Source organism: Bacillus sp. MN7755, from assembly GCF_054771475.1.
On record NZ_BTRL01000013.1, the window covers coordinates 57,672 to 115,342 of the forward strand.

General features: G+C 34.8%; 25 protein-coding genes and 5 pseudogenes (2 of these 30 cut by a window edge). 25 read left to right on the plus strand and 5 right to left on the minus strand.

Annotated features, from left to right (window positions below; genetic code table 11):
* Positions 1-820 carry the 3' portion of an IS4 family transposase gene (locus ACYVEC_RS15270; protein ID WP_199678313.1) on the plus strand. Its footprint begins 611 nt before the window's first position, so 820 of the gene's 1,431 nt are visible here — the last part of the coding sequence; its start codon lies off the left edge, out of view; the stop codon is at positions 818-820.
* A gap of 380 nt (positions 821-1,200) precedes the next feature.
* Here ACYVEC_RS15270 and ACYVEC_RS15275 read toward each other — a convergent pair.
* Positions 1,201-1,709 (minus strand): annotated as a pseudogene (locus ACYVEC_RS15275) (ABC transporter permease); the annotation flags it as partial.
* 974 nt (positions 1,710-2,683) lie between these two features.
* Between ACYVEC_RS15275 and ACYVEC_RS15280 the strand changes: the two are divergent.
* The 8 genes and pseudogenes from ACYVEC_RS15280 to ACYVEC_RS15315 all read left to right on the plus strand — a co-directional run.
* Positions 2,684-3,937, plus strand: coding sequence for an MFS transporter (locus tag ACYVEC_RS15280; protein ID WP_000858625.1), 1,254 nt, complete (start codon positions 2,684-2,686; stop codon positions 3,935-3,937).
* 14 nt (positions 3,938-3,951) lie between these two features.
* A complete protein-coding gene (locus ACYVEC_RS15285; protein ID WP_098556030.1) occupies positions 3,952-8,508 on the plus strand; it encodes a non-ribosomal peptide synthetase in 4,557 nt (1,518 codons plus the stop codon).
* 2 nt (positions 8,509-8,510) lie between these two features.
* The gene (locus tag ACYVEC_RS15290) at positions 8,511-14,981 is read left to right on the plus strand and encodes a non-ribosomal peptide synthetase (RefSeq protein WP_098556032.1); all 6,471 of its coding nucleotides are present in this window, start codon (positions 8,511-8,513) and stop codon (positions 14,979-14,981) included.
* Positions 14,978-29,860: a non-ribosomal peptide synthetase gene (locus tag ACYVEC_RS15295; RefSeq protein WP_431113421.1), complete on the plus strand. Its 14,883-nt coding sequence runs from the start codon at positions 14,978-14,980 to the stop codon at positions 29,858-29,860. The genes ACYVEC_RS15290 and ACYVEC_RS15295 overlap by 4 nt, the downstream gene beginning before the upstream one ends.
* 364 nt (positions 29,861-30,224) lie before the next feature.
* Entirely contained in the window at positions 30,225-30,929 is a 705-nt protein-coding gene (locus ACYVEC_RS15300) for a 4'-phosphopantetheinyl transferase family protein (protein WP_063224400.1), read from the plus strand.
* Positions 30,916-31,638 carry a thioesterase II family protein gene (locus tag ACYVEC_RS15305; protein ID WP_063224401.1) on the plus strand — a complete coding sequence of 241 codons (723 nt, stop codon included), beginning with the start codon at positions 30,916-30,918 and terminating at the stop codon, positions 31,636-31,638. Before ACYVEC_RS15300 ends, ACYVEC_RS15305 begins: the two co-directional genes overlap by 14 nt.
* A gap of 662 nt (positions 31,639-32,300) precedes the next feature.
* Positions 32,301-33,443 carry a patatin-like phospholipase family protein gene (locus tag ACYVEC_RS15310; RefSeq protein WP_275719359.1) on the plus strand — a complete coding sequence of 381 codons (1,143 nt, stop codon included), beginning with the start codon at positions 32,301-32,303 and terminating at the stop codon, positions 33,441-33,443.
* Between the two features lie 114 nt (positions 33,444-33,557).
* Positions 33,558-33,785: pseudogene (locus tag ACYVEC_RS15315) on the plus strand (nucleotide excision repair endonuclease); the annotation flags it as partial.
* 118 nt (positions 33,786-33,903) lie between these two features.
* Here ACYVEC_RS15315 and ACYVEC_RS15320 read toward each other — a convergent pair.
* Positions 33,904-34,055, minus strand: a pseudogene (locus ACYVEC_RS15320) (IS3 family transposase); the annotation flags it as partial.
* A 949-nt stretch (positions 34,056-35,004) separates the two neighbouring features.
* Here ACYVEC_RS15320 and ACYVEC_RS15325 point away from each other — a divergent pair.
* A complete protein-coding gene (locus ACYVEC_RS15325; protein ID WP_063224403.1) occupies positions 35,005-35,400 on the plus strand; it encodes a hypothetical protein in 396 nt (131 codons plus the stop codon).
* A gap of 237 nt (positions 35,401-35,637) precedes the next feature.
* A complete protein-coding gene (locus tag ACYVEC_RS15330) occupies positions 35,638-36,336 on the plus strand; it encodes a YrrS family protein (RefSeq protein ID WP_199678202.1) in 699 nt (232 codons plus the stop codon).
* 912 nt (positions 36,337-37,248) lie between these two features.
* Here the strand turns inward: ACYVEC_RS15330 and ACYVEC_RS15335 are convergent.
* Positions 37,249-38,184, minus strand: coding sequence for a nucleoside hydrolase (locus tag ACYVEC_RS15335; RefSeq protein WP_063222258.1), 936 nt, complete (start codon positions 38,182-38,184; stop codon positions 37,249-37,251).
* A 1,096-nt stretch (positions 38,185-39,280) separates the two neighbouring features.
* Here ACYVEC_RS15335 and ACYVEC_RS15340 point away from each other — a divergent pair.
* From ACYVEC_RS15340 to tnpB, 5 genes and pseudogenes are all read left to right on the plus strand, one after another.
* A complete protein-coding gene (locus ACYVEC_RS15340) occupies positions 39,281-39,661 on the plus strand; it encodes a GntR family transcriptional regulator (RefSeq protein WP_063222259.1) in 381 nt (126 codons plus the stop codon).
* Positions 39,658-40,353 carry an ABC transporter ATP-binding protein gene (locus ACYVEC_RS15345; RefSeq protein ID WP_063222260.1) on the plus strand — a complete coding sequence of 232 codons (696 nt, stop codon included), beginning with the start codon at positions 39,658-39,660 and terminating at the stop codon, positions 40,351-40,353. Before ACYVEC_RS15340 ends, ACYVEC_RS15345 begins: the two co-directional genes overlap by 4 nt.
* Positions 40,353-41,150, plus strand: coding sequence for a hypothetical protein (locus tag ACYVEC_RS15350; RefSeq protein WP_063222261.1), 798 nt, complete (start codon positions 40,353-40,355; stop codon positions 41,148-41,150). Before ACYVEC_RS15345 ends, ACYVEC_RS15350 begins: the two co-directional genes overlap by 1 nt.
* Before the next feature lie 38 nt (positions 41,151-41,188).
* On the plus strand, positions 41,189-41,923 hold the full coding sequence (locus ACYVEC_RS15355) for a Bax inhibitor-1/YccA family protein (protein WP_063222262.1): 735 nt from the start codon (positions 41,189-41,191) through the stop codon (positions 41,921-41,923).
* Positions 41,924-42,669: 746 nt separating this feature from the next.
* Positions 42,670-43,788: pseudogene (gene tnpB / locus ACYVEC_RS15360) on the plus strand (IS200/IS605 family element RNA-guided endonuclease TnpB).
* Between the two features lie 94 nt (positions 43,789-43,882).
* Here tnpB and ACYVEC_RS15365 read toward each other — a convergent pair.
* Positions 43,883-45,529, minus strand: coding sequence for an S-layer homology domain-containing protein (locus ACYVEC_RS15365; RefSeq protein WP_275719355.1), 1,647 nt, complete (start codon positions 45,527-45,529; stop codon positions 43,883-43,885).
* 1,171 nt (positions 45,530-46,700) lie between these two features.
* Here ACYVEC_RS15365 and ACYVEC_RS15370 point away from each other — a divergent pair.
* The 7 genes and pseudogenes from ACYVEC_RS15370 to ACYVEC_RS15400 all read left to right on the plus strand — a co-directional run bounded on the left by ACYVEC_RS15370 (position 46,701) and on the right by ACYVEC_RS15400 (position 55,064).
* Positions 46,701-47,603 carry a hypothetical protein gene (locus ACYVEC_RS15370; protein WP_063224859.1) on the plus strand — a complete coding sequence of 301 codons (903 nt, stop codon included), beginning with the start codon at positions 46,701-46,703 and terminating at the stop codon, positions 47,601-47,603.
* Between the two features lie 700 nt (positions 47,604-48,303).
* Positions 48,304-51,024 carry a putative bifunctional diguanylate cyclase/phosphodiesterase gene (locus tag ACYVEC_RS15375; protein ID WP_431113424.1) on the plus strand — a complete coding sequence of 907 codons (2,721 nt, stop codon included), beginning with the start codon at positions 48,304-48,306 and terminating at the stop codon, positions 51,022-51,024.
* A 211-nt stretch (positions 51,025-51,235) separates the two neighbouring features.
* Positions 51,236-51,766, plus strand: a pseudogene (locus ACYVEC_RS15380) (MBL fold metallo-hydrolase); the annotation flags it as partial.
* 441 nt (positions 51,767-52,207) lie between these two features.
* Positions 52,208-52,459: a hypothetical protein gene (locus tag ACYVEC_RS15385; protein WP_063224861.1), complete on the plus strand. Its 252-nt coding sequence runs from the start codon at positions 52,208-52,210 to the stop codon at positions 52,457-52,459.
* Between the two features lie 185 nt (positions 52,460-52,644).
* Complete coding sequence (locus tag ACYVEC_RS15390; protein WP_098556720.1) at positions 52,645-53,370, plus strand: ABC transporter ATP-binding protein; 726 nt, start codon at positions 52,645-52,647, stop codon at positions 53,368-53,370.
* Entirely contained in the window at positions 53,367-54,386 is a 1,020-nt protein-coding gene (locus tag ACYVEC_RS15395) for an ABC transporter permease (RefSeq protein WP_460507149.1), read from the plus strand. The genes ACYVEC_RS15390 and ACYVEC_RS15395 overlap by 4 nt, the downstream gene beginning before the upstream one ends.
* A gap of 24 nt (positions 54,387-54,410) precedes the next feature.
* Complete coding sequence (locus ACYVEC_RS15400) at positions 54,411-55,064, plus strand: TetR/AcrR family transcriptional regulator (protein WP_098556716.1); 654 nt, start codon at positions 54,411-54,413, stop codon at positions 55,062-55,064.
* Between the two features lie 136 nt (positions 55,065-55,200).
* On the opposite strand, the gene ACYVEC_RS15405 is transcribed toward ACYVEC_RS15400, so the two are convergent.
* Complete coding sequence (locus tag ACYVEC_RS15405) at positions 55,201-55,500, minus strand: WGxxGxxG family protein (RefSeq protein ID WP_063224864.1); 300 nt, start codon at positions 55,498-55,500, stop codon at positions 55,201-55,203.
* A 180-nt stretch (positions 55,501-55,680) separates the two neighbouring features.
* Between ACYVEC_RS15405 and ACYVEC_RS15410 the strand changes: the two genes are divergently transcribed.
* A complete protein-coding gene (locus ACYVEC_RS15410; protein ID WP_098556714.1) occupies positions 55,681-56,649 on the plus strand; it encodes a YbgA family protein in 969 nt (322 codons plus the stop codon).
* Positions 56,650-56,865: 216 nt separating this feature from the next.
* A protein-coding gene (locus ACYVEC_RS15415; protein ID WP_460507153.1) for an acyl-CoA dehydrogenase crosses the window boundary here: on the plus strand, positions 56,866-57,671 show its 5' portion. It continues 340 nt past the right edge of the window; 806 of the gene's 1,146 nt are visible here — the first part of the coding sequence; the start codon lies at positions 56,866-56,868; its stop codon lies off the right edge, out of view.

The window sequence follows — 57,671 nt, forward strand, 5'->3', positions numbered from 1 at the left end:
AAAAGATCTTCAACATATACAAGATAAAAAGGCTTACTATATCTCTCGTATTAAATCCAATACACGTATTTATCAAAAAAATCTCACACCTGATTATTTTCAGGATGGAAAAATCAAGAAAGGTACAGAGTATATACAGATAGATATGGAGGCATTAATGAACTCTCTCCAACCAGGGCAAACCTATGAAATATCCGATGCTTATGTAGGAATGACTGATAAAGTACCAACTCGTGTGATTGTTCATCGACTTACAGATGAACAACAACAAAAACGATTGCAAGATCAAGCTGTAAGAGAGAAAAAGAAAGGAATAAAGTATTCCCCTCGTAGTAAACGTCTCAGTAGTATCAATGTATATATGACAAATACCTCTACAGATACTGTCCCGATGGGACAAGTACATGATTGGTACTCTTTACGTTGGCAAATCGAGATTTTATTTAAAACATGGAAATCATTCTTTCATATTCACCATTGTAAAAAGATAAAACGAGAAAGATTAGAATGCCATTTGTATGGGCAACTGATCGCTATTCTCCTCTGTTCTTCTACTATGTTTCAAATGCGTCAATTACTTCTTATGAAAAAGAAACGAGAGCTGAGTGAATATAAGGCCATATATATGATTAGAGATTATTTTTTTCTTATTTATCAAGCCATACAGAAAGACACCCAAGAATTATCAAAGATTCTCATTCGCCTGTTCAACCTCCTACAGCAAAATGGGCGAAAATCTCACAGATATGAGAAGAAAACAGTCTTTGATATATTAGGTGTCGTTTACAATTATACCATTTCTGAAGATCAAGCGGCCTAATTCAAAAAATGAAACCCGATAGGGTTTATTTCGCATGCAAACCTTTAAATTCTCTAAGCCTGGCTTTTAGAAAAAAGAAATAATCTCTACTATACTTGACATTGTATAATCTTAGCTTGATAGCGATGGGGTACCGCCACATCGCAGTCAAGCTAAGACGTTACACTATCCATAAAGCAAAAAATACGTTATCCCTTCCTCTGACTTTGCAGATAGAATGGCGTATTTTTTCATTTTAAGAGGAAATTTATTTTCTTAGCTTGATAGAGATGTGGTGCTACTCCATTAGTAAAACAAAGAATTTAATTTGCTCACTAAAAAAGTGACTTTAAGTAAGAGGTATATACGGAATACCATCAGCATTTCTTTCAGTTTCCACTTTAATTTATGGAATGAAGTATTTGACGCAAATAACTTCTTCTAATAATAAGGTAGTAAATTATTTGTACACTAATAAAGCACGTGAATATGAGAATAGAATTTCCTGCAATAGGTAAGTCTATGTGCCTGCTCTGCGCTAAAAAACTTATTGCCAAGAAGGCCACGCTACTGTGAAGAACAGAAATCAAAATAGGTATAAAAAATAATATGCTAATTTGTTGGGTTACATTTTTTTTATCTCTCTTTTAGTTAACCCTAATTTAGAAAGCATTTGAAATTGGCTTTTATCTCAATCTCAATCTAAATCTAAATATATTGATAAACAGATGCATAAGAAACTAATTGTAAATATAAAAAATACAACTCCTACTAGTACACTAAGAATAGATAGTATCGCATTCACTTGTTTACTTTCTAACCATTTTAATACCGGGGAATCAAATATAAAAGGTCGATATGCGTTTGTATAATCATTTGGAATTATCTTTGTAAGTTTTTTAGCTACATTTTTATTAGCACAACGAGTTAGCGTATGAACAGAGTGTAGCAAGCGGCGAGTCATAGTCGATAGTGAACTTCTGTCATATTTATAAAGAATAATAAAAATTGAGTGGGATCCGGCTGGGTTAATAGCTATGTCATAAAAAACATGACATTTTGACACTACCGTATATGACAGAAAAACACTTAGTATCAAAGAGCGGTTTTTAACACATTAACAATAAATGAGGAGGGGAGATTTTCATTGCGTATGATAAAAATATAAAGAGGAATGAAAGGGGAAAAAGGTATGACCTATTTATGAAAAATAAACCAGTAACGAGAGTGTTTTAAGGAAAAGAAGTAATTTCTATGATTAACATACATGTGGAAAAAGAGGAGTATATCGTGTGTTATGACTCAATAGCGTTTGTGAAAATAATATTAACTAAGATAATTGCAAATTCACCTTGTTTTTATCTGAATTTTCCAATTTGATTATTTCAACTTTATGAAGATAGTAGATAGAAAATTTGTGTGATAGTATTTTAAATAGAAAAAAAAGACAATTCTGAAAAGAGGGTGTAATTTGGATGGTTTAACTATTATAAATTTTAGGGTTAGATAGCTATTAATGGATTATTTTCATTGAGTAGAGTTTTAGCTTGTAGAATATGAAAATCAAAGAAAGTTGTTCAGATAAATTAATGAAATATTATCGTTTTTTACTGTGGTTGTAATGACGATATAACTAGAAATCATTTAATTTGTCCACGTTTATAGGTGAAAAAGATTATTTAGAGTCAGAAGTGAACGTATAAAAACTAAAAATAAATATATTTGAATGCATAAATTATACCAAAGATATTGAATTTTATAGTTATTGAAGTTTGAATACTATTAAATTTCGGATGGATATATGTAGAGTTATAAATTATGTGCAAAAAAGAGGTATTGTGTACACCAAAACATCCGTTTTAGTAAATTTAAGGAGCACATTTTATGAAAACTACCGATTCAAAAGGCCTATTAGGAAATAGGGTTTATTTACAAGTTTTCTCTGCCTATTCATTGCTTATGCTTGGTGTTTTTATTGATATGTTAGCGATTATGACTATAGTTGGGTTTGAATGGGAAGTAGATCCTACTATGATTGGATTGATCCCTGTTGCATATGCACTTCCTGGAATTATTTTTGGCTCATGGGCAGGTGTTATTGCAGATCGTTTTAGAAAAATTCCAATTATGATGTTCTGTAATTTGATGGTTGGTTTAATAACAATTGCTCTTTTATTTGTACAAAATATCCACTGGCTCTTAGTGGCATTAATGATTCGTTCCATTTTTATTGTTTTCTATTATCCTGCACAACAAACACTAACAAGACAGATTGTATCCCCAGATTTGCTTACTAAAGCAGTAAGTATCAACGGAATAGTAGAGCAGGGTACCAAGATAGTAGGCCCACTTATAGGGGGCATGTTGCTGAGTTGGTTTCAGCCAGAGTTCTGCCTCATTATAAGAGCTATAAGTTGTTTATTAGCTACGTTAGTTCTGATACCCACAATAAAATTCAAAGAAACTATATCGAAAGAACTTGTTGAAAAGCAAAAGCAAAGCACTTGGGCCGCTTGGGTACAAGGGTGGGGCTATGTGTTATCTAATCGGATAATATTATCAACTATGATTTTCGTTACAATAGCCATGGCAGTATTACAATTAGTAGACTCACAATTCCCGACTTTATTTAAGAGCTTATTCCCACATGATAAAAGTAAAATGGGATATATCATTTCTATTATTGGTCTTGGCGGAATACTTGGTGCATTACTAACTCAGAAATTAAAACAATTTCAATATGGTTGGGTAGTATGTGGAGGCATGGTTTTAATGGGAATTGGTTTTGGGGGGATTGGTTTGATAACGCCCGGTACGGTCTTCGTTTTGGCCTATCTGATTAGTTTTATCGCTGGTATTGGAAGTGGGCTGATGCTTGTATCTAATCAAGTCATTTTACAAATAGAATCTGATCAAGATCAAGTAGGAAGAGTATTTGGTATTCAAAGCAGTTTAACAAACGCAGTTCTAATTATTTCTCCTGCTATGAGTGGTCCATTAGTGCATTTGTTTGGAGTAACTCAACTCTATGTTTATGGCGGGATTGGGCTTGTTGTCATTGGAGTAATTGGAGTTTCACTGCAGAAATATTTATGGGCTAAACATAAACACGAACCTATAAGAGCAAATAATTTTTGAAGGGAAGATTTTTTATGACCAATGAGGAATGTTTTCCATTAAGTCACCCGCAGCGAAGAATATGGTATACAGAAGTTATTCATTCTGATAAAGGGATATGTAATTTAAGATTTTTATTTAAACTTCATCGAAAAATGAATTATTCAAAATTAAACCAAGTTGTGAATCGTGTTATCAGTGAAAATGACGGTCTGTGCATTAGATTAAAAGAAAATGGGCATCAGGAACCTAAACAATATTTTATTAAACATGAAGAACAAGAATTTGAGTTTTTCGATTTCAGTAATGTGGAGAATTCAGATTTGCTTGAGGAATGGATTGAGCAGAAAACAAAAGAAAGGTTTACATTACTTAATTCAAATTTATACTATTTCGCTTTAATAAAATTAAACGATAATGAATGTGCAGTCTTTGGAAATGTTCATCATATTATCATGGATGGTTTATCAATTCAAATATTTACTGAGCAGATTGCAAAATATTATTATGAAATGCATAACGAGACTGAGGAAGGCGAAATTAAAAATTCATATGTTCAATTTCTGGCCAATGAACAAACATACTTGAATAGTAGTCGCTTTCAAAAAGATCAAAAATTCTGGTTAGAGGAATTTAAAACACTTCCATCTGTAACCGGATTGAAACCCTATAATACGTACCAAGTTAGTACCAAAGCATCACGCGAGACGTTTATATTATCGGAGCATTTGAAGAGGAAAATAGAGTTATTTTCCCAAAATTACAAATTTAGTTTATATACTCTTTTTGTCGCTGCTTTCTCGTTGTCCATGTATCGGTGGACTTCATCGCTTGATATTGCATTAGGAATGGCTTACGGCAACCGTATGACTAAAATGGAACGAAAATTGATTGGAATGATGGTGAGTACAGTTCCTTTAAGAATGGATATTGATCCAGAAGAAGAAGTGCTTTCATTTATTGGTAGGGTGTCCAGAAAACAAAGTAAATCATTAAGACATCAGAAATATCCATTTGATTTATTATTAAAGCAGATTAATAAAGAGAATAACAGCAATGTGAGACTTTTCGGAACTACGATTGATTATAGGGATCGTGATGAAAGTGGTAACTCACTATGGATCGCAAACCGTGAAGAGGTACAAGATTTTGCAGTGCATATTGAAAATCTAATTGATATAGACTCTTTACATGTACATATTGATTATCGTGAGGAGCTATTTTCTAAGGAAGAGATAAAACGCTTTTTTAACGTTATGTTAGCGATAATGGAAAACACTTTTGAAAACCCAAAGCAGAAGGTAGCTGAAATCGAAATTATTTCTGATGAAGATAAAAGAAAAAGTTTAGTTGAGTTCAACAATCCTAAGCTGGATTTCCCACCTCGGGAAACTCTTCATGAATTGTTCGAACGACAAGCAATGATTTATCCAAACGCTATTGCAGTTACGTATGAAAAAGAAAAAGTTACTTATAAGGAGCTTAATGAACGTGCAAATCAGTTAGCTCATTATCTGCAGAAAAAGGGAATAGGACCTGATACTTTAGTTGGACTGTGTGTTGAACGTTCTCTCGAAATGATTGTAGGTATTTTAGGGATTTTGAAGGCTGGTGGGGCTTATGTTCCACTTGATCCAACATATCCAGAGCAGCGACTTCAATATATTTTAGAGGATGCTAGCATTCAGTTATTCGTAACGCAAGAAAGTTTAAAAGAATTGAAATGGTTACCAGAAAATGTTGAATCGATTTGCCTGTATCGTGATCAAGAAGAGATTGGGAAAGAAAGTAAGACCTTGCCGGTTTCTGATGTGAATTCCCAAAATCTAGCTTACGTAATCTATACTTCGGGATCAACAGGGAATCCAAAGGGCGTTATGATAGAGCATCACAATGTCATTCGGTTATTTAAATCGACGGATTGTTGGTATCAGTTTAATGAAAAAGATACTTGGACGCTTTTTCATTCTTATGCATTTGATTTCTCAGTATGGGAAATTTGGGGAGCATTATTATATGGTGGAAAATTAGTTGTTGTTCCGTACTGGATTAGTCGATCGCCAAAAGATTTTTATCAATTATTGGTGGAGGAAGAAGTCACAGTTCTAAATCAGACACCTTCCGCATTTCGACAATTAATACGAGTGTGTGAACATGAAGATAAGAATAAAAACTTGCAGCTGCGTTATGTGATATTTGGCGGAGAAGCGTTAGAACCCATTAGCTTGTTACCGTGGTTTCAAAGATATGGGGATAAAGAACCACAGCTAATTAACATGTATGGAATTACAGAAACTACAGTTCATGTTACGTATTATCCAATTACTCTAGATGATGTGCATCATGCTTCGAGAAGTAATATCGGAAAACGGATTCCAGATTTAGAAGTGTATATATTAGATGCTTATCAACAACCTGTTCCTATAGGTGTAGATGGGGAGCTTTATATTGGCGGGGCAGGGCTTGCGCGTGGGTATTTAAATAGACCTGAATTAACAGCAGAGCGCTTTATATCTCATCCATTTAGTAGTGATCCGAAAGCAAGATTATACCGGACAGGAGACTTAGCGAGGTATTTGCCAGATGGTAATCTGGATTATCGTGGAAGAATTGATCATCAGGTTAAAATACGTGGTTTCCGAATTGAGATTGGGGAGATTGAGTCTACTTTAAATGCATATGCATCTATAAAAGAGGCAGTTGTAATTGTAAGAGAAGATCAACCGGGTGATAAACGATTAGTAGCTTATGTTGTAGGAGATGGAAATGTAGGTGCGTGGAGAGAGTATCTTAAAGCGAAACTACCGAGCTATTTGGTACCTTCAGGATACGTGAAGATGGAAGCCATTCCACTTACAGCTAACGGCAAAGTTGATCGTGAGGCCTTACCTATGCCAGAGGAAAAGCAGATTAATAGTGAATGTGTTGGCCCTCGGAATAGTAATGAACAGATACTGGCTACAATTTGGAAGCAAGTATTAGGTATTAAAAAGGTGGGAATCTATGATAATTTCTTTGAAATTGGTGGCGACTCGATTCTCAGTATTCAAATCATATCTCAAGCAAGTCAAGTAGGGTTAAAACTTACTCCAAAGCAAATGTTTGAATGCCCAACTATTGCCGAGCTGGCACAAGTGGCTATAGAAACGCAGGGAGTACAAACGGAGCAGGGGATTGTGACAGGAGATGTGCCTCTTACTCCAATTCAGTACTGGTTCTTCGAGCAAGAACATCCACATCCAGAGCATTGGAATCAATCAATGCTTTTAAGAGTAAAAGAGAGATTGGATGTGAAGTTACTAGAGGGAGCAATATTAAATTTAATCAAACATCATGATGCTTTACGTTTCAGGTACGAGCAGTTACCAAACGGAACATGGAGGCAGAGAAATGAAGGGACTGATGAGCTGTCAGTACTCCATGTTGTAAAACGGAACAAAGTTAATGAAATAGAGTGGAATAAAATAATACAAGAAGAGATGAACATTAATCAAGATAGTTTCAATTTAGTTACTGGTCCGTTAATGAGAGTAGTTTACTTTGAGGATAACTTGACTGGAAATGATCGAATATTCTGGGTGATTCATCATTTAGTAGTAGATGGAGTATCGTGGAGAATTCTATTGGAAGATTTACAGGTGGTATATAACCAGATGAAACAAGGTCAAGGAATTCGCTTACCTGCGAAAAGTACATCTTTTAAAGAATGGTCTGAACGACTCCAGACATACAGTGATTCGGGTATTTCAAAAGAAGTACAGGATTATTGGAATGAACAAGTAGAAAAAGAAACGATGACAATTCCAATGGACTATCCAATACAAGAAACAACAGAAGAATCGATTGATCAAGTGACGAGGACTTTAGGAATAGAAGAAACACATGCATTGTTACACGAAGTTCCAGTGACTCATAAGACAAGGGTTGATGAGGTACTATTAACGGCATTAGGACAAGCTATCGTCGATTTTACAAATCAGCAAACGGTTTCTATTCATCTAGAAGGACACGGAAGAGAAGAGATGATTGAAGGTATTGATTTATCACGGACAGTGGGCTGGTTTACGAGTATTTATCCCGTTCATCTCAATTTTCAAGGAACTCAAACACCTATAGAAGGGTTAAAGGCTGTCAAAGAACAATTGCGTCGAATTCCGAATCGCGGAGTTGACTATGGTATTTTACGTTACTTGAATAAAGGGTTAATTCCGGTTTATCAGCAAAAGCCTTCAATAAGCTTTAATTATTTGGGCCAATTTGATCAGGTGTTTTCAATGGAATCTTTGTTTATGCAAGAGACAGGGTTTACATTTTTAGATCATGCTCCAGATTCCAAACCATCTCATCTAATTGATGTTATCGGAATGGTGAAAGATGAAAAGTTACATTTTGTTTGGATGTATAGTAGGGAACAGTTTTCTAAATTAAAAATTCAAGTGATAGCAGATGGAATGTTGAGGCATCTTCGTCAACTTATAAATAAACCAATAACAGAGTCTGCTTTTACGGTATCAGATTTTGCTGATGCGGAGGATCTTACGGAAGAAAGCTTGAGCAGAGTATTACTTAAATTAACAAAGAAGAGGGTGTAAATATGGGAGATGTTATGGATATATATGGATTATCACCTTTGCAAAAAGGAATACTGTTTCATACTTTATACGATCAAGATGATGAGCATTCTTTTTCCTACATTGTACAAGTAGGCTTCTTGCTTGGGGGGCAATTGGATGTTGCTACTTTTGAAAAGGCCTGGGAATATGTTATTCATCGACATGAGGTTCTACGTTCAGTATTTGTGTGGGAGGAAGTAGAAAAACCACTACAAGCGGTTTACCAACGTGTTCCTTTTACTATCCATCAAGAGGATTGGAGCGCCCATCCACATGAGGAGAGGGTGAAGAAATTACACCAGTTTTTGACTGCAGATCGTAGAAAAGGATTTTTATTGGATGAAGCACCATTGATGAGAGTCACTGCGATTAAAGAAGCAGAAGGGGAAACGAGAATTATTTGGACACATCATCATATTTTGCTAGATGGTTGGAGTGTTTCATTGGTCTTTAGTGAAGTGATGGAAGTTTATCTCAAGATGATAAAGGGAGAATTGTTGAATCTTCCTAAATCTCTTCCTTATAAAAAATATATCCAGTGGATAAATAAACAAGATCAAAGTCAAGCAGAGGAATTTTGGAAAGAAGAATTAAAAGGGTTCTATGCACCTACGCCATTAGCGATGGAAAGAAAGGCTCAAGGGCAACAGAAGGGCTACGGAGAGTGTGTTTATCAGGTATCTGAGGAACTCACTGAGAATTTACAAGAGTGGGTAAGAAATAGTCGATTAACATTGAATACATTAGTCCAAGGAGCATGGGCCTATTTGATGGGTAGGTATAGCGGTGAAAGTGACATCGTATTTGGCGTAACTAGCTCTGGACGTCCTACTGATTTGATAGGAGCAGAGAATATGGTAGGCCTATTTATTAACACATTACCTACTAGAATTCGATTAACAGATAATACATCTGTAGTAGATTGGCTTCGTAAAATACAGATGAAAGAAATGGAACGAAGACAATATGAGTATAATTCATTGATAGATATTCAAGGGTGGAGTGAGGTTCCGCGAAATAGCTCCTTATTTCATACCTTGTATGTGTTTGAAAATTATCCAATTCAAGGTGAGAGAAATGATGATTTAAGATTACTAGATGTTAAAAGCGCGGAACAAACAAATTATCCTTTAACACTCATTGTAATGCCTGGTAAGAAAATTACTTTAAAGTTGATGTATGATCGAAGCTATTTTAATGAAGAAACAATAAATCGGATTCAGAATCACTTATTGCAAATATTAATTCAGATGACGAAGAGCCTAGATTCAAAACTCTTTGAAATTACTCATTTAACAGCGGAAGAACAGATACAGTTATTAGAGCAATGGAATCATACTAAAGTAAATTATTCGGCTGAAGGCATGATTCATACGATGTTTGAGGAGCAAGTTAAAAAAACGCCGGAAGCAATCGCGGCTAGTTACGAAAATGAACAAATTACCTATAAAGAGTTGGAGGAGCGTGCGAATCAGCTAGCTCATTATTTACAAAAGCGTGGTGTAGGCCCAGAGTCTCTGGTTGGGGTATATATAGAACGTTCATTACAAATGATGATAGCGTTATTAGGTATTCTAAAATCAGGAGCAGCGTATGTTCCACTTGATCCTACTTATCCAGAGAGTCGGCTTCGATATATATTAGAGGATGCTAGAATCGAAGTACTAGTGACGGAAGAGAATTCTAAAAATTTGTTTGTATCTGAAAATGTTGAAACGATTTGTATGAATAAAGATTATACTGCAATTGAAAAAGAAGAAACAACCCCATGTATAAGTGGTGTAACAGGAAGAAGTTTAGCGTATGTTATGTATACTTCAGGATCTACAGGGAATCCAAAGGGAGTAATGATTGAGCATCATTCAGTAATCAATTATCTAGAATGGATGCAACATAAATATCCACTTTCTGAAAAGGATGTGGTCTTGCAGAAAACGCCATTCTCATTTGATGTCTCTGTTTGGGAGTTGTTTTGGGGTATTCACGTTGGTGCAAGTGTATCTTTCCTGCCTCCAGGTGGAGAAAAAGATCCTTCTATTATAGCTGAAGTGATTAAAAAACATCAGGTTACTATAGTTCAATTTGTACCTTCGATGTTATCTGTTTTCTTAGATCACTTCAATCATATTGAATTGAATATGTATTGTTCGTCCATACGCCATGTATTTTCTGGTGGGGAAGAACTAAGTTCAGGGTTGGTTAGACGATTTCAACAGAAATGGAATCATAGTGGACAAGTGAAATTAACCAACTTTTATGGACCAACTGAAGCCACTATTTATGTGAATGCATTTGATATTCAGCCAAATCAAGAATTTGTTTCTATTGGGCAGCCGATACAGAACACGCAATTATATGTATTAGACCAAAATCAACGCTTGCAATCAATAGGAATTGAGGGTGAGTTATATATTGGTGGTGCTGGTTTAGCACGTGGATACTTAAATCGTCCGAATCTTACTGCTGAAAAATTCGTTTCGCATCCATATCGATTGGGGGAACGACTATATCGAACAGGAGATTCAGTAAGATATCTAACTGATGGAAATTTAGAATTTATAGGTAGAATGGACCATCAAGTCAAAATGCGTGGTTTTAGGATTGAATTAGGAGAAATTGAAGCGACTTTAGAAAAATGTTCGTTTATTAAAGAGGCTGTCGTATTAGTGAGAGAAGATCGTCCAGGTGATCAACGATTGGTTGCATATGTAATGAGCGATGGAAATACCCAAGAGTGGAGAGAGTATTTACAAAACCAATTACCGAATCATATGATTCCAGCGCACCTTGTAGAGTTAGAACACTTCCCGCTTACTCCGAATGGGAAAATTGACCGAAAGGCCTTGCCAGCACCTGATGAGCAAACTATTGGAGATTTAAATGTTCTACCTCGGACGCCATCGGAAGAGCTTATTGCCTCAGTTTGGAGTCAAGTGTTAGGAACAGAAAATATCGGTATTCAAGATTCCTTCTTTGAACGGGGTGGGCACTCACTACTCGCTACTCAAATTGTTTCTCGATTACAAGAATTGTTCCAAATCAAAATCCCATTACGTGAACTTTTCAAGCACGATACAGTGGAGGCATTGGCGAAACGAGTAAATCAGTTACGAAAAGAAGATAAAAAACGAGAGGCTTCCCCCCTTGTACCTATGAAACGAGAAGAAGCTATTCCGCTTTCCTATGCGCAGAAACGTCTATGGTTTATTGATCAATTAATGTCAAATAGTGCTATGTACAATATTCATGCAGCGTGTCGCTTAACAGGTAAATGGTCAATTGAAGCGTTGGAGGTCGGATGGAATCAGTTGTTGGAGCGTCATGAATCATTACGGACGATAATTCTAGAACAAGAGGGTGAACCTTTTCAACAGGTTCAATCTCATGTATTCAGACATATCCCTCAAACGAATCTAACAGATCTCTCTTTGGAAGATAGGGAAAGAGAAATGAAACGGCTCATTCAAAATGAAGCGGAGGAACCATTTCATTTTGGACAAGGTCCTCTGATTCGAACACGAATATTGAAAGTGGACAGGGAAGAATGGGTTCTCATTTGTACGTTGCATCATATTATTTCAGATGGATGGTCAATGGGGATTTTACTTGAAGAATGGATGGCTTTTTATGAAGGAGTAATAAGCGGAAAACCGGCGGAATTGAAGGAGTTATCTATCCAATATGCAGACTTTGTCATGTGGCAGAAGGAATGGCAAAAAGAAGAGAATTTGGATCAGCACCTTCAATATTGGAAGGAAGAATTGGCTGGGGAGCTACCGATTTTACAATTACCGATGGATCGTCCTCGGCCTGCGGTTCAAACTCACCGTGGTGCAAGTCAGTCCTTAATGGTGGCGAATTCCCTACAGGAAAAGCTCAAAGATTTAAGTCTGCAAGAAGGATGCACTTTATTTATGACATTGATGGCAGCGTATCAAAGCTTCCTTTCTCGTTATACAGGACAGGACGACATCTTGGTTGGAAGCCCAATCGCTAATCGAAATGTTAAAGAGATTGAGGGATTAATAGGTTTCTTTGCAAATACGTTGGTTTATCGAGCTGATTTCAGTGAAAATCCAACGTTCCAAGAACTTTTGTCGCAGGTAAGAAAAAAAGCACTAAAAGCATTCGAGTATCAGGACATCCCATTTGAGAAAGTGGTAGAATCCGTAAAGCCGGAACGGAATACAAGTCATTCACCAATATTCCAAACCATGTTTACTTTACAGAATACGAAGCAAGAATTTCCTCAGCTATCTGACAGACAAATGGAACTCATGGAAAGCCATGCTTCTGTAGCGAAATTTGATTTGAGTTTATTTGTTACTGAGACGGAAGAAGGATTATCACTAACCTTTGAATACAATACTGATTTGTTTGATGATACAACCATTGAACGTATGACAAGCCATTTTGAGCATTGGTTAAATCAAATTGTCTCTCATCCAAAATGTTTATTATCAGAATTGAATATGTTATCGAAAGTAGAATATAAGCAATTACTAGAAGAATGGAATGAATCAGCTGTTATAGATATAGAAGAATGCGCGATTCATACATTGTTTGAAGAACAAGTAGAAAAAACACCAGAAGCAATTGCAGTAGTATGCGAAGATGAAGAACTAACATATCGAGAGTTGGACGAACGCTCGAATCAGCTGGCACATTATTTACAGAAAAATGGTGTAGGTTGCGAATCATTGGTTGGGATTTGTGTTACACGTTCATCTGAGATGATTGTAGGCCTCTTAGGAATTATGAAGGCAGGAGGAGCATATGTCCCAATAGATCCAGCGTATCCGGAAAGTCGACTGCAATACATTTTAGAGGATGCTCAAATAAAGGTACTAGTAACACAGGAAAAATTACAACAAAAAATGGTTATACCTAGATCCGTTGACGTGATTTGTATTGATCGTGATCGAGTAGAAATAGAACAAGAAGTAACTACGGTGTGTACGAGTGAAGTGACGGGCGATAACTTAGCCTATATTATCTATACTTCAGGTTCCACTGGAAATCCAAAGGGAGTAATGATTGAGCACAGGAATACAGTAACAATGATTCGTTGGGCGCATCACACATATTCCCGAAGGGATTTAGCGGGAGTGTTGGCCTCCACTTCGCTATCCTTTGATCTATCTGTTTTTGAAGTGTTTGTTCCCCTAACGATGGGTGGTAAGGTGATTGTCGCTGAAAATGCTCTACATCTAGACAAGTTGTCTACCAAGGATGTGACTTTAGTCAATACTGTGCCATCGGCAGCGAAGGAACTGGTTCGAGCAAAAACACTCCCTTCTTCGGTAAAGGTAATGAATTTGGCTGGAGAACCATTGCCATATTCACTTGTTCAAGATTTATACGAGAGAAGTACGGTTGAGAAGGTGTACAACTTATATGGACCGTCCGAAGATACTACGTATTCCACATATATGGAATTAGAAAAGGGTGTCGTCCATAGGGTACCACCGATTGGTAAACCAATCTTCAATACAGAAGTATATGTACTAAGTATTGAACAAAAAATGGTTCCAATTGGTGTAGTTGGTGAGCTGTACATTGGTGGATCGGGATTAGCACGTGGATACTTAAACCGTCCTGACTTAACGGAAGATCGTTTTATACCGCATCCATTTAAAGAAGGGGAGCGAGTATACCGGACTGGAGATCTAGTAAGGTATTTGCCGGATGGAAATTTGGAGTATCTTGGTCGAATCGATCATCAGGTAAAAATTCGTGGGTTCCGGATTGAACTAGGAGAAATTGAAGCGACATTACAAAAGCATACATTAGTTAACGAAGCTATTGTGATGGTGAGGGAAGATTATCCTGGTGATCCACGTTTGATTGCCTATGTTGTAGGAGAGGGGGATGCTCAAAAGTGGCGTGATTATCTCAAGGACCAGCTACCAAATTATATGATTCCAGCCTATTTTGTCGGATTGAATGCATTTCCACTCACTCCAAATGGAAAAATTGATAGGAAGGCCTTACCAGCACCAGAGAAACAGGAGATAGCAAGTGGTTATATTGCTCCTCGTACGCCTACGGAAAAAACAATCGTTTCAATATGGAATGAAGTTTTAGGCATGGAAAACATCGGAATTCAGGATTCGTTTTTTGAAATAGGTGGTCACTCATTACTTGCTACGCAAGCTGTTTCCAGTCTTAAAGAGGCTTTTGGAATTGAGATACCATTGCATGATTTATTTATGTTTCATACAGTGCAGCAATTGGCAGAACAGATAGATCAATTGCTCCATAACAAAAATCAAGAAATGCAGAATGATAGTAAGGAGAATGTAAGTCTTCAAGACTATATTCAAAAAGAAGCAGAAGTGGGTAATGATGAAGAATTACTTGTACTGCTTAAGCAATTAGAAGAGCTATCAGAGGAAGAAGCACAAGGAATATTTGAGAGTAATTTAGTTGAGGAAGGGGTAAAAAAATGAGAAGTGATTTACTTGCAAAGCTGAGTTCACTTTCTCCTGAGAAGAGAGCTTGGCTTCAGAAGCAAATGCAAAAAAAGGAGAATAAAGAAGCGCTCCCGTTGTCTTATGCACAACAACGTTTGTGGTTTATGGACAGATTTAATCCAAACAGTTCTTTATATAATATTCCAACGGTATGGAATCTAAAAGGAAATTGGATACCTGAAGCATTAGAAAAGGGATTCAATCGACTTATTGAACGTCATGAATCATTACGAACTGTTTTTAAAGAAGTAGAAGAACAACCTGTACAACAAATTGTCGAATTCCTTCCTAGAGCATTACCTGTAAGAGATTACTCTCAACTTCCTCTAGAAGTAAAAGAAAAAGAGGTAGATAGTTTAATTGCGAGAGAAGCGCAAGAACCATTTGATTTAATGAATGGTCCTTTAATTCGTAATCAGCTTGTTCAATTAGAAAAGGATGAATGGTTATTACTGTGTACGATGCATCATATTGTTTCTGATGCTTGGTCCATTGGTATATTCATGAATGAATTACTTGCTTTCTATGAAGAGGAAACGGGCGGAAATCCTGCTAAATTAAGTTCATTATCCATTCAATATGCAGATTTTGCGAAGTGGCAAAAGGAGTGGTTGCAAGGTGATGTGCTAAATCGTCAGCTTACGTATTGGCAGGAAGAATTGTCTGGTGAGCTCCCTATATTACAACTGCCAGTGGACCGGCCTCGACCGGTTACGCAAACTTATTCTGGGGATACGCATCACGTGATTTTTTCTTCTAGATTAATCAGTCAATTAAAAGATTTAAGTCGACAAGAAGGATCTACCTTATTTATGACTTTAATGGCTGCATATCAGAGCTTTCTTGCACGTTATACAGGACAAAAAGATATTCTAGTCGGAAGTCCGATTGCAAATCGGAATCATAAGGGAGTAGAAGGATTAATTGGTTTCTTTGTTAATACGTTGGTTTACCGATCAGATTTGAGTGGCACCCCTACTTTTCGGGAGATTTTGAACCAAACAAAGAAAAAGGCGTTAAAAGCTTATGAATATCAAGATATACCATTTGAAAAAGTGGTAGAAGCTGTGCAACCTGAACGAAGCATGAGCCATTCTCCTATCTTTCAGACCATGTTTACGCTACAGAATATAAAACAAGAACGACTAGATTTGCCTGGTAGAAGGATTGAAATGGTAGAAAGTAATATGTCTATTGCAAAATTTGATTTGAGCTTAACTGCCTATGAAGTGGAAGAAGGTCTATTTGTCTCATTTGAATACAACACGGATTTATTTGATAGTAGTACCATTGCACGTATGGCAGGCCATTTTGAGAACTGGCTAAATGAAATCGCGCATCATCCAGATGAATCATATACAAAGCTGTCAATGTTATCGGACACTGAGCAGAAACAACTCCTAGAAGAATGGAATGATACGGACGTAGTTTATGGTCATGATTGTATGATTCATGAGCTATTTGAGCAGCAAGTTGCACGTACACCTGATGCAGTGGCGGTAGTTTATGAGGGTGGAAAGCTAACGTATCAAGAACTCAATGAAAAATCGAATCAATTGGCACATTTTCTACAAAAACGAGGTATTGGACCTGAATCATTGGTTGGTATATGTATTGAACGTTCTCCTGATATGATTATTGGTCTCTTTGGGATTTTGAAAGCAGGTGGGGCTTATGTCCCACTGGACCCAAGTTATCCCGAAAACCGCCTGAGATACATTTTAGAGAATTCACAAATTCAAGTGCTGTTAACAAAAGAGGCACTACAGGACTGGTTACCTAAAGATATTCAAGCAATTTGTTTAGACCGGGATCAAGTAATGATTTCTAAAGAGAGTAATTTAGCTCCGTTGAGTGGAGTAACAGCAAATAACTTAGCATATATCATATACACTTCGGGTTCAACGGGAAATCCAAAGGGGGTAATGATTGAACATCATTCGGTTATCAACCGCCTACAGTGGATGCAGAAAAAATATCCATTGTCCGAGGAAGATACAATCCTACAAAAGACACCGTTTTCGTTTGATGTTTCCGTTTGGGAATTATTTTGGTGGTCATTTGTAGGAGCACGTGTTTGTTTGCTTCCACCAGGAGGAGAGAAAGATCCTGCGGTGATTGAGGAGTATGTTGAACGATATCGTGTGACCACCATGCACTTTGTTCCGTCGATGTTATCTACTTTCTTGGATTATATGGAACAATATAATTCGAAAAGGGATGTATCGTCTTTAATTCATGTTTTTACTAGTGGAGAAGCATTAAACACTGAGCAGGTTCGCCGGTTTAAGTGGATCTTTTACAATGTTCAGCAAACACAGTTAATTAATTTGTATGGTCCTACTGAAGCGACTGTGGATGTGACTTATTATGATTGTGATTTAGAAAAAGAACCAATGCTTATTCCAATTGGTCGTCCAATTGATAATACAGAGTTGTATGTATTAGATCAATATCAACAGGTGGTCCCAATTGGTGTATCGGGGGAACTTTACCTTGGAGGAGTAGGATTGGCACGTGGCTACTTCAATCGACCAGATTTAACTACTGAACGTTTTATTCCGCATCCCTTTAAGGAAGGAGAACGATTATATCGAACGGGTGACCTGGTGAGATATATGAATAATGGAAAATTGGAATATATTGGAAGAGTAGATAACCAAGTCAAAATTAGAGGATTTAGAATTGAATTGGGAGAAATTGAAGCAGCTTTACATGATTACTCATCTGTAAGAGAGGCTGTTGTGTTGGTGAAGGAAGATCGACCAGGAGATAAGCAGTTAGTAGCTTATGTAGTGGGTGAAGGGGATACTGGAGAGTGGCGTGAATATCTCAAGAAGCAACTGCCACATTATATGGTTCCGGCATACTTTATCCAAATTGAAGGGATGCCACTCACTCCAAATGGTAAGGTGAATCGGAAAGCCTTACTAGAATTGGAAGCACAGTTCATAAGTCAAGATATTACTTCATCACGAACACCAGTGGAGGAGCTCATCGTTTCCGTATGGAGCCAAGTGTTAGGTATAAAAAATATTAGTGTTCAGGACTCCTTTTTTGAAATCGGTGGTCACTCGCTACTAGCTACTCAAATAGTGTCACGTTTACAGGAAATCTTTCAAATCGAATTACCAGTACGTGAACTATTTGAGTATGCAACGGTGGAGTCACTGGCAAAGCGATTAGATCAGTTACGTAAAGGAGATAGAAAACGAGAGATTCCGCCACTAATGCCGATGGAACGAGGGGAAACTATTCCACTATCTTATGCGCAACAGCGCTTATGGTTTATTGATCAATTTACACCTAATAGTGCCCTTTATAATATGCCAATGGTATGTCGCCTTACAGGGAGTTGGCTACTTGAGGCATTGGAAACGGGATGGAATCAACTAATAGAACGTCATGAATCATTGCGGACGGTCTTTCATGAAGTGAACGGTCAACCCGTACAGCAAATTGAACCGTATGCTTTTCAATCAATTCCGAAAACGGATTTAACTCGGCTTTCTCCAGAAGACCGAGAAGAAGAAGTTAAACGTTTGATTCAACAAGAAACAGAAGTGCCATTTGATTTAGCAGAGGGCCCACTAATCAGGACAAGTATTTTGCAAGTGGGAGAGGAAGAATGGATTCTCCTTTGTACTTTACATCATATCATTTCAGATGGATGGTCGATGGGAGTCCTACTTGAAGAATGGATGGCATTCTATGAGAAAGCAACGGATGGAAAGATAGCAGAACTTGAACCATTACCGGTTCAATATGCCGATTTCGCTCAGTGGCAAAAAGGTTGGCTGAAGGAGGAGGTGCTTGATCAACAACTCCAATATTGGAGGGAAGAATTGTCTGGAGAGCTTCCTGTACTCCAACTTCCTATGGATCGTCCGCGTCCTGCAATACAAACTCATCACGGGTCGACGTACACTCTGGTTCTGCCAAGCACGCTACATGATAACTTGAACAAACTTAGTCGCAAAGAAGGGGCTACACTCTTCATGACGCTGTTGGCTGCATATCAAAGTTTTCTATCCCGTTATACGGGACAAGAAGATATTCTGGTCGGAAGTCCAATTGCGAATCGAAATTATAGAGAAATAGAAGGACTAATTGGTTTCTTCGTCAACACGCTGGTTTATCGAGCTAATCTGAGTGGTAGACCGACATTTCAAGATGTTCTGTCTCAGGTTCGTCAAAAGGCACTGAAGGCGTATGAATATCAGGATATCCCTTTTGAAAAAATTGTAGAAGTTGTGCAACCAGAGCGGAGTACAAGTCATTCGCCAATCTTCCAGACCATGTTCATCTTGCAAAATATGAAACAAGAGTTCCCGGTGTTATCTGGTAGAAGTATTGAAATGATAGAAAGCCATAGTCCAATTTCAAAGTTTGATTTAAGTGTAATGGTAGCTGAGACAGAAGAGGGATTGCTTTTTACTTTTGAATACAATAAGGATTTATTCAATGCCTCTACTATTGAACGGATGGCAGGACACTTTGAGAAATGGCTACACGAAGTTTCTCATCACCCACAAAATCCGTTGCATGACCTGAGCGTGCTATCGGAACCCGAGCGTACTTTGTTATTAGAAACATGGAATGACACTGTAATGGAAATGTCCCATCAGGCTCTTATTTGTGACAGATTTGAGGAACAAGTAGCAAGGCGTCCTGATGCGATTGCCGTTGTTGATCAAACAAAAAAGTGGACTTATGGTGAACTGGATGCACAAGCAAATCAGTTGGCAAATGTTTTACAGCGAAAAGGAGTCGCTTCAGAGTCAGTGGTGGGAGTTTATCTTCCGAGGTCAGCGGAACTCATGGCAAGTTTACTAGGCATTTTAAAAGCTGGTGGAGCTTATGTTGTTTTAGATCCGTTGTATCCAAAATCAAGGTTAGAGTACATGATTGAAGATGCAGGAATTCAATTTGTAGTGACGGCGGAAGGACAAGAAGGCCATTTCGCACACGTCGAAATGGTGAGGTTAGAAGAATTAACAGTGGAAAGCGTAATTGCACCTACACGTCAGATAAATCCAGAGAACTTAGCCTATATTGTCTATACTTCTGGTTCTACAGGAAAGCCAAAGGGTGTCATGGTTGAATATCGCTCATTAATGAATATGGTTTCTTGGCATCAAGAAGTTTATCGTATTACAGCAGAGGATCGTGCGACTCAGATTGCAGGGATTGCTTTTGATTCGGCTGTCCAGGAGATTTGGCCGTATCTAACTGCTGGTGCAGCACTCTACTTGTCAACAGAGGAACTGAGAATTAATCCAGAAGCACTAAGAGACTGGCTCATTGATTCACGAATAACAGCTAGTTTTGCACCTACACCTATTCTGGAAAGACTCTTGAAATTATCTTGGCCAGATAAAACGAATCTTCGTTTTATCCTTACTGGCGGGGATCAATTAACGCAGTATCCATCTAACGATATTCCTTTTGCGGTAATTAATCAGTATGGTCCATCGGAAAATACCGTTGTTACCACAGATTGTTATGTACCAGTAGGAATGACAACTGGTACGCCATCGATTGGTCGACCGATTGCGAATACAGAAGTTTATGTGTTAGATTCTCATCTTCAGCTAGTACCAATTGGTGTAATTGGAGATCTCTATATTGGAGGGAAGAGTCTTGCACGTGGATATGCTAATCGTCCGGATCTCACAAAGGAAAAATTTATTCCACATCCTTTCAAGTTAGGAGAACGTCTCTATTATACAGGAGACAAAGCAAGTTATCTTTCTGATGGTAATCTCCAGTTCCATGGTCGTATAGACGACCAAGTAAAAATTCGTGGTTTCCGGATTGAATTGGGAGAAATAGAAGCAGTTTTGCAGGCGCATTCTTCTGTGAAAGAAGCAGTTGTATTGGTACGAGAGGATAATCAAGGTGACAAGAGATTAGTAGCTTATGTAGTTGGTGAAGGAAGTGTACATGAATGGCGAGAACATCTACAAACACATTTACCAAATTACATGGTTCCAACAAACTTTATTGAGATGGAATTTTTACCAATTACACCGAATGGAAAACTTGATTTGAAGGCATTGCCTATAATTAGTGAACAATCCACTGAAAATCCTGTATACCTACGAACTCCGCTGGAAGAACTTATCGCTTCAGTGTGGAGTCAAGTGCTAGGAATAAAAGAAATTGGTGTTAAAGATTCTTTCTTTGAGCTTGGTGGTCACTCTCTACTTGCTACACAAGTGGTCTCGCGCTTACAAGAAGTTTTTCAAATCAAATTACCTGTACGTGAATTGTTCGAATATCCAACGGTCGAGGCACTATCGAAACGAATGGATCAGTTGCGTAAGGGGAGTGAAAAACGAGAAATTCCACCATTGATGCCGATGGAACGAGGAAATAATATTCCGGTGTCATATGCCCAACAGCGCTTATGGTTTATTGATCAGTTTGAACCTAATAGTGCACTTTATAATATGCCAATGGTATGCCGCCTTACAGGGAATTGGTTACCTGAAGCATTGGAGTTGGGATGGAATCAGTTGATAGAGCGTCATGAATCTTTGCGGACGGTATTTCATGAAGAGGAAGGTCATCCTGTGCAGCAGATTCAACCTTATATTTTCCGTCCTCTTCCGCAAATGGACCTAACTAAGCTTTCATTAGAGGAGAGAGAAAGAAAGTTGGAGCAATGGATTCAAACTGAAGTTGAATCTCCATTTGATTTAGAACAAGGGCCATTGTTCCGTGGACAAATCATAAGAATTTCAGAAGAAGAATGGGTTCTTCTGTGTAATATGCATCATATTATCTCAGATGGATGGTCGATGGAAATCTTGCTTCAAGAATGGATGACATTTTATGAGAATGCGGTTGGTGAAAAACAAGCAGAGCTGGAACCACTACCAGTTCAATATGCCGATTTTGCTCAGTGGCAAAGAGGATGGTTGAAAGATGAAGTACTAAATCAACAGCTTGCATATTGGAAGGAAGAATTATCTGGTGAGTTACCAGTCTTAATGTTGCCAATGGATCGTCCGCGTCCGCCAGTGCAAACCCACCATGGATTAACTCATAATGTGCTGTTGTCACGTTCATTACTGGATAAATTAAACGAACTAAGTCGTCAAGAAGGGGCCACGCTTTTCATGACCTTATTGGCATCGTATCAAAGTTTCCTTGCCCGTTATACGGGACAAACGGATATTATTGTTGGCAGCCCAATTGCAAATCGAAATTATCGAGAAATTGAGGGGCTGATTGGTTTCTTTGTCAACACATTGGTTTATCGGGCTGATTTAAGTAATGCACCGGTATTTCAAGAGTTGTTGTCTCAAGTGAGGATAAAAGCATTGAAGGCGTATGAGTATCAAGATGTTCCATTTGAGAAAATTGTAGAGGTTATCCAACCTGAACGAAATACAAGCCATTCCCCGATTTTCCAAACCATGTTTACTTTGCAAAATACGGGACAGGAGCTACCAGAACTACATGGAAGAAATATAGAAGTAATGGAAAGTAATGCTCCAATCGCTAAGTTTGATTTAAGTTTAACGGCTGCAGAAGTGGAAGAGGGTTTATTGCTTACTTTTGTTTATAGGACGGATTTATTTGACAGCTTAACTATTGAATCCATGGCTGAACATTTTGGAAACTGGTTGAATGTAATCGTGGAGAATCCTGATAAATCATTAGCTAAGTTGCCTATATTATCAGGATTACAGCAAAAAGAGTTGGAAGAGTGGAATAATAATGCTGTAGCATATCCACGGGAAAGTGCGATTCATCAGCTGTTTGAAGAGCAAGTAAATCGTACACCTGACGCGGTGGCAGTGGTAGATGAAAAACAGCAGTTAACATATCGAAAGCTTAATGAAAAAGCTAATCAATTGGCTCGTTATCTTCAGCAATGTGGGATTGGGACTGAATCATTAGTTGGACTTTGCTTTGAGCGTTCAGTTGAGATGATTGTTGGTATTATGGGGATCTGGAAGGCTGGAGCAGCGTATGTTCCATTGGACCCATCATATCCAGAAAGTCGTCTACGATATATTTTGGAGGACACTGGAATTCAAGTATTAGTTACGAATGAGTCATTAGAAGATTGGATACCCAAAGAAGTCAAGGCAGTTTGTCTAGATAGGGATCAAGCAATGATTTCAAAAGAAAGCATTCTTTCACCAAAATGTGAAGTAACAGGAGAAAACCTAGCGTATGTTATCTATACTTCGGGATCGACGGGGAATCCAAAGGGTGTCTTGATACAGCATCATTCTGTAATAAACTTGTCGCATGGTTTACAAAAAGAGGTTTTCGAACATGTGATACCATCTAACATGCATGTCGGTTTAAATGCGTCAATTGCCTTTGATGCATCTATTCAACAATTACAAATGCTGCTTTATGGTTCAAGTTTGTATATTATTCCGAATGAAGTACGAAGTGATCCGGAACAGTTTGTAGCTTATATTAGGGAGAACAAGTTAGCAATCTTTGATATAACACCTTCATTGCTTCAATTACTTATAGATGCCGGATTGTTAGAAACGTACGATGGCGTTCATGTTCCAAGTAAGGTATTGGTTGGCGGCGAAGCGATTATGCCGTCATTATGGGAACAGCTAGTAGAGACTGATAAAATTGAGTTTTATAATGTATATGGTCCTACAGAATGTACGGTTGATGCAACATGCTATCATATCAAAAAAGATAGTGAGAGAGTAACGATTGGGCGTCCTTTGCCTAACGTTCAAACTTATGTATTGGATAGAAATGGGTTGCCAGTTCCAGTTGGTGTGATGGGTGAACTTTATATCGGAGGAGCGGGTCTAGCGAGGGGATACTTAAATCGTCCAGAGTTAACATCCGAACGATTTATTTCTCATCCATTCAAAGAAGGCGAGAGATTATATAGAACAGGCGATCTCGTGAGATATCTTTCTGATGGTAATATAGACTATTTAGGAAGAATGGATAATCAAGTGAAGATTAGAGGATTTCGAATTGAACTTGGGGAGATTGAGTCGACCTTACAGGAGCATTACTTGGTAAAAGAGGCAGTTGTAATGGTTAGGGAAAATCAGTCGGGAGATAAGAGGCTGGTAGCTTATGTAGTGGGCGAAGGCAGTTTAGAAGAATGGCGCGAGTATCTTAAAATAAAACTGCCAATCCATATGATACCTTCCTACTTTGTCGAAATGGAAGAGTTACCGCTAACTATAAATGGAAAGGTTGATCGGAAATCGTTGCCTATACCAGACTATCAAGGAACACAAGAAGGCTACGTGGCCCCAAGAAATGAACGTGAACATAAGCTTTCTATCATTTGGGAACGTGTGCTGGGTTCAAAACGTATTGGTATTCATGATAACTTTTTTGAAATTGGTGGAGATTCAATTTTTAGCATTCAGATTGTCTCTCGTGCGAAGCAAGCTGGTTTACAGTTGACACCAAAACAACTATTTGAACACCAAACGATTGCTGAGTTGGCGCAAGTAGTCAAAGAAGAACAAGGTGTACAAGCTGAACAAGGAATTATAACTGGAGAGACGATACTTACACCTATTCAGCAAAGGTTTTTTGCACAAAATCATCCTAACCCACATCATTGGAATCAATCCATGTCCTTTAGAACGAAAGAAAAATTGGACATAGGATCACTGGAAAAGGCAGCGCGTAACCTTCTACTTCACCATGATGCCCTGCGTTTAAGATATGAACGTTTAACTAATGGGACTTGGGAACAGTGGAATGAAGGAATTGAAGAACAATTGATGCTGACTGTCATTTCATTAGACGAAGTGCCGGAAGCGGATTGGCATGGAGTTATTCAAAAAGAGATTAATATTGCACAAGAAAGTTTGAATTTACATGATGGTCCGTTAATGAGAATGGTGTATTTTGATGAAGGTGAGAAGACTGGCCGATTATTTTGGACAATTCATCACTTAGCCGTGGATGGTGTTTCTTGGCGAATTTTATTGGAAGATCTGCAAACAGCGTATACTCAAGCGATTCAAGGGCAGAAAATTCAATTACCTATGAAGAGTACATCCTTTAAAGAGTGGTCGGAAAAATTACATCATTACGCTGAAACTGGAATATCACAAGAAGTGCTGTATTACTGGGATCAGCAGTCTGAACAAGACGTTGTTAAACTGCCGATAGATGGTACTATAAGTAATTCAGTAAGCGCAGTAACTGAGGAAATTACTGTGGTGTTAAATGAGAATGAGACCCGTATGTTATTGCAAGAGACTTTAAGCACTCACCGTGTCCAAATCAATGAAGTATTATTAGCAGCATTGGTACAAGCTACAGCAGCATGTACAGGGCAGACGATATTGAGCGTGGATTTAGAGGGGCATGGTAGAGAAGAAATTATTGAAGATGTTGACTTATCGAGAACCGTGGGATGGTTTACAAGTATTTACCCTGTGCACTTAAATATTACTAGTGCTAATACGCCAATTGCAGCATTAAAAGCAGTTAAAGAACAAGTTCGCAAAATTCCTAATAAGGGTGTTGATTATGGAGTGTTGCGTTACATGAACGCAACAATGTGTGAGCAATTGAGCTCTCAACATACACCGTCTATTAGTTTTAACTATCTTGGACAATTTGATCAAATGTTTTCTAGCGATGCAATGTTTATGCCGGAGAACGAATTTAAGCGTTTAGATCATGCTGCCGGTTCCAAGCGATCGCATGTAATTGATGTAATTGGGGTTGTAACGAGTGGAAAACTTCAGTTCACTTGGGTATACAATGTTGGACAATTCGCCAAATCAACCATTCAAAGTATTGCACAGAATATGCTATATCAACTGAGCAGATTGATTCAACCTTCAGATAGAGAATCTGCACTGACCATTTCGGATCTTGCAATGGCTAATCTTAACCAAGTAGGTTTGACAAATGTACTAAACAAAATGAATCGTGGAAAGAACAATCAGATTACTGATTTATATCCACTATCACCTTTGCAAGAAGGTATGATTTTCCACACATTGCATGACCAAGGGAATGAACATGTTGCACCGTATATAGTGCAATTAAGTTTTATGATTAAAGGGAAAATGGATATTCCTACTTTTGAGCAGGCGTGGAAATCTGTAATTCAGCGGCATGAAATTTTTCGTACAGCATTTGTTTGGGACGAAATTGAAGAACCATTACAAGTGGTGTATGAAAATATCCCATTTAAAGTGAACAAAGAAGACTGGCGTACAATGACAACTAAAGAGATAGAGGAAAAAAGAAAAGTCTTTTTGGCATTAGATCGAAAACAAGCCTTCCAATTTGATGAAGCACCATTGATGCGGGTAACGGTCATTCAAGAAGGTGAGGAAGAATATCGGATTGTTTGGACCCATCACCATATTTTACTGGATGGATGGAGTTTACCATTGGTCTTTAATGAATTACTTACAGTCTATCAGAAGAGAATGAATGGAGAAGCTGTAAAGTTACCTAAACCCTCACCATATAAGAAATATATCCAATGGCTCAGAGAACAAGATAAGGAGCAGGCGGAACAATTCTGGAGAGAAAAGCTTAAAGGTTTTACTGCACCAACTTTGCTGGGCTTAGAAAGTAAAGAGGAAGAAAAAGGTTATACAGAAAAGGTTACCTATTTATCAGAAGAGCAGACTCAAGCGTTACAAGGATGGGCGAAACGCAATAAACTTACTTTGAGTACAGTAATTCAAGGTGCATGGGCATATCTCATGAGCCGGTATAGTGGAGAAAATGACATTGTCTTTGGTGTAACAAGCTCAGGGCGTTCTACGGAGATTATTGATGTTGAAAACATCGTAGGTCCTTTCATTACAACGTCACCGACGCGAATTCATTTGATGGATGATATAAAAGTAATGGATTGGTTGCATAAGATACAAGAGGAAGAGATAGAAAGAAGACAATATGAGTATGCTTCTTTAACAGAAATTCAGGGATGGAGTGAAGTTCCTAGAGGAACACCGTTGTTTAATAGTTTATATGTGTTTGAAAATTATCCAGTGAAAGAGGAGTCTTCAGAAAATCTAGAAATTGGTGAATTGGAAGGAGTAGAGCAAACCCACTACCCATTAGGGCTGGCTGTAGTTCCAGGAACCCAGTTATCGTTAAAGTTAATGTATGACTGTAGTAAGTTTAATAGAATAACTATTGAACGAGTGTTGGGTCATTTACACCAAGTGTTGATGCAAATGCTCAAAAACATTGATCAAACTCTATCGGAGCTGGTATATATTACGGAAGCTGAACAAAGACAACTATTAGAAGAATGGAATGATAATGCTATATCCTATCCACGTGAGAATGTGATTCATCAACTATTCGAAGAGCAAGTAAATCGTACGCCTGACGCGGTGGCAGTGGTAGATGAAAAACAGCAACTAACATATCGTGAGCTGAATGAAAGAGCTAATCAATTGGCCCATCATCTACAGAAATGTGGAATTGGGACAGAGTCATTGGTTGGTCTCTGTTTTGAGCGTTCAGTTGAGATGGTTGTTGGTCTCATGGGAATTTGGAAGGCTGGAGCAGCCTATGTTCCATTGGATCCATCGAATCCGGAAAGCCGCCTGCGATATATTTTAGAAGACACAGGAATTCAAGTATTGGTTACAAATGAGGTATTAGTAGGCTGGATACCTAAAGAAATCAAGACAGTTTGCTTAGATAGGGACCAAGCAATGATTTCTCGAGAAAGCAAACTTTCGCCGATATGTGAGGCAACAGGGGAAAACTTAGCGTATGTTAACTACACTTCCGGTTCGACAGGGAATCCAAAGGGTGCTTTAGTACAGCACCATTCTGTAATAAACCTATCATATGGTTTACAAAAAGAAGTTTTCTCACATGAGATACCTGGTAATATGCGCGTCGGTTTAAATGCGTCAATTGCCTTTGATGTATCTATTCAGCAATTACAAATGCTGCTTCATGGTTCAAGTGTATATATTATCCCAAGTGAAGTTCGCACTAATCCGGAACAATTTGTGTCCTATATTAGGGAGAATAAATTGGAAATGTTTGATATGACACCTTCATTACTTCAATTACTTATAGATGGAGGATTGCTAGAAACAAGTGCTGATGTTCATGTACCAAGTAAGATATTGGTCGGTGGTGAAGCAATCATGCCGTCATTATGGGAACAGCTAGTAGAGACTGAAAAAATTGATTTTTATAACGTATACGGTCCTACAGAATGTACGGTTGATACAACGTGTTATCATATCCAAACAGATAGTAAGCGAGTTACAATTGGACGTCCATTGCCGAACGTTCAAACTTATGTATTGGATAGAAATGGGTTGCCTGTTCCAGTTGGTGTAACAGGTGAGCTATATATTGGTGGTGCAGGTATAGCGAGAGGATACTTGAATCGTCCAGAATTAACAGCAGAGCGATTCATTCGTCATCCATTTAATGAAGAAGAGCGTTTATATCGTACAGGAGATTTGGTTCGTTATTTACCTGATGGTAATTTAGATTACTTGAGAAGAATTGATAATCAAGTGAAAATTCGGGGCTTCCGTATTGAACTTGAAGAGATTGAAGCGAATCTAGAGAGTCATCCATTGGTAAAAGAAGCAGTAGTTTTGGTAACAGAGGATAAATTAGGAGAGCAGAGATTGGTTGCTTATGTAGTTGGAGCTGGAAGTATGCATGAATGGCGTGAATATCTCAAGACACAAGTACCGAATTATATGGTTCCCGCACACTTTATTGAGGTAGACGAGATTCCTCTTACAATGAATGGAAAAGTTGATCGGAAGGCATTGAACAGTTTAACTATTCAAAGAGAAAATAACTTCTCTACACCAATCATTCCAAGGGATGAAATTGAATATCAGTTGGTTAAAATCTGGCAGGATGTGTTACAGATAGAAGATGTCTATGTAAATGATGATTTCTTTAATAGAGGGGGACACTCTCTCCTTGTAATCAAATTAGTTTCAAAAATTAGGGAGAAGTTTGGAAAAGAGATTAAGGTGTCTACATTGATTAAGAATCCAACATTGGAAGGAATCGCATGCCTTATTCGTGATAAGCATGATATGACAAAATCTGTATCAGCGCTGGTACCACTACAAGAATCAGAGAAAAGACCTTTCTTCTGCGTTCATCCGTTTATGGGGAATGTATTTTGTTACATTCAACTAGCAAGATTGCTTAAGAATCACTGTTCATTTTATGGTTTACAGAATCCTCTCATAGAAAAGAGAGAGATTGACGACTCGACCTTGCCGGAACTAATTCAACTTTACATTGAAGAAATAAAAAGTGTTCAGCCAGAGGGCCCATATCGTCTTGGAGGATGGTCTTTAGGCGGTGCAATTGCTTATAAAATCGCAACTGTACTAAGAAATCAAGGAGAGGAAGTTGAATTGTTGGTACTTATGGATACTAAAGTACCTTCAGAGCAGGATCATAAAACAAGGGAGGATATGCTCTCATATATCTCTCAGCATTTCATTCCTGTAGGTTTAACAGAGCAGGAAGAAGGCCTCGTCCATAAGCAAGATATGCTTGTGGAGCGATTAATTATGGAAGGAGTACTCCCGCCTGATGCAGATCTTATGAATTTGAAGCAAGTTATTAATGCTCATAGGAAATGCCTGAACTTAATGGCAGAGAATGATTTGATACCATACTTTGGAGAAGTTATCTACTTTAGTGCTGAGGAAGGAAAAGAGTTGTTTACAGATTGGGGACCTTTATTAAAAGGAAGAGTAAATAAGTATTCTGTCCCTGGATCACATGAAGAAATAGTAGACTTCCCCGCAGTTGAAAAGATAGCTAAGTATCTATTAAATGAATTTGAAGGAATAAAAGAAACATCCCTTTCATTAACTGAAAAGTAGAGAGTGCAAAAGATGCAACGCTATGAACGAAAAGGGCAGCCCAATAACTGCAAATAAAGTGTAGGCAATAATGAATATATCAAGAGTATTACTTTTTAAGAGGATAATGCAAAAATTAATTGATAGAGACATAGAAGCCTATATGAGTTGCTCATAGAATAATGTAAATGCTCCCCATTTTTTTGTAATAAAAGCTAATGCTTTGATGACATTACTGAGGAAAGGTGTATATTTTCATTGATATGTAAATATGCACCTTCTCTATTGTATTTGCAATTTAATAAAGTTAATTTGAATTTATGTAAAGCACATATATGAAGCCATCCTTTAAAAAAGGAAGTGATTTATCATACACATTCAAGCTGTGAAAATACCAAAGAATATTGAAAGTCATTTGTTTAAGCAACTTAGTAACTTGGTTTCAAATGAGAAGAAAGAACGAATGAAGCGTTTATTAAACTCATGCGACATTAATAGGACCCTGATAGGGGATTTACTAATCCGATCTCTAATCTGCCAAAAGTATAAAATTAATAATGAAGAAATTAGATTTATATATAATGAGTATGGAAAACCTTTTGTTGAAAATTTTTCTGACTTTCATTTTAATCTGTCACATTCAGGAGAATGGGTGGTTTGTACTACTGCTAATTTTAATGTGGGTATTGATATAGAAAAGGTTTCAGAAATAGAGGCTCTTAAATTAGCAAATGAATTTTTTTCAGAGGAAGAATTTTATGATATATCTAATATAAATTCTGATGAACAAATTAATTATTTTTATGATTTATGGACATTAAAAGAAAGTTATATAAAAACGATTGGAAAAGGGCTTTATATCCCGTTAAATTCATTCTCTATAAAAAAAGAGTCACGAACTTTAATTTCATATAAGTATATACCTCAAAACTTTTACTTTAGACAATATAACATTGAGCCAAATTATAAGATATCTGCTTGTGCAACAAGGGATGAATTTCCGCAAGAGATAATAATTAAAGACATTTATTCAATTTGCCAAAATATATGCAAATTTGAAAGTAAGGAGAAAATCAATGCAGAAGACTAAACTTTTTTGCTTTCCACATGCTGGGGGATCTGCGTTTAGTTACGCAAAATGGAAAAATCACTTTAATCCATATATTGAGGTAGTCCCGATAGAGTTAGCTGGTAGAGGATATAGAATTGAAGAAAACTTGTACCAAAGTATGGAAGAGGCGGTAAATGATGTCTACAATAAAATAGTTATGCAGATAGATAATTCGCCCTACATTCTATTCGGGCATAGCATGGGAAGTTTGATCGCCTATGAAGTAGCCAGAAAAATAAAAGATTCTAAAAACGTATCGCCTGAATTTCTTGTTTTGTCCGGTAGAAATCATCCAAATAGTAAAATAAAAAATATCCGACATAATCTTTCTAATGAGCAATTTAAAAGAGAAGTTATTGCAATGGGAGGTACACCGTCCGGGGTACTTCAATCAGAAGAATTAATGGAGATTTTTCTCCCAATTCTAAGAGCAGATTTTAAAATTGTCGAGACATATATTCATGACAATAATATACAACCATGTGATATTGATTTTCTTATATTTAATGGGGAAAATGATGAATTTACTACATATGATCAAGTAATAATATGGGAGCAATATACAAGTAAAACGTGTACTCTTCATTCTTTTGAAGGTAATCATTTCTTTCTAAATGAAAATATTGAAGAAATAGCAAAGAGTATTATAAGAAAGTTAGATTCTAAAAGATTATCAAATAGTTTTTAGAGGTTTTCTAAGTATATTCATGGCTAAGGAACAAAATATTAAATATGAAAAATAAAGGAACTGCTGAAATATCATTGAATAAGGGCATTGAAGCCTAAACGAACATTTCAAAGGCAGGAAAAAAGACTCATTGAATCGTAAGAGTTACTTCCCTTATTTATCTAAAAAAGTGATGCAACTTATTTGCATCACTATTTAAAGTTTTACCAGAGAGTAATTTAGTTAATTGGTAGAAAAAGGAATGGGCCTATTTGGCCCCTTCCTTTTTCTCATACATAACGCTTGTTGACAACTTATGAAATAATAGCATTCATCGCTATTAAAATATAACACTAAAAGCAATTAATTAGATATGTAATTGTGCATACATTGTACTATTTCATGAATGGGAACAAAACTATTTATCTCTTTCGGGAAGGAAACAAATAGACTCAGGTATACTTAGGGTAAGAGCACCCAAAGATGCGCTCCGTTTCTTATTTCCTATCCTATATTACCATTCCAAGCAAATTCCTTCTCTTTCAAACAATTCATCCATTGAATAAAGATAAATCCGCCATACGTATCGCGTAGCATGAAACGTTCTTAATATTATTTGGAATATATTTCAATATACTTCCGATACTATAACAGATCTAAAATTTCTCTACTGGAGGTATATAATGACATATCCATTTCGTAATTTAGTATTTGAAGGAGGCGGGGTAAAAGGGGTCGCTTTTATCGGTGCCATCCGCGCACTAAACGATGAAGAGATTTTGCCAGAAATACAACGATTTGGGGGGACTTCTGCAGGAGCGATTACTGCATTACTTTTAGGTCTTTCCATTCCATTCGCAGATGTCGTAAAAATCCACAAAGATATGAATTTTAAAGCATTTAAAGATCATGATTTTTTGTTTATTCAAGATAACATTCGTCTATTTTTTGATGGTTTTGGCATTTATAAAGGGGATTTCTTCACTGAGTGGATAGGTGCGATAATTGAAAAATGGACAGGGAGTAAGGACACAACCTTTCAGCAGTTATATGACAAAACAGGAAAAGACGTGTTTTTCCAAGGAACAAACGTTTCTACACATCAGCTTCGCACGTTTTCTCGTGAGACTACGCCTGATGTCCCGTTTGTAGTTGCCGTGCGGATTTCGATGTCCATCCCATTCTTTTTCAAATCTGTGGAATGGGAGGAAGATTATTATGTAGACGGAGGTGTACTCGATAACTACCCAATCCGTTTATTTGATCGCAAAAGTTTTGTGAGTAAAGAAGAACACTTAACGACCACAGACACAATTGACGAGGTTAATAAACTGGTAAGTAATACGGATCAGCATTCTGCATTAAGAAGCTTACATACGAACTATAATGTATCTTTTTTTGATCCTGCAGATGAAATTGTGTATAACAAGGAAACACTAGGTTTCCGTTTAGAATCTCGTGCTGAGATTGCCATGTTGAAACATATAGCAAGTGCAAAAAAACATCATATTGGCCATTCACTTATTGATTTTGTATGGAATTTGTCTCAAACCATGATCAAGGGACAAGCGAGCGGAAAAACAACAAAAGAAGATGCCGCTCGTACTGTATTTATCAATACGTTCTTTACGTCGTCAATTAATTTTAATATCACAGAAGAAGAAAAGAACACACTCATTGATTCAGGCTATACTTGCACTAAAGATTATATACATCAGTTCAATACTTCTGAAGTAAAATTGTTTAATCGACCAAAAAGCCGAGTGCAATGCACTTGGCTTTTTTCAATCATCCTGCAAATTCGTTATTTTTTAGTAGGCAATTAAAATTTAGATAGACTTTATATAGAACAAGAGAGAGGAGATATCAGAAAGTAATAAATATAAGTATGGATGATTTCTTATTTTGTAAAACTAGGGTGTAGAAAGGGTGAAACAGGTGGAAGAAAAACTATGTTTTATGAAATAATTTCTTTGTTAGATAATAGATATAACTATCATGTCCTCGCAAAAGTATTGAACGTAGAACTTCAAACTTTAATTACAATTAAAGAACACCGAAACAATTTCCAGATACCAGGTAATCATAAGAGGACGATCAAGCATCAAGATATAATGTATGCCTTATCTGGAAAAAAGAATTTAAGTAATCCAAGGTTAAATTCTTAACTTTAAAGTAGCAAATCTGTAGCTTTTATCATTTTAGCCATGAGGGCTCCGTCCTAAATAAACGTGAAGGGCTACAGCCGGTTGAAGTGCCCTCTCGAAAGTTAGACAAGTCGGTTCATTAGGCAGCCTTTAGGGTATGAGCCCGGTATTGTACCGTGCTCATACCTTTTAATTTTGCCCTGATTCTTTTTGATTATAGTACCCTATATACTTTGCTAATTCTTGTTTGAAATGTGTTATACTTTTAAATTCTGTTTGATACAGAAATATACATACAAAAACGCCATCCTTTCCAATGATTCTACAAAAAGAATAGCGTATTTTTTCATTTTAGAGGGGATTTTTGAAGAAAGAATTAATAGTATTAATAGAATATGTAAAAATACTCCGATATTTAGTCAACAGTTTTATACCTTATGAATAATATCTAAATAAATGGATGATACTATACTTTGAATGAAAAACACAAGCATTGCATAATAAATAAAATACTCCTTATCTATTAAGTATTTGAATTCTCTAAATCTCGATGTATTATATTCTTTTATTTTCTCACTTTGTGAAGCTGAGAAAACATCATCACTTCTGAAAGAACCCTAACTTCAGCGGGTTCTTTGATTTACTTGAACTTATTTTTGAATCATTGTATTATATTTTCGAGTCTTACTTATATAAATCATTATCAGGAGAATCTGCAGATTTGCAGGTTCTTTTTTATTTTCATACTATTGATTTTTATACGTGTTTGGTAAAAAATCAATGAGTTACAAAAAATTACTATACCGAAATCTAGTTCGCTATAGTAATTTGCATATATAAGATCCCACTTTGCTATATCCCCCAAAAAGAGTCATAAAAATCTATATTTTTTAATTCAGTTGCAAACTACAAAACATCTTTTAAAAAGAAATACATGTAAATACACATTATATTTTATTCCATAATTCTCTATTTTGTTCACGATAGTCTGATATTGAAAAAAATAAAATATTTGGTACGACTTCAATTTGTTTTTAGATAGTTTTGTAATTAAACTATAATATTGTATTTTTTCTGCATTATTGAAATTAGTAATAATAAAATGTATTATTGAAAAGCACAATTTATAATTCAAGTAATCAGGACTATGTACTCATTATAATTTGAACATTCAGAAATTATAATATTATCTAAAAATGAGGTGTGATTCATAGAAACAGTACATATTAAATGGTATGGAATGTATAGTATAAATGATTTTTATAATAGGGAAGAAGCTTCTAAGAAGGGGATATTTGCAATCTCTAGAGTATATGCTAAGACTGTAACATTGCTCTATATAGGACAAACCAAAAGAAGCTTTATACAAAAGATAAGGGAACTTAATAAGGAGTGGCCTTTTGATGAGAGCGAATTAAAGATTACATTAGGAATAATAGAATTTCCTAGTGGTGAAATTTACTCTGAAAAGAAGGTAAAAGAGATAAAATCCCTTTTGATTTTACGACATACCCCGTTAGAAAATGAAACATCTTTACTATACTATAGAGGGAAATTTAATTTAAAAATTATAAATAAGGGAAGAAGAGGTTTAATTGTTAAAAAGCTTTCTACAGGAGATCTAATGTGGACGTAATTGGAATCAACTTTGAATAAAATTGAAAGTTGTTTAAGTGCAGAAACTTATCAATTTTTAATGTATTAAACTATTTTGAATAACATATGTCAGATGCTTGAAAAAACACAAATTTTATTGTGATATGAAATCCTGTATGGAAAGTGTAGTGTATTTCTATTATTTAATAAAAATATTAAGAATTATAAGGATAATACATAAAGAGTAGAGGAGAAAGTAAACACGGAGGTTTGAAGAATGGGACAAGTAAGCAGATTTCAAGAAAAACAACAGAATCGTCGTCAAAAGGCAATTTTTAATATTGCATTTACTTTAATATTAGTGACAGTTGGTATAGTGACATACCAGTTGTTTACCTCTTCTAATACATCAAAGAAAGCAATTGCTCAAGAAAAGAAAGCAGTACAGTTAGAGGAGAAGAAACGTGAAGAGAAAGAAGCGACACAGTTAGAGGAGAAGAAACGTGAAGAAAAAGAAGCGGCACAGTTAGAGGAGAAGAAACGTGAAGAAAAAGAAGCGACACAGTTAGAGGAGAAGAAACGTGAAGAGAAAGAAGCGGCACAGTTAGAGGAGAAGAAACGTGAAGAGAAAGAAGCGGCACAGTTAGAAGAGAACCAAAAAGCAGAAAAATCGGTATCTCAAGAAAAGGGTTCTCAAACTAATCCTTCTTGGAAGCCAATTGGTACAAAGCAAGGGGCTAAACCTGAAATGAAATTTAAAGAAGGAACAGTAGATTGGAATGAGATGAAAAAAGCAATTTCTTATGCTATTGATGTTCCAGAGAGCCAATTGATTTTCGATTTTATTGGGAATAATGGTAATAATAAAGCCTACGGTAATGTGCGAGATAAGCAAAGTAACAAAAAATATAAGGTTGATATTGATTGGGTAGAGAATCAGGGGTGGAAACCAGCATCTGTACAAGTGGTAAAATAATAGAAATATAATTATGTGTTTAAAAGTTTACTTTTGTAAAAACTCATAAAAGAGTTCGTTTCAATCAGGACTCTTTTTGTTATGTCACCAGCATTAATTACTAGGACTCAATTGTTAGATCCTGATACAGACAAAGTTTGCAGTTTATTAAAATCTACCTGATTTAGTGCTTCGAAAGATTCAAAATTGCATTTTTAAAATACTAAATAATTAATGGTACCTTTTAAAATATTTTTGGACTCATTTCATTAGAAGCTATTCCGTCTATATAACTAAAAAATGTGTTATAATATCTATTGAACATATGAATAGGATAACAACTACCTGATTTTGGCAAGTAGCAATTTATTTAATGAAAGGATTACTTGTTTTCAAGACAAGTGATCTTTTTATATACATTCCCTTTACTATTTTTGAAATTGAATAGATATTTCAATCTGTGTAATTATAATAGAATTGATTAAAATTAAAGCTACAATAAGGATAATACCTTCCTTATTTGTAGTAAGAAATATATGAAAAACACCTTATTTGTATTAAGGTGTTTTTCACATATTAATATTACTCATATACTGGGGTAACCTTTAGAGCATATCAATCAATTTCTTGATATAAAGGAGAATAATTAAGTTTAATTGTGTCATCTTCTTTTTGCAATGGTCACCAATTAGTTGTGCATAAAAAAGAGACACATTTTGTGTCTCTTAGGAGTATGAATGAAATAGTAGAGTTTTTACAAAAAGAATATTGCATACCAAAGCGGGATCAAAAAAATCCACCCAATTGTAAGTACTAAGTATCTTAAAAACCCTAAAAAAAATGCATACATACACCTTTTAGGTATATTGTATGTTATTTAAAGAAAATTTATTATTTCATACTGGTTTACATACGAATGAGTAAATTCACTTTCTAATTTGTTCCTCTATCTATCATAATTTCTATGAAATTCTTAATAAACTGTTTTTGATTTAATTTCAATCCAATTCTAGCTCCCTCATCTTTTGCACCTGGTCGAAAATCTGCGACAGTCTGTCCCCTTAAAGATTCTAAATCAATCTCTACTTTTCGATACATGTATTGAAGAAAATCTGGATTGACAATTGCACTCATTGCAACAACATCATGTAAAGGAGCACCTTTAATACTGGGGTTTAATTTTTTGTAGGCACTAAAATAATAATCATAAATTGGTTTAATTAATGATTTAAATGGGGTAGTAGTGTGTTCTGCAATATATTCTGCTTCATTTGGAAGTAAAATAGCTGAATTTGTTACGTTTAAAGGAATTATTGTTAAATTTTTAGATTGATTAATTACAAATCGGGTTGAAACTGGATCACCATATGCATTTGCTTCAGCTACAGGTGAGACGTTTCCTGGTTGAAGAAATACTCCGGACATTATGTATATTTCTTTTATGCTTTGCATTGTTTCTTTCCAAAGGTTTAAAGCGATTGCAAGAGAAGTGGATCTACCTACATCAACAATTGTTAATTCTTCCTTATATTTTTCAATAATTGACAGAATTAGACTAAAATTATGAAGAGGAATTGATGCTACACTTTCTGGTGGTTGGATAGGTCCAAGTCCTTCTGCACCATGTATTTCTGGATAATAAGCAGTGAAACCATTAAGAAATGGTAAAGAGGCACCGCTGATAACAGGGATATCTGTTCTTCCAGCTAATTGTAATAAGTAAACAGCATTTCGAGTCGTTTGTTCTTTTGTAACATTTCCATAACTTGTAACAATTCCAACAATCTCAATTTCAGGATGCAATAAACCATATATAATTGCCAAAGAATCATCTATACCTGGGTCTCCAAATAATAATACTTTTTTCATGGGGGATTCTCCCTTCTTAAATAATTTAATATTTAATAAGACAAGCTCTGTATTATATATGTAAGAAGAGCATATATTTATGATTTATATTTTTAAAAATTGTTATTGTTGGAGTTTTTCGTCTTCATTTAAATGTTTAAATTAATGTAATAGCATGTGATAATAGACATGTTTGTTTAGGAAAACCTAGTTTATGTAGAAATAAAATTGACTTTTTATTCCATATTTCACTTGTGGGTTTTTTCCGAAATCCTGGCCGTAATCCTATAAAGAAACTCCGATTTGTGCTCTCTTCATATGCTATTTTAGAAAGGGATATTATGATGAAAAAAAGTAGTATAAATATAAGCATATCAATTTTAATACCGATTTTATTAATGGTATGTCTTATTAATGTTAAATACAGAATCATATTAACTGCATTATTTGGAGCTTCGATTTTTTCAACAACATTTCTTTGTGCGATCGGATTTATCCTAGCTGTTTTATCATATATAGAAAACAAAAGTATTTGGGCAAAAATCGGAATAATGTTAAACGTGTTAGTATTTTTTATTCCTATTATTTTGATTTTTTTTATATAATGGATAGTTTAGATTTATGGGTACCACTTTATCACCATCAAACCAAGAAAAACGAATACCCCAAAACGAAAAATGAGCTTTTCACTTACAAGTTAGCACAAATTTTCGTTCTGGGATTACTATAAAATTTTAGCTAGATGGAAATGGGGTAATTAAAAATCTTAGCTTGATAGCGATGGGGTCTCGCCAACTAAACGCGAATTTCGTACGTTATCAAGACCTAAATCTAAAAAATACTAAAAATATCACGCTCCTAACATATTGTATATGACTTACATGTTAGGAGCGTTTATTTTTGGTAATGAGTTTTGAAACTGAATTTAAATAGTATTATTCTCTATCTGGATAGAAATATAAGTAAAGTAAAATAAACGGTCGTTTATGGCACTTAGTTGGTTACACCAGATATGTCATCTTTTATTCATTATATGCATTTCGAAAAAATTACCATTTACACGCAATCAGTACTAGTGTATCATTCAACTAGTACACTAGTACTGAGGAGGTAAGAAATGGAAAGTGGGTTTTCTCCTAATATCCCGATTTATATTCAGGTAATGGAATACATGAAAAAGGAAATTGTAACAGGTCGTTTAGCGCCGGGTGATAAAATACCAGCTGTACGTGAATTAGCCAGTGAATTACAAGTGAATCCAAATACGATTCAACGCACATTTCAAGAGCTAGAACGAGAAGGTATTGCTGTGACAAGAAGAGGAACAGGGAGATTTGTAACAAGTGAAGGAGAAAAGATTACTGAACTACGCAAAGGAATGGCAACAGAGTTGCTTGATAATTTTATAAATGGAATGGACAATTTAGGATTCACGAAAGAAGAAATTTTTCAAATCCTCCATTCTTCATTAGAAAAGAAAAGGAAGGAAAACGAATGACAGAGTTATTAAAAATTGAAAATCTGTGGAAAAGATATAACTTAAAAACAGTACTTCAAGATTTAAGTGTAACAATTTCTGAAGGGAAAATTATTGGTCTTGTTGGTGATAATGGTAGCGGAAAAACGACATTATTAAAAATGATTGCTGGTTTTCGTTATCCTTCTAAAGGAACTATCACAATTGAAGGTCAGAAGGTAGGAATAGAAACAAAGAAAATTGTTTCATTTATGGCTGATAGTCCTGTTTTTGACGAGTGGATGACAATAAAAGATGCTGTAGCTTTCTATCGAAATTTTTATCCTGATTTTGATTTAAATCAAGCAATGGAATTAATAATTGAATTTAAAATGCCATTAGAAGAGCATATAGTTGCTCTGTCAAAAGGAGAAGTGGAAAAATTACAACTTATATTAACTTTCTCCAGAAAAGCAAAGTTATATATATTAGATGAGCCCTTGGGTGGAATTGATCTCGTTTCTAGAAAACATATACTGGATTTAATTCTTAAATTTTACCGAGAAGACTGTACTATTCTTATTTCAACTCATTTAATAGAAGAAATTGAAAATATATTTGATGAGGTAATCTTTTTAAAAGACGGAAATATTGTATTACATGAAAATGTAGAAGAAATTCGTTTTCATCAAGGTAAAGCAGTGCATGAATTGTTTAGGGAGGTTTATAAGTAATGAACCCACTTTTTCAATATTTATATAAGTGTAATAAAAGAAGCATAGCTATTCTTTATTTTGTTTTTATAACTTCTTCGTTGCTCCTTTTATTTCATGTGAAAGGTTCAATTCAAATAACGAATTCGGCTAGACAGGATTTAACATTGGTTATTTTTTTAATTTTATTATGTATAGCTTCTTTCTACGTGTTTGTACTAGCGTTATCATCTTTCAACAAAATGATAAAAAATTCTATGATACGTTACACAGCTATCACATCTCAAAAAAATATATATGCAAATTTATTTTTCTTTACACTTGTATTTCTAATTTTATTGGTAATAGGACTGATTTTTTTATATTATTTTTCCTTAAGTATTGATGGTGTAAAAATAATGGATGATAGTTTTCAACAGGAATTTTATGAGTTATTTAAATACGGAATCTTTCACCATATCTTTGCTATTTTTTTATGGGGAATCGTTTTCATGTATTTGTTAGTTTCCGGTTATTTTATCATAGTTATTACAAAACAGTTTCCTGTTAAGGAATCGATAGGAAGGAAAATTTTCTTTACCGTTTTCTTTTGTATTTTCGTAGCTATTCAAACAGCAGTGATGGATGTTTTGGGAAGATTAGAGAGAGAGATAGTTACTATAAAAAAGAATTACTTTATTGATCAGAATGGATTCATTGAAACTTCTTTTTATCTTAGTGAATGGAGTACGATAACTGACCAAATTTTCACCTGTTTGTTAATAATTCTCCTCGTAGCCATTACTGGACGCATTATAGATAAGAAATTAGAGTTATAAAAATTTGTTTAATTCAAGATACATTTTAGGAGGAACTAATGAAAACATCTAATCCAATGCTAAAAAAGGATACTTTTAAAAAAGAGCCAACAAACACTTCTACGATGACCATTGGTGGAACCGTAAGAAATACATTTGTTATGCTTATTTTACTACTTGCAGCGTCTGTCTATTCATACTTACAGATGATGCAAGGTTCAATGAAAACGTCAGTATTAATTGGAGTAGCAATAGTTAATATAGTAGTTGCATTTTTAGCTATATTTATCCCTCGTATATCACCAATTTGTGCACCGATTTATGCTGTAGTGAAAGGGATTGTATTAGGAAGTATTTCAGCATATTATACAATGCGTTTCGGGGATTCTATTCTTTTAACTGCTGTATTATTAACCATTTCAATTTTATTTGCAATGTTAATATTATATGCTACTCGTATAATAAAAGTAACTGAAAAGTTCCGTACTGTTTTAACAGCTGCAACACTTGGCATTTTAATTATGTATTTGATTGTCTTCTTGCTAAACACGTTTGTTTTGACTGTTCCATACATTCACCAAGGTGGGACAATCAGTATCATTATTAGTGCCGTTGTGATTGTCGTTGCTGCATTAAATCTATTACTGGATTTTGATTCGATTGAAAATGGTGTACGTAGTGGGGCGGCAAAACATATGGAATGGTATAGCGCAATAGGGCTCATGATGACATTAGTATGGTTATACCTTGAAATTCTCCGTTTTGTTTCTTACTTTATGAAAAACGAAGAATAGAAAAAATCCTGCATGTTTCAAACATGCAGGATTTTTTTATCTAGTAGTGTCAATTTGAACACGAGAAAGTATCAAGATGCTTTACAACGGTTTCAACCATTGTATCTAAATTTTCAGTATCCTTTTCTATAATATTCTTTCGACCACTACAAATAATTTAACATTAAAGTACTGATTCCTTTTTAGCGTACGAAATTTGCGTTTTGTTAGAACTAAATAGAGTTCCTTAAATGGTCGTTTTTAGAATTTGATAATCGAGTATATATTATTGAAAAATTAGAGTTGACCATAAAACCAATATCCGATATATTGGTTTTATGAAAAAAGATATTATTAAACCCAAATTGTAAATATGTTTGATTTTATTGGTGAAGAGGGAGGAAATCCCTCTTCTTTTTTGTTCCTTCTAAAGTTCGAAGGTGCCTTGAGTAATAAAATTTGATTTTTTTAACGAATTCCCCGAAAGAATTCTCTTTCCTCAAGCGTGTGAAGGGCGTAGACCAACGGTAGGTGGGAGATGAATTTCTGTTTGGCGTAGCCAAAAGGTTTTGCATTTTATCATTTTAGCCAAGAAGACTCCTTCCTCAAGGAACGCGAAGTGAGTAGGTGGGAGATGAATTGGCTTCGGACAAGGGATGGCAGGAAGCCATCTTAATTGTTCGACATAAACAAACTGTTATTACACTATCTATCGAATGTATGTTTGTCGTACAATAGACATATATCCAAAAGGAGGTGAAATGATAATGATTAATAAAGCATATAAATTGCGTATCTATCCAAATAAAGCACAAGCGACCCTAATCAATAAAACGATTGGTTGTTCTCGCTTTGTATTCAATCACTTCCTATCTCTATGGGATCATGCATACAAAGAAACAGGAAAAGGTTTGACATATGGTACATGCTCTGCCAAACTTCCTGCCATGAAGAAAGAATTTGTTTGGCTAAAAGAAGTGGATAGTATTGCGATTCAGTCGTCTGTTCGCAACCTTGCGGATGCTTATACACGCTTTTTTCAAAAACAAAACAGTGCCCCGCGTTTCAAATCTAAGAAGAACAACGTACAATCTTACACCACAAAACAAACAAATGAAAACATTGCCGTTGTAGGAAACAAAATAAAATTGCCAAAACTAGGTCTTGTTCGATTTGCCAAAAGTCGTGAAGTAAAGGGATGTATTTTAAATGCTACAGTTAGACGGAATCCTTCTGACAGATACTTTGTGTCATTGTTAGTTGAGACAGAAGTGCAGGAACTACCGAAAACACATTCTCACATTGGAATAGATGTAGGACTAAAAGATTTCGCCATTCTGTCAGATGGAAAAACCTATGAAAATCCGAAGTTTTTTCGATTGTTAGAAGAGAAGTTGGCAAAAGCACAGCGTGTTCTTTCTAGAAGAACGAAAGGATCTTCTCGCTGGAATAAACAACGAGTAAAAGTAGCTAGCATGCATGAATACATGGCAAATGCTAGAAAAGATTACTTGGACAAAATCTCTACTGAAATCATCAAAAACCACGATGTTATCGGTATAGAAGATTTGCAAGTATCGAATATGTTAAAAAATCGTAAGTTAGCAAAAGCGATTAGTGAGGTATCATGGTCACAGTTTCGAACTATGTTGGAATATAAAGCAAAATGGTATGGCAAACAAGTCATTGTCGGATCAAAAACATTTGCTTCAAGCCAATTATGTTCTTGTTGTGGATATTAAAATAAAGACGTTAAAAATCTAAACCTACGTGAATGGGACTGTCCTTCTTGTTGTACACACCATGATAGGGATATTAACGCAAGTATCAATCTAAAGAATGAAGCGATAAGGCTTCTAACCGCAAGGACTGCGGGGTTAGCCTAATCAATTAGAGTTCGATAGAACTCTTTACTTAGGAATCCCCCACTTTCACTTCTAAACGAAGTGAAAGTGGGGGTAGTTCAAAGAATGTTGAACATTAGTTTGTTTTTTCAACAATAGGAGAAATAGCTTTCACAGGAACACCAGCAAGTAAAATAGGGCTAAACTCAAAAGATGCAGCATAAACGTTCACCGTATCACCGATTACAATATCTTGTAATACTTCGGTTGAAGTTTCAACTTCATAAGTTATGTTGTTACTTGAAACTAAGATTGAATTATCAGATTTCCCTGTAACATTTCCTTTGATTTTTTTGTATTGATTCTCTAAAATATTTTGTTCATTTCCTTTTTGAATAATCGCGTTTCTTGCCTCGAAAGGTAAGTCCATTAGAAGAATAGGGGCCATTTCAAATGCTTGAGCATAAACATTTACTGTATCGCCTATCTGAATGTTTGGTAATACTTTTGGATTAACATGGGCACGAATGGTTTGATTTTCACTTGAAATTTCTAAGCTATCTTCGGATTTTTTTGTCACTGTACCAGAACGTTTTTTTAGTTGTGCTAAGAGTTTTTGTTCTTTATCTTTACTCATTACATGGTTTTCTTGTTGTTTGTTAGATTCTTCGTTTATTTTAGAAATAGAACTTACATCAGTGTAAAATACAGTTTGTCCATAGATTTTTTGATGTTTCCATTGATCTTTGTTAGCAACTTTAACTTTGTCTCCGTTTTTAAAGTTAGAGTTACTACCATTTGGGAAGTCTATAGTAACTTCTTGACTATTGCCATTAGCATCTTTATATACAACAGTCACATAATAAGGGTCTGCATCATTTATTACACCAAATACATGGTTTTCTTGTTGTTTGTTAGATTCTTCATTTACTTTAGAAATAGAATTTACATCAGTGTAAAATACAGTTTGTCCATAGATTTTTTGATGTTTCCATTGATTTTTGTTAGCAACTTTAACTTTGTCTCCGTTTTTAAAGTTAGAGTTACTACCATTTGGGAAGTCTATAGTAACTTCTTGACTATTGCCATTAGCATCTTTATATGCAACAGTCACATAATAAGGGTCTGCAACATTTATTACACCAACTACAGCATTTTCTTCTTTCTTTGTTTGGTGGTCGATTTGATCAGACTTTGCAATAAATTGTGCAGCCTCTGCACGGGTAATTGGTCTATTAGGGGACCAGTTTTCTCCATCTTCAGTGCCCTTAGAAATTTCTGTTTGTATTAAAATATTTGCATATCTTTCTCCCCAATGCCCTTTTAAATCCTCAAATGTAGTTACACTATTTTTAGTAACTTTATTTTCTAATTTATAAGCATTTGCCACCATTGAAGCCATGGATGCACGATTAATCAAACCTGTTGGAAGGAAGTTACCATTTCCATCTCCTTTAATAACACCTGCTTTTTCAACAGCTGCAATGTAAGGTGCTGCCCAGTGGTTTTGAGCATCTCGGAAAGATGGTTTAGCATTCTTATTAATTTCTAATCCAAGCATTATAGCCATTATTTTGGCAGCTGAACCGCGGTCAATTGTTTCAGCAGGAGCAAAAGTACCATCGGGTTTTCCATGTAATGCGCCTTTTTCAACTAGGTAATTTACAGAAGGGCTTGCCCAATTTGGGACATCTGGAAATTTATGAGTATTTGCAAATGCACTAGATGAGTAGGATAGTAGACTTCCAGCAAGAATTCCTGTAGCAATTAATTTGTATTTCAAAATGTAACACTCCTAAAAAATATTATAGCTTGGTAAATCAATCATTTATAGTGAATCTTATAAGTAATATGAATTAGTTTAAATAATAGAGTAGGTTGGCAATTTCGCTATATTACAGGTAAATAATAATTAGTTAATTTAAATTATTATTTCGAAAAAAATCTATAGGCATACACTTATAATAAGGGACTATTTGATATATTTACCAAGCTTGTGTAACCAGTATAGTTACTTATATATATGAGTGTCAATTAAAAAAGAATTACATTTTTGTAAGATAACCATGTTAATAATATAGTAAGTAATTATTATATAAGGTGAATAATTACTCGTTATAATAACTATAAGGATAAATAAATTTGTTTTTAATCCTATGTAATGAGAGGGCTCTCTAGATTAAATAAAGAGGGATATTTAGCGTTATTTACCAGTGATTTTTTGTGTTTTTTATTTTCATTGGACTTCTATTATTATTTGTATTATTTGGTCATCATACTGCGGGGTTTTTAAATTTAAACAGTCACGGTGGCTTCTTACCAAATGGTGCAACAAGTTTTATTATATCTTTGTTGGTCGTTATCAATTAATTATTGAAGATAATAGATTAAATAATTTAGATTTATATGTGGGGTATTTTTGTACATCTCCTGAAAAAGGCGAATAAGAAGTACGCTCTTAAAATTTCTAACGAAGTACTTCGTATATACTATTTACTGTATTTTAGATAGTAACTTTGATTGCAGTAATTCTTGAATAAATGCATCCATGTCAACAAACTTTTGTTGTTTATTAAACTTAAATTGCCATAAAGATTAATAAGTTGCCATGCAAACGGAAATGTTTGTTTTAATTTATCTCTAAATATTGGCTATTTTCTTTCCTGTAAGTCAGCAAATTAGTAAAAATATAGGAATTATAATAAATGATACGATTCGCTAATAAACAGTACAATCAACCAGATAGGCGGATTATTATCATTTTTAGCTTATTATAAACATAAAAAAATTTACTTCGTGTAAAAGTTACTTGCTATATTATTAACCTTATTACCTTACAAAAGTGTAATAATCTTTTTGTTGACGTTCTTTAAAAACTGTAACTATAATGATTACATGTTAATTGATAATGGAAATCAGTTGGTGAATAGATATGATTGGAGATGTTTTAGTATATGAAAAAAGTCATTTTAGCTGGTGCATTAGGAATTGCAGCATTTACAGGAAGCAATATACCAGGATTAGATTCACTAACAGCAAGTGCAGCTGTACAAGAGTTCAACACTACAGTTGAGGGGAAAGTAATAGAAGTACAGTCAAATTATTTTATCATTGAAAGTAAAGAATTAAATGAAAGTGTAACTATTTATACTGATTTTCAAGCAAATGCAAAACCAGGTGAATATGTAAAAGTAAATAGTAATGGTCCATTACTTCAAAGCGCATTTACTACAAGCTTAACGGCTAATTCTGTTGAGCATTTTGAATTAGCTCCTGGAAACTACGAACAATATACAGTAGGGCATGTAAGTGAAGTTTCTTCTAATGAGTTATTAGTTACATATATAGATAATAACGGAAATCTAGAGGATCTTCGTGTACCTCTAAAAAACACTCATAACTTTAAGGTTAATGACTTAGTGAAAGTAGAAAGTGATTTTTGGGCGAGATCCATACCACCTATAGCTGTAAATGCAAAAGTAGAAAAAGTTAAAACGCAAATTAATGATTATAGTACTAGTACTGAGTCTTTAGAAAAAGAAGGTTCAACATTGAAACTAGGAATGTATGAAAAAGAAGATGGTCAACCTAATTTTGTAATCGGAGAAATTACAAAAATAGACAAAGATTATACCGATTATGTAGCTGTCAAGTACCCTTCTAAAAATGGGAAAAATGATGTTGTTTATGTGGATTTAACACAAGGTCAACAATTTAATATAGGTGATATGGTTCGAGTAGATTTTCATGATGGATCTAATTTCCATGGAATGGATAAAACAACGTATGACCATATCCAGAAAATTAACGATAAAATTAAACAGAATACAAATAAAGAGCAATGGGTTTGGTCTTGATTTTAATAAAATAAGATTATCCATCTATAATGTATATACCAATTCAAAAAGTCTTGTAATATGTTACAAGGCTTTTTTGAATTAGTTACTTTAAAACATTATCTTCTGTTTCATTTTTATTAGCTGCTTGCAAAAATGTCATATTTCTGTCGTGGACACTCATTCATATAAGTAACTATAATTGCTCCATCAATTGGGTATATGTTACATTTATATAATTTATCAGAGATACATGTTTATATAATGATTGTCCTGTTTATATTCTTTTGACTGGAAAGTCTATACATACACTTAATTTCGTGAAATTTTTTTATAGAGATATAAAAACTTTTTTTGTTGATAATATTTAATGCATCTAATCAGTATAAGCCTTTCTGTAATCTATTAATTTTGGAATCATGATGTTAGCATTGTCCAATCCATTTGAAAGCATGCTAGAGTACTAAACATATTTGTGGCTTTTTATGAGAAAAAGGATGCAGAGAAATATGGTGATTTATCATTTTCCGACAGAAGATTCCTTTCGTTTCATACGGTTAGAAACATTTTTATAATTCCTGTTCTATAATTGTTGAATATTAACAGGTGTAATTTGAGGTTGCTTTGTTTTGAAAGAAATCTTTTGAAATGGTCATAATAGAAGTAATAATTAGAAACAAATTTAATAAAAAATGATGAAAGACTTAAGAAGGTGAATATATTGCGTAAACATTCACATGTGCAATTTTATGTATTGATATTGGCTCTAATAGCTTATTTAAGCTTTTGCTTTATATTTTTATTTGTTTTTCCGAATCAGTATTTTGTATCAGATTTTAATATACGACTCTCATCTTTAGTTGTTGAAACTATTGTACTTATTTCATTACTCTATTCCATAGTATCCAGAAAAGTTAAGTTAGGAGTGTTTTGGGCTTGTATTACTATTGCAATAGGGTGTTTCTTGATAGGGAATTTTATATCTGCTTTTCAAGTACTTAATATAGAATTACCAATACAAAATTTTAATATCTCTGATGTATTTTTGTTGTTTTTCTTATTCTTCTTTCTCTTTGCGTTCTTTTATAAAATCATGATGGAATGTAACAAATGGGAGAAAGCGTATTTGATTTGTGATTTATGTATTGTTGTTACTGCTATTTTCACCTTAGAGTGGTACCTATTTAATAAACCTTCTGCAAATATTTTATTCTTATCAATTGGAGATGTTTTTCTTTCATTTATTTTCCCGATTATAGATCTATTGCTTCTTTTACTAGGAGTTAGCCTTATCTTTCGACCAGCAATTTTTAATGCGAAAAGTAAATTATTTATTTTCATCTTAGTATTAACTGGATTGTCTATTACGGACTATTTATATTTCTATTTACAAGATGATTTATCACATCGTTCACTCATATTATTAAGGTGTTTGTATAGAGTTTTTCTATTATTTATTGCCATTGCCGCTACTATCCCAAGAAGTGCATCTTCTAGAAGAAATTATTTTATTATTAATCCGACATTTGGAAAGAAACTTCTTGTCATATTTCCTTATCTTGCAGTTGTAATCTTAATTGGTTTTACTTTAAAAGAGCAAACTTCTTCATCTACACTGATTACGGGCAATTGTATTGCCTTTGTATTTGTACTGATTCGTCATACAATTGTGCGAATGCAAAACAAAGATTTAACCCAAAAATTAAAAGTGTTTAATAATCAATTAGAGCAAAAAGTATCTCAAAGAACAGCAGATTTAATAAAAAAATCTAATGATTTGGTGAAAAATCAAGAGAGGTTTAAGTCCTTATATGAGTATCATCCAGATCCTATATTAACAATGGATTCAAATGGTACCGTATTAAATATAAACCAGTCTGGAAGTATGTTATTAGGGAAAGACAGTGCTGCATTGATAGGAAAAGAGTGCTTCTCAATTTTTTTAGATGAAGATAAACCTGAATTGGAAGCAGCTCTAAAGAAGGGGAAACGATGTAGTTCGTCTTCATTACAGTTACGTGTGAAACATAATAATGAGAAAGATATACATTTTTGGTATGTCACCATTGTTCCTATTATGATAGAAGGACAAACTTTTGGAAATTATGTAATGGTAAAAGACATAACGAGGGTGAAGCAACAACAGGAAGAGATAAACTATCTAGCATTTCATGATACGGTGACGGAGATTGGGAATCGAATATTCTTCCAACAAGAATTAGACAAATCCATTGAGCGTGTACAAAAAACACAGGATAAGTTTGGACTCCTGTATATTGATTTAAACCGCTTTAAGACCATTAATGATACAATGGGTCATGCAATTGGTGACAAGGTTTTAAAAGAAGTTGCCAAACGTTTTAGGACATGTCTGTCACCGACTATTCCTTTAGCAAGAATAGGGGGAGATGAGTTTGCAATCATTGTCCATAACAAAACAGAGCAACAGCTATTGGATTTGTGTGAAGTACTATTTCGTATAACTGAAGAACCATTTGTAATAAATCAACACAGCTTTTACTTATCCCTTAGTATAGGAATAGCGTTGTATCCATTTGGAGGAACAAATGCCACAACACTTTTACAACATGCTGATATTGCTATGTATAGCGCAAAGGAAAAAGGTAGCAATGCTGTTTGTATATACGACGAGACATTATCTCAAAAAATAACAAGACGATTACAATTAGAGCAAGATTTACCGAATGCAATTGAAAATAATGAGTTGTTTTTATTGTACCAACCACAAGTTGATAGTAAGGCAGGAAAGGTTATTGGTGCAGAGGCATTGATACGTTGGCAACATCCAGAGCTGGGACTAATTTCACCTTTTGAGTTTATACCTATCGCGGAAGAAACATCACAGATTATTTCAATTGGAAAATGGACGCTACAGCAAGCGTGTTCACAACTGAAAGAATGGCATTCTGCAGGTTATACAAATCTAAAAATGGGGATAAATTTATCAGCTATAGAGTTTGAACAAAAAGATTTTGTTCAAACGATTATATCTACCATTGAAGAAATAGGAGTACCAGCTAATTTAATTGATTTGGAATTAACAGAGCGAATTGCCATGGTAGATGAAAAAGAAACTTTATCAAAGCTAAAAGCATTAAAATCATATGGTGTACATTTATCAATAGATGATTTTGGTACAGGATATTCTTCATTAGCGTATCTACCTTTGTATCCGATTGATACTGTGAAAATCCCAAGAGAATTTGTGAATAGGATTGGAACTTCAAATGAAGGAGATGAAATTATACAAACTATTATTTCGCTAGCCCATACTTTGAATATGAAAGTAATAGCAGAAGGGGTAGAAACGAAGGAACAGTTAACAGTGTTACAAAGTAATTCATGCTATTTAATTCAGGGCTATTTTTACAGTAAACCTTTAAATGAAGAAGGTTTTTTCAAGTTTTTAATCACGATGTAGAATGAATAAGTGAGAACAACATAGATGTGAAGGAAAATGAAATGAAGTTCTATCAATAAGGTTTAAAATAATAAGAAAAACATTTTATCTACTCGTATTGTGCTTTAAAAATGTACTGTGAAGAAAAAACAAAAAGCTATCCTTTATTATAATTCAACTGTGAAGTGCACCCAAATTGTTAGACTGTGTCTAACTTTCGGGGGTCACTTCAGCTTCCTATTTAGTCGGTTGTCAGAAGGAAGGCGTAGCAATTGTAATTGATCCAAGTCGCTATATAGAACAATATATAGAATTTTCTAAGAAAGAGGGGATGGAAGTAATTGCTGCGGCTGAAACTCACATTCATACAGATTTCCTTTCTGGGTCTAGAGAATTTTCTAATCTTTATCATGCAAATTTATATGTATCTGATGAAGGAGATTGTGATTGGAAATATCAATATCTTAACGAATGTCGATACAAATTGGTTAGAGAGGGCACAGAGTTTAAAATAGGTCATATAAAATTTAATGCAATTCACACCCCAGGGCATACGCCTGAAAGCATTTCTTTTTTAGTAACTGATACAAGTCAAAATAACTATACGAATGATAAGCCGATAGGAATATTCACAGGTGATTTTATATTTGTAGGAGATATAGGAAGACCGGATTTATTAGAAACTGCTGTAGGAATGAAAGATACTGCAAAAATAGGAGAAATAGATGATTTATTCTATAGGCCTAAATTTATTCAGAATTATGCTGATGAGCAAATAGATATAGTTTTATCAGGACACGCTCATGGTGTACAATTTAGGTTACTATTTATCAGCAAATTAGTGGCTCCAAATCAAGGTGTTTTACCTAAATATACAGCCGGTTTATATGAAAAACAAAGTACGTCTATGGTAGTAAGTAGAGGATTAGGCAATAGTATCATTCCGCAAAGAATTTTTAATAGGCCAGAACTTGTAGTTGTGCAGTTAAATTGAACTGTACGACTTTTTTGTGCAGAAAAAATAGGTTAAATGGATTTTATACAAGTTAACATTACAATTTTGTTAAAAATTTTCTACGTTACATAAAGTAACAAAATTTGACCTGAAGAGTTTGTTATAGTGTAAATAATCAAAAAACTTAAAAATTAGTCGAGTGAAAAGTGTGATAAGTAATTTATGTAAAAAACTAAAAGGGGTGTACACATGCATAAAGAATATGAAATTGAAGAGTATACGGCGATTGAGGAACAAATACATTATTATTATAAATGTTTATTAGTAAGTCATCCTGATCAAATTATAAAGTATTTAGAAAAAAGGTTAGAAAAATATGCAGAAACATTACAATATGCACATTTATATCCTGATACAGTGATTTTACCTTTACAGCAATTAGTTATCGAATATTCTTTAGATGTTGCTAGAATTAGGAAATATATGAATTTAAAAACGTAAAGTAAAATATATAATTTAAATGAAACAGAGTCGACTTTAAGAAATGATATTCTAATGTCGACTCTGTTTCATTGTCTATTATTGTTTATTGAAAACAAATACTAATCAATTAACTTTGACATATAATTACGCAAGAGTAAAATAAAAGTGAGTACTCACTCATTTTTGAAAAGGGGGAAGAATACGTGCAACAACCTTCAATTACTTTACGCACTGTATCGAAAAGTTTTGGGAAAAAAGAAGTTTTACACAATCTGTCATTGCGAGTTGAAAAAGCAGAGATATTTGGTTTAGTTGGACCTTCAGGTTCAGGGAAAACGACTCTCATTAAATTGATTGCAGGTATTAATGAGGCAACAGAAGGTGAAGTACTTGTTGGTAATACTAACATGCCTAATTTAAATGAAATGAAAAGAATTGGTTATATGGCTCAGGCTGATGCATTATATGAAGAACTATCAGCATATGAAAATGCAGATTTTATTGCAACGATGTATGGATTAAAGGGAAAGCATAAAAAAGAAAGAATCAAAGAGGTTTTTGACCTTGTACAATTATCGCAACATATGAAAAAGCAAGTACAGCAGTTTTCAGGTGGAATGAAAAAACGTTTATCATTGGCAATGGCACTTCTTCATGAACCTGAAATATTAATTTTAGATGAGCCAACAGTCGGGATAGATCCACTTCTTAGAAAAACAATCTGGGGAAAATTTTATGATCTGAAAAAGAAAGGCACAACTATAATTGTAACGACACACATTATGGACGAAGCTGAATTTTGTGAACGCCTAGGGTTAATTAGAGAAGGAAAGCTAGTTGCGACTGGAACACCTGAAGAATTGAAAAAGCGGGTATCATCAGGAAGGATTGAAGATGTCTTTTTGTTGGAAGAGGTGGCTCTATCATGAGAGTTACTGGTGTAATCATTCGTATTATTCGCCAATTTTTCAGGGATAAGCGTTCATTAGCCATGATGTTTGGGGCACCTATGTTATTACTTTGGTTATTGTCGCTAGTGTTTACACAAAAAGACTATGTACCACATATTGCTGTTGTTGATTTGCCTGCTCCAGTAGTAAAAGTAATGAAAAATCAAGAAGCCTCAATTTATGAATATAGTAAAGAAAAGGCAATGTCTGAGTTGGAAAATCAAAAGGTAGATGTAGTAATTCGTTTAGAAAATGGAAAAATGAATATTGTATTAGAAGGTAGTGATTCGTCAAAAAATCGTGCTGTGCTTCAAATATTACAAAAAAATACAGAGAAGAACGATGTATCGATTATGAAACCTGAAGTGAATTATTTACATGGCTCTAAAGACTTTACAATGTTTGATGGGCTTGGTCCCGTATTAATCGGTTTCTTTACCTTTTTCTTTGTATTCATTTTATCAGGGGTGTCTTTCGTAAGAGAACGTTTAAGTGGTACTTTAGAAAGGTTATTATCGACTCCGGTAAGAAGATGGGAAATAGTTGTAGGATATATTATTGGTTTTGGGATCTTTGCATTTATACAATCCATTATAATCGTAAGTTTTTCAGTTTATATTTTAGATTTATATGTAGCAGGCTCCATATGGCTAACGTTACTTATTACATGTATGCTTTCTTTAACTGCATTAACTTTAGGGACATTTTTATCGGCATACGCAAATAATGAGTTTCAAATGATCCAGTTTATACCACTTGTTATTGTGCCTCAAATTTTCTTTTCTGGGTTGTTTCCAATTGAATCTATGAATAAGTGGCTCCAAATGTTAGGGAAATTATTTCCGCTCACATATGGCGCTGACGCAATGAGACAAGTGATGATTCGAAATCAAGGGTTTACAGAGATTGCATTAGATTTAACTGTATTACTGCTTTTTTCTCTACTATTTGCAATAGGAAATGTATTTGCATTAAAGAAACATCGAAAAATATAATGATGATACAAAGGGGCATTATAGATGAAGAAGGATTGGCTGGAAGAAATAATTGCCACAACAAATACGGATAAACGAAATGAACGTCAAATGCGTATATTAGAAGCGGCTGTTGATATGTTTGGCGAAAAAGGCTACGCTGCAACTTCAACAAGTGAAATTGCAAAGCGGGCTGGTGTAGCGGAAGGAACAATCTTCCGCTACTATAAAACGAAAAAAGATTTATTGTTAGCAGTCGTCATGCCGACATTAACAAAGTTTGCTGCACCATTTCTTGTACAAGCCTTTGCGAAAGAAATATTTAAATCGGAGTATGAATCGTATGAAGGACTTTTAAGAGTTGTCATTCATAATAGATTTGAATTTGCAAAAAAGCATTTTCCAATGATAAAAATATTAATTCAAGAAGTGCCATTTCAGCCAGAACTGAAAAATGAAATACAACAATTAGTAGAAACAGAGTTACTTTCACATTTTAAAAAGTTAATTGTAAAGTTTCAAGAAAAAGGTGGAATTATTGAGATGCCACCATCTTCTGTAGTACGACTTACTTTATCAGCTGTATTAGGATTACTCTTAACACGATTTTTATTATTGCCTGAAGAAAAATGGGATGATGAAGTGGAAATTGAACATACGATTCAATTTATATTGTTTGGATTAACGCCACGAATTTAATCATAAGTAAAAATATGTTGAAGTGTGAATTACATATACTACTTTTATGCAAATAATAAATCGCCTTTAAAAAGGCGATTTATATTCATTATTTATTTTTGATAAATAAATACTTGTTTACTAAAAATGTTCCAAATTAACGTGTTTCTTTGTCTCTTCTTCTAAGACCTAATAATCCTGCTAGTCCTAATAAACCGAGCCAAGCCCAATTATTATTTTTATCACGATTATCATTTAAATCATTTGTCGTATTTACATTTCGAGTTCTCACATCATTATTAACTCTGTCTAAGTTATTGTCATTAACTCGAGTTGAAATGTCAGTGTTATTAACTCTATTCATATTATTTCCATCGTATTCAGCTTGTGCGGATGTACCTAAAAACATAATAGATAGTGCTAAAACACTTAAAATAGATGATAATTTCTTCTTCATAACGCTCCCTCCTTTCTTATGTATTAATTTCTCCAGAGCATGTGTGTATTATTCGTTTCACAATGTCTAAACCATCATTATAGAGCGCACATTAATAAAACTAAATGAATCAAACTTTGCTTAAAATGTAAAACTGAGTACAATTTATATTATATGGACTAGCACTAAGGAGGTAATGAAATGCGACAATTTGCTAAACCTAAAATTGTTGTAAGTAAATGTTTAGAATTTGATGCTTGTCGTTATAATGGAGAGATGATTCCAGATATAACAATTCGAAACTTACAGCCATTTGTTACATTTATACCAGTATGTCCTGAAGTAGAGATTGGTTTAGGCGTCCCTCGTGAAACGATACGAATTGTAGAAGAAAACGGTTTGAATAAACTTGTACAACCGTCGACACGAGAAGACGTTACTGAAAAAATGGAGGAGTTTTCAAATGAGTTTTTACAAACGATATCCGATGTGGATGGTTTTATTTTAAAGAATCGTTCACCAAGTTGTGGTACGCGTGATGTGAAAATTTATTCTGGTTTTGAAAAAGCACCAGCAATAGGAAAGGGACCTGGCTTATTTGGCGGAGCAGTAATAAAAAAATTTTCGCATCTTCCAATTGAAGAAGAAGGTAGATTGTCGAATTTTATTATTAGAGAACATTTCTTTACAAGGTTATTTACAATAGCTTATTACAAAATGATTAAACATAATAAAAATATGAAAGACCTTGTATCGTTTCAGTCGGACAATAAATATTTATTTATGGCATATAATCAGGTGAAACAAAAAGAGTTAGGGCGTATTATTGCAAATCAAAAAAATGAAACGATCGAAGTTGTATTTGAAAAGTATGAGAAGACCCTATATGAATTATTTATGCGCACACCCCGCTATACATCGAATGTAAATGTATGTGAGCATATTTTTGGATATTTTAAAACAAAGTTAAAAAAACAGGAAAAAGATCATTTTTTAGGAATGATACATAAATATGCAGAAAAGAAAATACCACTTAGTAGTTTACTTGCAATTTTAAAATCATGGACCCTTCGATTTGATGAAAAGTATTTATTAAGACAAACATATTTCGAACCATACCCTGAAGCTTTAGTAGAAATTTCAGATTCGGGAAAAGGTAGAGATTATTAAACATTAAATTACATAATTCGACAAGAAAACTCCTATGTTGTTGTAGAACAATGTAGGAATTTTTTTGTGCATTAGTACAGAATCTGTTTTAAAATTAAGTTATGACAGAATTATAGCAATTGTCTAACTAATATTTTTGTCTTTTAAGAAGTAATGTTTGTAGTAGAAACTCGCACGCTGTCGAAACTCAATATTCGATAAGGGGTGTGTAGCGGTATGGAATTTACTCTAACTCGCGAAAAACAAATGATTAAAGAAATGGTACGTGACTTTGCTGAAAAGGAAATCGCACCAAAAGCGGTATATTATGACAAAACTGCGGAATTTCCATATGAAACATTTCAAAAAATGGGCGAACTAGGATTATTAGGCATCCCATTCCCTGAAGAGTATGGGGGTTCAGGTGGCGATACTGTATCGTACGCGTTAGCAGTTGAAGAAATTGGTCGTGCTTGTGGTGGGACAGGATTAAGTTACGCTGCAACAATTTCATTAGGTGCTTCTCCAATTTTTTATTTCGGTACAGAAGAACAAAAGCAGAAATATTTAGTTCCAATGGCGTCAGGTAAAACATTAGGTGCTTTCGGATTAACTGAACCGAACGCTGGATCTGATGCAGGTGGTACACAAACGAAAGCTGTATTAGATGGAGACGAGTATGTTATTAGTGGTGAAAAGTGTTGGATTACAAATGCAGAGTATGCAAATACAATTATTGTAACCGCTGTCAACGGTGTTGAAGACAATGGTAGAAAACGCATTTCGGCATTTATCGTACCAACTACAAGTGAAGGATTAACAATCTCAAGCCCTTACGATAAGATGGGTGTTCGTGCTTCTAATACATGTGAAATCGTACTTGATAGTGTACGTGTACCGAAAGAAAATATACTTGGTGATGTAAATAAAGGATTTAAACAATTCTTATATACACTTGATGGAGGACGTATTTCAATCGCAGCATTAGCAGTAGGTATTGCGCAATCTGCATTTGAACGTGCACTGCAATATGCGAAAGAGCG

Bases quoted from the DNA above. Each gene is read 5' to 3' on its own strand.
- ACYVEC_RS15285 (WP_098556030.1), top strand. From the start codon at position 3,952: ATGACCAATGAGGAATGTTTTCCATTAAGTCACCCGCAGCGAAGAATA.
- ACYVEC_RS15325 (WP_063224403.1), top strand. From the start codon at position 35,005: ATGTATAGTATAAATGATTTTTATAATAGGGAAGAAGCTTCTAAGAAG.
- ACYVEC_RS15280 (WP_000858625.1), top strand. From the start codon at position 2,684: ATGAAAACTACCGATTCAAAAGGCCTATTAGGAAATAGGGTTTATTTA.
- ACYVEC_RS15345 (WP_063222260.1), top strand. From the start codon at position 39,658: ATGACAGAGTTATTAAAAATTGAAAATCTGTGGAAAAGATATAACTTA.
- ACYVEC_RS15330 (WP_199678202.1), top strand. From the start codon at position 35,638: ATGGGACAAGTAAGCAGATTTCAAGAAAAACAACAGAATCGTCGTCAA.
- ACYVEC_RS15355 (WP_063222262.1), top strand. From the start codon at position 41,189: ATGAAAACATCTAATCCAATGCTAAAAAAGGATACTTTTAAAAAAGAG.
- ACYVEC_RS15410 (WP_098556714.1), top strand. From the start codon at position 55,681: ATGCGACAATTTGCTAAACCTAAAATTGTTGTAAGTAAATGTTTAGAA.
- ACYVEC_RS15290 (WP_098556032.1), top strand. From the start codon at position 8,511: ATGGGAGATGTTATGGATATATATGGATTATCACCTTTGCAAAAAGGA.
- ACYVEC_RS15400 (WP_098556716.1), top strand. From the start codon at position 54,411: ATGAAGAAGGATTGGCTGGAAGAAATAATTGCCACAACAAATACGGAT.
- ACYVEC_RS15295 (WP_431113421.1), top strand. From the start codon at position 14,978: ATGAGAAGTGATTTACTTGCAAAGCTGAGTTCACTTTCTCCTGAGAAG.
- ACYVEC_RS15385 (WP_063224861.1), top strand. From the start codon at position 52,208: ATGCATAAAGAATATGAAATTGAAGAGTATACGGCGATTGAGGAACAA.
- ACYVEC_RS15335 (WP_063222258.1), bottom strand. From the start codon at position 38,184: ATGAAAAAAGTATTATTATTTGGAGACCCAGGTATAGATGATTCTTTG.
- ACYVEC_RS15350 (WP_063222261.1), top strand. From the start codon at position 40,353: ATGAACCCACTTTTTCAATATTTATATAAGTGTAATAAAAGAAGCATA.
- ACYVEC_RS15305 (WP_063224401.1), top strand. From the start codon at position 30,916: ATGCAGAAGACTAAACTTTTTTGCTTTCCACATGCTGGGGGATCTGCG.
- ACYVEC_RS15310 (WP_275719359.1), top strand. From the start codon at position 32,301: ATGACATATCCATTTCGTAATTTAGTATTTGAAGGAGGCGGGGTAAAA.
- ACYVEC_RS15405 (WP_063224864.1), bottom strand. From the start codon at position 55,500: ATGAAGAAGAAATTATCATCTATTTTAAGTGTTTTAGCACTATCTATT.
- ACYVEC_RS15340 (WP_063222259.1), top strand. From the start codon at position 39,281: ATGGAAAGTGGGTTTTCTCCTAATATCCCGATTTATATTCAGGTAATG.
- ACYVEC_RS15395 (WP_460507149.1), top strand. From the start codon at position 53,367: ATGAGAGTTACTGGTGTAATCATTCGTATTATTCGCCAATTTTTCAGG.
- ACYVEC_RS15370 (WP_063224859.1), top strand. From the start codon at position 46,701: ATGAAAAAAGTCATTTTAGCTGGTGCATTAGGAATTGCAGCATTTACA.